This is a genomic window from Brevundimonas sp. UBA5866, from assembly GCF_002432125.1.
Taxonomy (GTDB): Bacteria; Pseudomonadota; Alphaproteobacteria; order Caulobacterales; family Caulobacteraceae; genus Brevundimonas.
The window spans coordinates 1-47344 of record NZ_DJFS01000069.1; the positions used below are offsets into that span (position 1 = coordinate 1).

The 47344-nt window shown below is 62.1% G+C and carries 45 protein-coding genes; 24 read left to right on the forward strand and 21 right to left on the reverse strand.

Going from position 1 to position 47344, the window contains the following annotated elements:
• Positions 1–190 precede the first annotated feature (190 nt).
• Positions 191–1414 (reverse strand): ISL3 family transposase, encoded by a 1224-nt coding sequence (locus B3H86_RS07510; RefSeq protein WP_292052506.1) that lies wholly within the window; start codon positions 1412–1414, stop codon positions 191–193.
• Between the two features lie 185 nt (positions 1415–1599).
• Complete coding sequence (gene dksA / locus B3H86_RS07515; RefSeq protein ID WP_292052598.1) at positions 1600–2028, reverse strand: RNA polymerase-binding protein DksA; 429 nt, start codon at positions 2026–2028, stop codon at positions 1600–1602.
• A 1179-nt stretch (positions 2029–3207) separates the two neighbouring features.
• Between dksA and B3H86_RS07525 the strand changes: the two genes are divergently transcribed.
• Both B3H86_RS07525 and guaA read left to right on the forward strand, forming a co-directional pair.
• Entirely contained in the window at positions 3208–4605 is a 1398-nt protein-coding gene (locus B3H86_RS07525; protein WP_414632842.1) for a dihydroorotase, read from the forward strand.
• Entirely contained in the window at positions 4602–6164 is a 1563-nt protein-coding gene (gene guaA, locus B3H86_RS07530) for a glutamine-hydrolyzing GMP synthase (RefSeq protein ID WP_292052508.1), read from the forward strand. Before B3H86_RS07525 ends, guaA begins: the two co-directional genes overlap by 4 nt.
• A 52-nt stretch (positions 6165–6216) precedes the next feature.
• Here the strand turns inward: guaA and B3H86_RS07535 are convergent, their stop codons facing one another.
• Entirely contained in the window at positions 6217–6768 is a 552-nt protein-coding gene (locus B3H86_RS07535; protein ID WP_292052509.1) for a cytochrome b, read from the reverse strand.
• Positions 6765–7844, reverse strand: a complete 1080-nt coding sequence (locus B3H86_RS07540) for a catalase family peroxidase (RefSeq protein WP_292052510.1) — start codon at positions 7842–7844, stop codon at positions 6765–6767. The genes B3H86_RS07535 and B3H86_RS07540 overlap by 4 nt, the downstream gene beginning before the upstream one ends.
• A 313-nt stretch (positions 7845–8157) precedes the next feature.
• Between B3H86_RS07540 and B3H86_RS07545 the strand changes: the two genes are divergently transcribed.
• Positions 8158–13155 carry a cadherin domain-containing protein gene (locus B3H86_RS07545; RefSeq protein WP_292052511.1) on the forward strand — a complete coding sequence of 1666 codons (4998 nt, stop codon included), beginning with the start codon at positions 8158–8160 and terminating at the stop codon, positions 13153–13155.
• Positions 13156–13220: 65 nt separating this feature from the next.
• On the opposite strand, the gene B3H86_RS07550 is transcribed toward B3H86_RS07545, so the two are convergent.
• From B3H86_RS07550 to B3H86_RS07560, 3 genes are all read right to left on the reverse strand, one after another.
• Positions 13221–14693, reverse strand: coding sequence for an aldehyde dehydrogenase family protein (locus tag B3H86_RS07550; protein ID WP_292052515.1), 1473 nt, complete (start codon positions 14691–14693; stop codon positions 13221–13223).
• Between the two features lie 185 nt (positions 14694–14878).
• On the reverse strand, positions 14879–16252 hold the full coding sequence (locus B3H86_RS07555) for an amino acid permease (RefSeq protein WP_292052516.1): 1374 nt from the start codon (positions 16250–16252) through the stop codon (positions 14879–14881).
• Positions 16253–16301: 49 nt separating this feature from the next.
• A complete protein-coding gene (locus tag B3H86_RS07560; RefSeq protein ID WP_292052518.1) occupies positions 16302–17120 on the reverse strand; it encodes a TrmB family transcriptional regulator in 819 nt (272 codons plus the stop codon).
• Positions 17121–17325: 205 nt separating this feature from the next.
• Here B3H86_RS07560 and B3H86_RS07565 point away from each other — a divergent pair, with 205 nt between their 5' ends.
• The 4 genes from B3H86_RS07565 (at position 17326) to B3H86_RS07580 (ending at position 22506) form a co-directional block, all read left to right on the forward strand.
• Complete coding sequence (locus B3H86_RS07565) at positions 17326–19389, forward strand: M13 family metallopeptidase (protein ID WP_292052520.1); 2064 nt, start codon at positions 17326–17328, stop codon at positions 19387–19389.
• Positions 19390–19526: 137 nt separating this feature from the next.
• Complete coding sequence (locus tag B3H86_RS07570; RefSeq protein WP_292052522.1) at positions 19527–20600, forward strand: efflux RND transporter periplasmic adaptor subunit; 1074 nt, start codon at positions 19527–19529, stop codon at positions 20598–20600.
• Positions 20601–20605: 5 nt separating this feature from the next.
• Entirely contained in the window at positions 20606–21808 is a 1203-nt protein-coding gene (locus tag B3H86_RS07575) for an ABC transporter permease (RefSeq protein ID WP_292052523.1), read from the forward strand.
• Positions 21805–22506 (forward strand): ABC transporter ATP-binding protein, encoded by a 702-nt coding sequence (locus B3H86_RS07580; RefSeq protein WP_292052526.1) that lies wholly within the window; start codon positions 21805–21807, stop codon positions 22504–22506. The genes B3H86_RS07575 and B3H86_RS07580 overlap by 4 nt, the downstream gene beginning before the upstream one ends.
• A gap of 208 nt (positions 22507–22714) precedes the next feature.
• On the opposite strand, the gene B3H86_RS07585 is transcribed toward B3H86_RS07580, so the two are convergent.
• The 4 genes from B3H86_RS07585 to phhA form a co-directional block, all read right to left on the reverse strand.
• Positions 22715–22999: a hypothetical protein gene (locus tag B3H86_RS07585; protein WP_292052528.1), complete on the reverse strand. Its 285-nt coding sequence runs from the start codon at positions 22997–22999 to the stop codon at positions 22715–22717.
• Positions 23000–23061: 62 nt separating this feature from the next.
• Complete coding sequence (gene hmgA / locus B3H86_RS07590) at positions 23062–24354, reverse strand: homogentisate 1,2-dioxygenase (protein ID WP_292052530.1); 1293 nt, start codon at positions 24352–24354, stop codon at positions 23062–23064.
• A 66-nt stretch (positions 24355–24420) separates the two neighbouring features.
• Complete coding sequence (gene hppD / locus B3H86_RS07595) at positions 24421–25491, reverse strand: 4-hydroxyphenylpyruvate dioxygenase (RefSeq protein ID WP_414632843.1); 1071 nt, start codon at positions 25489–25491, stop codon at positions 24421–24423.
• Between the two features lie 61 nt (positions 25492–25552).
• A complete protein-coding gene (gene phhA, locus B3H86_RS07600; RefSeq protein ID WP_409450231.1) occupies positions 25553–26422 on the reverse strand; it encodes a phenylalanine 4-monooxygenase in 870 nt (289 codons plus the stop codon).
• Between the two features lie 156 nt (positions 26423–26578).
• On the opposite strand from phhA, the gene B3H86_RS07605 reads away from it, so the two are divergent.
• The 6 genes from B3H86_RS07605 (at position 26579) to B3H86_RS07630 (ending at position 29279) form a co-directional block, all read left to right on the forward strand.
• A complete protein-coding gene (locus B3H86_RS07605) occupies positions 26579–27046 on the forward strand; it encodes an Lrp/AsnC family transcriptional regulator (RefSeq protein WP_292052535.1) in 468 nt (155 codons plus the stop codon).
• A 20-nt stretch (positions 27047–27066) separates the two neighbouring features.
• Positions 27067–27900: a hypothetical protein gene (locus B3H86_RS07610; RefSeq protein ID WP_292052537.1), complete on the forward strand. Its 834-nt coding sequence runs from the start codon at positions 27067–27069 to the stop codon at positions 27898–27900.
• 110 nt (positions 27901–28010) lie between these two features.
• On the forward strand, positions 28011–28439 hold the full coding sequence (locus B3H86_RS07615; RefSeq protein ID WP_292052539.1) for a hypothetical protein: 429 nt from the start codon (positions 28011–28013) through the stop codon (positions 28437–28439).
• Positions 28423–28638 carry a helix-turn-helix transcriptional regulator gene (locus tag B3H86_RS07620; RefSeq protein ID WP_409450230.1) on the forward strand — a complete coding sequence of 72 codons (216 nt, stop codon included), beginning with the start codon at positions 28423–28425 and terminating at the stop codon, positions 28636–28638. Before B3H86_RS07615 ends, B3H86_RS07620 begins: the two co-directional genes overlap by 17 nt.
• 74 nt (positions 28639–28712) lie before the next feature.
• A complete protein-coding gene (locus B3H86_RS07625) occupies positions 28713–28838 on the forward strand; it encodes a hypothetical protein (RefSeq protein ID WP_292052540.1) in 126 nt (41 codons plus the stop codon).
• 81 nt (positions 28839–28919) lie between these two features.
• Positions 28920–29279, forward strand: a complete 360-nt coding sequence (locus B3H86_RS07630; protein ID WP_292052542.1) for a hypothetical protein — start codon at positions 28920–28922, stop codon at positions 29277–29279.
• Positions 29280–29331: 52 nt separating this feature from the next.
• On the opposite strand, the gene B3H86_RS07635 is transcribed toward B3H86_RS07630, so the two are convergent.
• The 6 genes from B3H86_RS07635 to B3H86_RS07660 all read right to left on the reverse strand — a co-directional run bounded on the left by B3H86_RS07635 (position 29332) and on the right by B3H86_RS07660 (position 35337).
• Positions 29332–29502 carry a hypothetical protein gene (locus B3H86_RS07635; RefSeq protein ID WP_292052543.1) on the reverse strand — a complete coding sequence of 57 codons (171 nt, stop codon included), beginning with the start codon at positions 29500–29502 and terminating at the stop codon, positions 29332–29334.
• A gap of 42 nt (positions 29503–29544) precedes the next feature.
• Positions 29545–29832 carry a hypothetical protein gene (locus B3H86_RS07640; protein WP_292052544.1) on the reverse strand — a complete coding sequence of 96 codons (288 nt, stop codon included), beginning with the start codon at positions 29830–29832 and terminating at the stop codon, positions 29545–29547.
• 89 nt (positions 29833–29921) lie between these two features.
• The gene (locus B3H86_RS07645) at positions 29922–31559 is read right to left on the reverse strand and encodes an FMN-binding glutamate synthase family protein (protein ID WP_292052545.1); all 1638 of its coding nucleotides are present in this window, start codon (positions 31557–31559) and stop codon (positions 29922–29924) included.
• Between the two features lie 88 nt (positions 31560–31647).
• Positions 31648–32667, reverse strand: coding sequence for an ABC transporter ATP-binding protein (locus B3H86_RS07650; RefSeq protein WP_292052549.1), 1020 nt, complete (start codon positions 32665–32667; stop codon positions 31648–31650).
• A gap of 4 nt (positions 32668–32671) precedes the next feature.
• Positions 32672–34276: an ABC transporter permease gene (locus B3H86_RS07655; RefSeq protein WP_292052552.1), complete on the reverse strand. Its 1605-nt coding sequence runs from the start codon at positions 34274–34276 to the stop codon at positions 32672–32674.
• A 14-nt stretch (positions 34277–34290) separates the two neighbouring features.
• Positions 34291–35337, reverse strand: coding sequence for an extracellular solute-binding protein (locus B3H86_RS07660; protein WP_292052555.1), 1047 nt, complete (start codon positions 35335–35337; stop codon positions 34291–34293).
• Between the two features lie 507 nt (positions 35338–35844).
• On the opposite strand from B3H86_RS07660, the gene B3H86_RS07665 reads away from it, so the two are divergent.
• From B3H86_RS07665 to B3H86_RS07685, 5 genes are all read left to right on the forward strand, one after another.
• Positions 35845–36423, forward strand: coding sequence for a fasciclin domain-containing protein (locus B3H86_RS07665; protein ID WP_292052558.1), 579 nt, complete (start codon positions 35845–35847; stop codon positions 36421–36423).
• A gap of 180 nt (positions 36424–36603) precedes the next feature.
• The gene (locus B3H86_RS07670; RefSeq protein ID WP_292052561.1) at positions 36604–36846 is read left to right on the forward strand and encodes a hypothetical protein; all 243 of its coding nucleotides are present in this window, start codon (positions 36604–36606) and stop codon (positions 36844–36846) included.
• 22 nt (positions 36847–36868) lie between these two features.
• Entirely contained in the window at positions 36869–37216 is a 348-nt protein-coding gene (locus B3H86_RS07675; RefSeq protein WP_292052564.1) for an ArsC family reductase, read from the forward strand.
• Positions 37217–37344: 128 nt separating this feature from the next.
• Positions 37345–37878 carry a hypothetical protein gene (locus B3H86_RS07680; RefSeq protein ID WP_292052567.1) on the forward strand — a complete coding sequence of 178 codons (534 nt, stop codon included), beginning with the start codon at positions 37345–37347 and terminating at the stop codon, positions 37876–37878.
• Positions 37879–37948: 70 nt separating this feature from the next.
• Positions 37949–38263: a Spx/MgsR family RNA polymerase-binding regulatory protein gene (locus B3H86_RS07685; protein ID WP_292052569.1), complete on the forward strand. Its 315-nt coding sequence runs from the start codon at positions 37949–37951 to the stop codon at positions 38261–38263.
• On the opposite strand, the gene B3H86_RS07690 is transcribed toward B3H86_RS07685, so the two are convergent.
• Positions 38264–38503 (reverse strand): hypothetical protein, encoded by a 240-nt coding sequence (locus B3H86_RS07690; RefSeq protein WP_292052572.1) that lies wholly within the window; start codon positions 38501–38503, stop codon positions 38264–38266.
• A gap of 165 nt (positions 38504–38668) precedes the next feature.
• On the opposite strand from B3H86_RS07690, the gene B3H86_RS07695 reads away from it, so the two are divergent.
• The 6 genes from B3H86_RS07695 to der all read left to right on the forward strand — a co-directional run bounded on the left by B3H86_RS07695 (position 38669) and on the right by der (position 44090).
• A complete protein-coding gene (locus B3H86_RS07695; protein ID WP_292052575.1) occupies positions 38669–39070 on the forward strand; it encodes a DUF6249 domain-containing protein in 402 nt (133 codons plus the stop codon).
• Positions 39071–39083: 13 nt separating this feature from the next.
• Positions 39084–39653, forward strand: coding sequence for an RNA polymerase sigma factor (locus B3H86_RS07700; RefSeq protein WP_292052578.1), 570 nt, complete (start codon positions 39084–39086; stop codon positions 39651–39653).
• A complete protein-coding gene (locus B3H86_RS07705; protein WP_292052581.1) occupies positions 39646–40053 on the forward strand; it encodes a hypothetical protein in 408 nt (135 codons plus the stop codon). Before B3H86_RS07700 ends, B3H86_RS07705 begins: the two co-directional genes overlap by 8 nt.
• Positions 40054–40199: 146 nt before the next feature.
• Positions 40200–40988 (forward strand): tetratricopeptide repeat protein, encoded by a 789-nt coding sequence (locus B3H86_RS07710; protein ID WP_292052584.1) that lies wholly within the window; start codon positions 40200–40202, stop codon positions 40986–40988.
• A 47-nt stretch (positions 40989–41035) separates the two neighbouring features.
• The gene (locus B3H86_RS07715) at positions 41036–42433 is read left to right on the forward strand and encodes a PQQ-like beta-propeller repeat protein (protein WP_292052608.1); all 1398 of its coding nucleotides are present in this window, start codon (positions 41036–41038) and stop codon (positions 42431–42433) included.
• A 31-nt stretch (positions 42434–42464) separates the two neighbouring features.
• Positions 42465–44090 carry a ribosome biogenesis GTPase Der gene (der, locus tag B3H86_RS07720; protein WP_292052586.1) on the forward strand — a complete coding sequence of 542 codons (1626 nt, stop codon included), beginning with the start codon at positions 42465–42467 and terminating at the stop codon, positions 44088–44090.
• A gap of 106 nt (positions 44091–44196) precedes the next feature.
• Here the strand turns inward: der and B3H86_RS07725 are convergent, their stop codons facing one another.
• The 3 genes from B3H86_RS07725 to B3H86_RS07735 all read right to left on the reverse strand — a co-directional run bounded on the left by B3H86_RS07725 (position 44197) and on the right by B3H86_RS07735 (position 47143).
• A complete protein-coding gene (locus B3H86_RS07725; RefSeq protein ID WP_292052590.1) occupies positions 44197–44946 on the reverse strand; it encodes an SDR family NAD(P)-dependent oxidoreductase in 750 nt (249 codons plus the stop codon).
• A 66-nt stretch (positions 44947–45012) separates the two neighbouring features.
• Positions 45013–46524, reverse strand: coding sequence for an amidophosphoribosyltransferase (purF, locus tag B3H86_RS07730; protein WP_292052593.1), 1512 nt, complete (start codon positions 46522–46524; stop codon positions 45013–45015).
• A 73-nt stretch (positions 46525–46597) separates the two neighbouring features.
• Positions 46598–47143, reverse strand: a complete 546-nt coding sequence (locus B3H86_RS07735) for a CvpA family protein (RefSeq protein ID WP_292052595.1) — start codon at positions 47141–47143, stop codon at positions 46598–46600.
• Positions 47144–47344: the final 201 nt, after the last annotated feature.

A 47344-nucleotide genomic window follows, 5' to 3' on the forward strand; every position in this document is an offset into this window, starting at 1 on the left:
GGCGAGCAGGTACAGGCCGGCCAGCCGCTGTTGCTGCTGCACGCCCAGAGCACTGGCGAGCTGGCCTATGCGCTGGACTACGCGCGCAACGTCGGCAGCATCATCAGCATCGGCGACTGAGCCTGCAGCGGGCGGCGCGTCAGCGCCGCTACCCGCCCTGTCCATTGGCAGCACGCGCAATAAAAAAGGTTCATCTCCCAATTCCGGGGAACGCAGCGCGGATTTTGAGGAAGAAGTAGGCGTCATCGCGGTAGCCGTAGGCGATGCGCTTGATGACCTTGATCCGGTTGTTGATGCCTTCGACCAGGCCGGTGTGCATCGGCCAGCGGACCCGGCTGAGGATGCCGCGCCAGTAGGGGCGCAGGCATTTTGCAAAGTGCATCAAGGTCGGGATACCGCTCTCCCGGGCGTGGCGCAGCCACTGCTTCCAGGCCCTGCGCCAGGCCCAGGCCGTCGGCACGTTCCATAGCGCCTTGAGCTGTTCCTTCATCACATAGACCCCCATCAGCGACTGGTTGGCTTCCAGCACCTCGGCCAGCCGGATCTGCTCGTTGTCCTTCAGGTTCCCCGGGTTGCGCAGCAACAGCCAGTGCGAACGCTTGACCACCCGGCGTGCCGGCCTGTCGTGGCGCAGCTGATTGGCTGCATCCACCCGCACCCGGCTGATCACCTCGCGACCGTATTTGGCGATTACGTGGAACAGGTCGTAGACCACACGGGCATCCGGACAGTGCTGCCGGACCTCCAGGTCGTAAGCCGTGTTCATGTCCATCGCCACGGCTTGGACCTGGGCGCAGCGCTCGGGCCCGAGCAGTTCGAAGAATGGCCGCACCTCGGCGCGGCTGCGGCCACGGCCCACCCACAGCACCCGCTTGCGCTCCACGTCGACCACGACCGTGGCGTAGCGATGGCCCTTCTGGATCGCGAACTCATCCATCGCAATCCGGCGTACGCCGTCCAGGTCAATTGGCCCCATGCGGCGCTCCAACGTCCGGAAGTCGATCGCCTTGGCCGTCTTCCAGTCGATGTCGTGCCAGTGGGCGGCATACCTCACCGAGGTTGCCGTACACAGCCGGGCCACGCTGTCGGCCAGCCGCCGGGTCACCCGGGCGTACCGCTCCAGCCAGTCCAACTGCTCCAGCCGCGGGCCGCAGCGTGGACAGGCCAGCCGCAACCGCTCGACCTCCAGCTCCACCGGATCCTCGAACAACGACAGGTCGCGGATCCGGCGCACCGTGCGGTCGTGAATCGCCTCAACCGCCTCGCCGCAGCCGCTACAGCAGCGAACCTGGTCAGGTGCTGGCGTCAGCTCCAAGATCAGCCAGCGACGAGCTGCGCGTGGCTCGTGCCGCCAGCCCGCCACCCGATATCCCGCCCAGCCACCCAGTTGCGCAATACAATCCCCGTCGGCCACGGCCGGCCCCAGCTTGTTGCCTCGAGAACAACAATTCTGCCCGGTCGGCCGTGCGCCTCTCTCCCCTCAGTTGGGAGAAGAACCATAAAAAACCCCACAACGGCGTGTGGGGTTTTCAAGCGCTGGCGATCAGCCACCGCGGCGCATGCCGATCCGGCCCTTGCCGGAGCAAGGCCAATGGGCTTTCAGTCGCCCTGCTGCTTCTGCAGGTGCTCCCAGCGCTCCTGCGCATCGATCGTGCGCTCGGCGGTCAGGCGCGCCTCCAGACGGTCCAGGCCGATCTCTTCACCGGTATCGACGCAGTAGCCGTAGTCACCGGCGTCCAGACGCTTGAGGGTGGAGTCGATCTTGCCGATCAGCTTGCGGTAGCGGTCACGTGTACGCAGCTCCAGCGAGTTCTCCGTTTCACGGGTGGCCCGTTCGGCCTCGTCCCCGATATCGCGTACTTCCTCACGCAGGTTTTCAATGGTCTGCTTGGATTCTTCCACCAGCTCGGCACGCCAGCTGATCAGGCGCTGGCGGAAGTATTCCTGTTGCAGCGGATTCATGTACTCCTCGTCGGCCGACGGCTTGTAGCCGGCGGGGATCTGAGGACGACCAGTTGCCTCATCCATCACGTAGTCCACCACTTTGTATTGCGGGGCGGCCTTGTTGGCACGCACAGGCGAGGTTACCGCCACGGCCACCTTGCCGATGGGGCGTGCCGCCGGCTTGGCCGGGGCAACAGTCTTGGGAGCGGTCTTGGCAGCAGTTTTCGAAACAGACACAGGATTACCGGATTGCTTGGATTTGGGTACGGGAGCCGCAGTGGCGCCCGGCGATGATGCTTGAGTTACAGGGCGCGCATTTTTCACCACGGCCGGTGAAGAGGAGGCAATGTTGCGTGTTGCCGCCTGCTTGCGCGGCGCCGGAACAGCCGCCTGGGCAGTCGTGCTGACCGCGCCGGTGGTTTTCTTGCTGGCCGTCTTCGTGGCCTTGGCAACGAGGGTGCTGGCCGGTTTGCCGGCTGGCTTGGCGGGCGTCTTTTTCACGGCCACTTTGCTGACTGGGCTGACGGCCTTCTTGGCTACCGGCTTGGCCGCCTTGGTGGCAGCCTTCTTGACTGCCGGCTTGGCCGCCTTGGTGGCAGCCTTCTTGACTGCCGGCTTGGTCACCTTGGTGACAGCCTTCTTGGCTACCGGCTTGGCCACCTTGGTGGCAGCCTTCTTGACTGCCGGCTTGGCCGCCTTGGTGACAGCCTTCTTGACTACAGGCTTGCCCACCTTGGTGGCAACCTTCTTGGCCACCGCCTTGGTTGTCTTGGTCACGGCCTTGCTGGTTGCCGGTTTGGCAGCCTTGACCACGGCCTTGGGGGCGGCGGTCCTGGCGGCGGGTTTGACAACCGTCTTACTGGCCACAGGCCCGGCCACCTTGCCGGCAGCCTTTTTCGCCACGGGCCTGGTCACCTTCACCGCTGCCTTCTTTACGACGGGCGCGGTTACCGCCTTCTTGGCGACAGGCTTGGCAGTTTTCTTGGCGGCCTTTGCGGCCTGCTTAGCAATTTTAGTCGCAGCCACGAAACGCTCTTCCTTGTTCCCCCGGGGCCCGGGAAGCGGGCCTTTATAACGTACCCGACCGGGGCGGGCAACCTCGGAGCCAAAAACCCTACGCCGCCGCCGCAGCGACAGCCTCCCTGCTGCCGTATCCGATCAGGACCCACCGGCCGCACCTGCATGCCGGACAGTCATCACGGTCTCCGTCAAGGAAACCAAACCTGCAGGGCTGATCCTGCGACAAGGCCGCCACTTTGCCAAGTGGCCTATCATCTGCAGGTGATCTCACGACTGCTCATCGTCCTGCTGCGCGTCTATAAAGCCTTCATCAGCCCGATGCTTGGCCCCCGTTGCCGTTTCGTGCCCAGCTGCTCGGAATATGCGATGGGCGCCATCGCACAGCATGGCCCATTGCGCGGTCTCTGGTTGACCACCACCCGCCTGGCCCGTTGCCACCCGCTGCACCCGGGTGGCTATGACCCCGTCCCCGGCACCGTCCGCTGCCATTGCACAGGAAACGCCCCCATGTCCTCTACCCTGATCATCAACGCCCGCCTGGTCAATGAAGGCCGCAGCTATGCCGCCGACCTGCGCATCGAAGGCGAGCGCATTGCGCAGATTGCGCCTGGACTGACCCCACGCCAGGGCGAGACCGTCATTGATGCCGCCGGCAAGTGGCTGCTGCCGGGCATGATCGATGACCAGGTCCACTTCCGCGAACCGGGCCTGACCCACAAGGGCGATATCGCCAGTGAATCGGCGGCACTGGTTGCCGGTGGCCTGACCAGCTTCATGGACATGCCCAACACCAACCCGCCGACCCTGGATTCGGCCGCGCTGGAGGCCAAGTACGCGCTGGCCGAGGGGCGTGCCTGGGGCAATTACGGTTTCTACCATGGCGCCTCCAACGACAACCTGGAAGCCATCCGCGCACTGGACCCGAAAGCCACCCCGGGGGTGAAGGTATTCATGGGCGCCTCCACCGGCAACATGCTGGTGGACAACCCGCAGACGCTGGACGCGATCTTCCGCGACTGCCCGACCCCGATCATCACCCATTGCGAAGACACGCCGATGATCAACGCGCTGGCCGCGCAGTACGAAGAAAAGTACGGCGATGCGCTGACCGCCGAACAGCACCCGGACATCCGTTCGCGCGCCGCCTGCCTGAAGTCCTCCGAACTGGCGGTGTCACTGGCCAAAAAGCACGGCACCCGCCTGCATGTGCTGCACATCTCCACCGCCGACGAGCTCAAGCTGTTCGAGCCCGGCCCGCTGATCCGCGCCGATGGCAGCCGCAAGCAGATCACCGCCGAGACCTGCGTGCACTTCCTGCATTTCGCCCGTCCCGACTACAAGGAGAAGGGCAACCTGATCAAGTGCAACCCGGCGATCAAGGAAGAAAGCGACCGCCAGGCGCTCATCGCGGCGCTGGCCAATGATGTGATCGACGTGCTGGCCACCGACCATGCCCCGCATACCTGGGAAGAGAAGCAAAAGCCCTATGCCCAGGCTCCGTCCGGGCTGCCGCTGGTGCAGTACGCGCTGGTGGCCGCGCTGGAGCGCGACGGCCTGAACGCCATCATGCCCGCACTTGAACAACAGGCCGTATCCGGCCTAGACCCCGCCGCAACGCCCGTAACGGATTCGCATTCATGACCCAGCCGACCCAACACCAGAAGGTGCTCATCGTCGACTTCGGCAGTCAGGTGACGCAGCTTATCGCTCGCCGCCTGCGCGAGCTGAACGTCTATTGCGAGATCCACCCCTATACCAAGGCGACCACAGCCCTTGAGGTCATGCAGCCGCAGGCCATCATCTTCTCCGGCGGTCCGTCCTCGACCACCGAAGCGGACAGCCCGCGCGTCGACCACAAGGTCTTTGAATACGGCGCGCCGATCTTTGGCATCTGCTACGGCGAGCAACTGATTTGCGCCGAACTGGGCGGCAAGGTCGAAAGCGGCCACCACCGCGAGTTCGGCCGCGCCGACATCAGCATCGTCAAGGACAGCCCGCTGTTCGACGGCATCGCCGCCGCTGGCGAGCAGGAACCGGTGTGGATGTCGCACGGCGACCGCGTGACCGCCATTCCGGAAGGCTTCGAGGTTATCGCTACCTCGGAAGGCGCGCCCTATGCCGCCATCGCCAACGCCGAGAAGAAGATCTACGCCGTGCAGTTCCACCCCGAGGTGGCGCACACCCCGCGCGGCGCGCAACTGCTCAAGAACTTCCTGTTCAACATCGCTGGCCTGACCGGCGACTGGACCATGGCCGCCTACCGCGACGAGCAGGTCGCCAAGATCCGCGAACAGGTCGGCGACGCCAAGGTCATCTGCGGCCTGTCGGGCGGCGTGGACTCATCGGTGGCGGCGGTCCTGATCCACGAGGCGATCGGTGACCAGCTGACGTGCGTGTTCGTGGACACCGGCCTGCTCCGCAAGGACGAGGCCAAACAGGTCACGACCCTGTTCCGCGAGCACTACAACATCCCGCTGGTCCACGTTGACGCTTCCGAGAAATTCCTCGGCGCTCTGGCGGGCATCTCGGACCCCGAGACCAAGCGCAAGACCATCGGCCGCTTGTTCGTCGAAGTGTTCGATGAAGAGTCGTCCAAGATCGAAGGCGCGGAATTCCTCGCCCAAGGCACCCTCTATCCGGACGTGATCGAAAGCCTGTCGGCCTCGGGCGGTCCGTCGCAGGTCATCAAGTCGCACCACAATGTGGGCGGCCTGCCGGACTATATGAAGCTGAAGCTGGTCGAGCCGCTGCGTGAGCTGTTCAAGGACGAGGTCCGTGCCCTTGGCCGTGAGCTGGGTCTGACCGACGCCTTCGTAGGCCGTCACCCCTTCCCGGGACCGGGCCTTGCCATCCGTATTCCGGGCGAGATCACGCCGGACGCCGTAGCGACCCTGCAGGACGCCGACGCCATCTATCTGGACGAAATCCGCAAGGCCGGTCTCTACGACGAAATCTGGCAGGCCTTTGCCGTCCTGCTGCCGGTCAAGACCGTCGGCGTGATGGGCGATGCCCGCACCTATGAAAAGGTTCTGGCACTGCGCGCCGTCACCTCGACCGACGGCATGACCGCCGACTTCTTCCAGTTCCCGTGGGAAGTTCTGGCCCGCACGGCCACCCGCATCATCAATCAGGTCCCGGGCGTGAACCGCGTCGTCTACGACGTGACCTCGAAGCCTCCGGGCACCATCGAGTGGGAATAAGCTACAAATGAAAAGGGCCGGTCGTTATCGACCGGCCCTTTGTCTTTCGGGATCAGGCTTTGCGGACTGTCATGGCTGAAAATACACCGTCCCTCAGCACCCACGCATGCATCAGGGCGGCGGACAGGTGGGCGACCACCAGGGCGAACAGGGCCCAGCCCAATAGGCCATGAGCATCGCGCAGCACGCCGTACAGGGTCGGATTGACCGGCGCGATGGGCGGCAGGATCACGCCATCAGCCAGCCGGATGGGCCAACCGCCCGCCGAGCGCATGGCCCAGCCGATAATCGGCATGGCGAACAGCAACCCATAGAGCAGCCAGTGGCTGAGCCCCGCGATCAGGCGCTGCACCTTGGGCACAGACGGCGGCAGGGGCGGCGCGCCGGAGATCATACGGTTGACCAACCGGATGACCACCAGCACCAGCAGCCCCAGACCCAAACTCTGATGCAGGTTCAGCAGGGTAGGGCGCAGGGTCAGCGACGACATCATCCCCACACCCATGAACAGCATGGCCAGCACACCCGCCGCCATCAGCCAGTGCAGCAGACGGGCCAGCAGGTTGAACTGTGTCCTGTGATCGCTCGAACGGCGGCGGCTCATCGGGCGTCTCCCTTCGGCTGGCCCACAGCGTCGGTGGCGCGGCCATAGCCGATCTCTCTGACGCGGGCGTTGTAGGAGTGGGCATAGATGCCCGCGCGGGTTTTCAGCACGGGGTCGTCCGACAGCGCCATGCCTGCCGGAACCAGTGTCGGATCAAAGTTCACATCGCGGCACGCGCCGTTGGTCTGATCGGAGACTTCGGTGACGGTCAGGGTGCCCAGCGTCACCTTGCGGCGGCTGTCCGGCCACGGCTGGGACGGATCATCGACCGGATCGCCCGGCTCGGCCAATTGGGCCACGATATCCCACAGCAGCGGACCCTGTTTCACCCGCGTTCTCAGATCGTCGAACAGATAGTTGGGACCAGCGCTGGCCTTTGTTTCTTCGCTCAGCGGCACAAAGGCCTGACGCGGTTGCAGGGACCAGCGCACGGCGATCTTTTGTCCCTCGGCATTGGTGAAGATGAAGGCGTTGACCACATTGAATGTCTCGCCCGCAAAGCTGCCGGACCAAGCGGCCTGCTTCTCCCAGGCCAGGAATTTGGCCGCTTCGGGATAGGCCTTCAGGAAGGCCTCGACCTTGGCCGGATCGGGCTCTCCCGTCGCCGGATCGGGTTTGAAAGCCGCCCCGCGCGCCAGGAAACCCTCGGGGTCGCGCGTCACGAAATAGGGGATGTTGTTCAGTTTCATCCGCCATTGGTCGCCATCACGCCCGGTGAGCATCAAGGCCATAGCCTGGGTGCGCCCTGCCAGGTCCGGCGCATGGGGATTGCCACCGCCAAAGCTGAAACGGCCCAATGCGGGGATTTCGCCGCTGCTGAACACCGTCGCGGTCGATAGACCGGCGGCCTCGTCCGTGGGGGTAAAGGTGCCGGCAAAGCACAGACCCCGACCGTGCGCGCGGCGATATCCGGCGGGGAAGTCTTCGGGCACATTCTTGAGGAAGGTGGAGGTGGTGACGGGTCGCCCGACCAGCCCCGCGCTCCATGCAAATGCCCCTGACAGCCCCAGCGCGATGACGCCTATGCCCGCAAATGCGAGGACCTTACCGCCCTTGCCAGCCTTCTTGCCCGTCATGGCCCTTTGCCCCTGTGATGGTACTTAACCGGCTCAATACGTTCAGCCATCATGAAACGATCTGTCCGCGCCACACAATTGAGCGTGACCTTGGTCGGGCGGTAACGGCGCGGCACACGGTATGGTGGATTCCATTAGTGGGGCGTTGTGGCCACTCGTGCTAGCTTTCCGACTGTCAGTACAAATAAATTTCAGGAAATCAGTTTAAAAAACAACAGAATCCGGAATTAAGCTTTACCATAAACATATGTCATTAATCGTGACGATTTATCTCCGTTTCTGATTTTCGCGTCGTGGGGCGTGTGGGGGATAAATGTCAAAGAAGCGGGGCATCCGTGCCTGGATGACGTCAGCATCGGCTGCCGTCCTGTTGGCGGTCGGCGCAGGTCATGCGCATGCGGAAATCTTTGACGTCGGCGGAAAGCCCCTGCTGTTTGCGGGATCGGGAACAGGGACGGGCATGGTCCTCAATTCCACTCGAACCTACAGCAACGTCATCACGATCGATGGCACGCGGATCGATGCCCGTGTCACAATTGTCGGGTTGGACAGGGCGACTGTCACGAGCTTCGATTCCACCAGCCAGCCCTATAGTGAGACTAATTTTTTCCAGCCCAGTGTGAACATCAGCTCTGCTGGCGGTTCGGTGACCTTCCGCATCGACTTTCTGGATGACAAGGGCGCACCCGCCACGCTGCAGAACTTTTATATCAATACCTACGATCTTGACGGTGCAGGCGGGAACACTGCTGGTCGGCAGTTCACCGATTTCAGCGGCTTTGCCAGCTATGCGCTGGCGAGCGGTAGCTATATCCAACTCGAGAACGTGGCGGGCGGAACGCGGTTCAAGACGACGGTCGGCGGCAACTTTACCGATCTACCCGGCACCAATGAGTTCAACCTCATTCGTGCCCGCGTGCTTTACACCTCTGCGTCAAGCGTCACGGTCAAGCTCGGGGATCTGGGCTATACAGGCACGGCCTATTTCGGACTGGATTTCAGTCTGGGCTATGAATTCAACAACATTGTCGATGATACCACACCCCCCGTTGTAACGGCGGACCAGACGTTTTCGTATGCAGAAAACCAGGTCGCCGGAGCCAAGGTGGCCACTGTGGCGGCGACCGATGCTATTGGCGTGACCCAGTTCCGCTTTGCCGCCAATTCCAGTCAGACAAGTGCCGACGGCTATTACACCATCGATAATACGGGTGCTGTTCGTCTGACCGCAGCAGGCGCTGCGGCGGGGGTATCGCGAAATGACTTCGACATCCTGCCCAACAGTTTCACCTATGTCATTCAGGCGGCCGATGCCGCCAATAACTGGTCCACGCCTGTCTCGATCAGCCTGAATGTCACGGCGGTGGCCCCCACGATAACAGGGCCCAGCGGCGGTGCAGGGGCCAGTGCGTCAGAGATTTCGGTCAATGAAAACCAGACGGCTGTGACTACGGTCACGGCCAACCGTCCGGTCAGCTGGTCGATTACGGGCGGGGCTGACCGCGCCAAATTCAGCATCGATGCGACGACGGGCGTCATCACCTTTGTCGCTGCGCCGGATTTCGAAGCGCCGACCGATGCGGACACCAATAATGTCTATGTGCTGGTGGTTACGGCTACGGATGCGGGATCGCTGACGTCCACCCAGACCATTTCGGTGACTGTTCTGGACGTGCCTGACAATCCGCCGGTGATCAGCGTGCCCGGCGGCACGCCCGGCGCGGCGACACAAGCGGTCTCCGTTGACGAAAACCAGACGGCTGTCACGACGCTGACCGCTTCGCCAGCCGTCACATGGGCCATTTCGGGCGGTGACGATGCCGACAGATTCACGATTGTCGCGGCCACGGGTGCCCTTTCCTTCAAGGTGGCGCCCGACTTCGAAGCGCCGACCGATGCCGATGGCGACAATGTCTATCAGGTGAAGCTGGCGGCGACCGGTGCCAATGGTCTGGTCTCCTATGTGACATTGAATGTCACAGTGCTGGACGTCGCAGAGGCGAAGCCCGTGATTACGGGCCCCAGTGGCGGCCCCGGTGCGGCGGCTTCCGGCGTTTCGGTCAGCGAAAACCAGACGGCGGTGACCACTCTGGGCGCCAACAAGACCGTGGCGTGGGCGATCACCGGCGGCGATGACGCCGGCAAGTTCGACATCAATGCTTCGACCGGTGCGATCACCTTCAAGGTGGCACCGGACTATGAGGCCCCGACAGACACGGACACCGACAATGTCTATGTGCTGGTGGTCACGGCGACGGACGCCAATAACGAACGCTCGACCCAGACGGTCTCGGTGACGGTTCTCGACGAGCCGGAGCCTGCACCCGTCATCACCGGCCCCAGCGGTGGCGCGGGCGCGGCGTCCTCTTCAATCGATGTGAACGAGAACCAGACTGCGGTCACCACGCTGACGGCCAATGGCACGGTCGGCTGGCAGATCACAGGCGGGGCGGACGCCGGCAAATTCAATATCGACGCCTCCAGCGGCACGATCATCTTCAAGACGGCCCCCGATTTCGAGGCCCCCACCGACGCCGACACCAACAATGTCTATGTGCTGGTGGTGACGGCGACCAATGCCGACAATGAGACAGCCACCCATACGGTGTCGGTCAGGGTGCTGAACGTGTCGGAAACGCTGCCCGTGGTGACGGGACCCAGCGGCGGCGCGGGGGCGGGCGTATCGGCCATCTCGGTCAATGAGAACCAGACGGCCGTGACCCAACTGTCCGCAGACCGGACCGTCGTATGGGCGATATCGGGCGGGGCGGATGCCAGCAGGTTCAATATCGATGCGGCCAGCGGCACGATCACCTTCAAGACGGCCCCCGACTTCGAGGCTCCGACAGACGCGGACACCAACAATGTCTATGTGCTGGAGGTGCAGGCCACCGACGCCAATAATGAGGTCGCGACCCAGACGATTTCGGTGACGGTACTGAATCTGCCCGAGCCTGTGCCTGTGCTGACCGGCCCCAGTGGGGGCGCTGGGGCTGCGGCCTCTGCCGTTTCGGTCAATGAGAACCAGACGGCGGCAACCAGCCTGTCCGCCGATCGCGCGGTCACTTGGACGATTACGGGTGGGGCGGATGCCGCCAAATTCGTGATCGATGTCACTACGGGCGCGATCAGCTTTGTGACGGCCCCGGATTTCGAGAATCCGACCGATGCCGATGCGGACAATGTCTATCGGTTGCAGGTCACGGCCACGGACGCCAATAATGAAACCGCCACCCAGTCGGTCGCGGTGACGGTGCTGGACCTGCCGGAACCTGTGCCGGTACTGACGGGGCCCAGCGGCGGGGCAGGGGCGTCTGCCTCGACGGTATCGGTGAACGAGAACCAGACGGCTGTTGCAGGCCTGAGCGCCAACCGTCCGGTAAAATGGACGATCAGCGGCGGTGCGGATGCCGGCAAGTTCACAATCGATCCTTCAACGGGCGCTCTGACCTTTATCACCGCGCCGGATTTCGAGACGCCGACCGACGCGGACAAGGACAATGTCTATCTGGTCGAGATCACGGCCACGGACGCCAATAACGAGATCGCGACGCAGACGATTGCGGTCACTGTACTGGATCTGGTCGATACCAAACCGATCATTACCGGCCCCGGTGGCGCGACGGTCGAGGGCAATCTGGCCATTGCGGTACCTGAGGATCAGGCCGAGGTCACAACCCTTGCCTCCAGCCGCCCTGTCAACTGGCAGATCACCGGCGGTGACGATCGGGCGCTGTTCAAGATCGACAGCGACGGTGCCCTCTCGTTCATTCAGGCCCCTGATTTTGAAGCGCCGACGGATGCGGACGCCAACAATGTCTATGTTCTGGAGGTTACCGCCAGGGACGGCAATGATCTGGATGCCGTAGTGACGGTCGTTGTCACTGTGGAAGACTTGGATGACACCAAGCCGCAGATCACAGGGCCGGACGGGGTTGCAGGCGCGACGAGTTCACGCATCAGCCTGCCCGAAGGGTTGACCGAGGTAACGACCTTCACGGCTGACGAGCCGGTGAAATGGTCATTGGCCGGAGGCTCGGACGAGGCCTTTTTCGCGATCGACACCGCGACCGGCGAACTGGGCTTTTTGGATCCGCAAAGCTACGAGACACCGAACGACAGCGACAAGAACAATACCTACATAGTCGTCGTTCGGGCCACCGACGCCTTTGAAAACGCCAGTGAGCATACGCTGACGGTCGAAATCACCGATGTTGACGAGGTCGGAAACCGTATTGCGGCCATCGCCTATGAACTGAGGTCAGACCTTCGCACCTATGCGTTCAACAGCCTTGGCGACATGCTGTCGTTCAATGAAAGCGTGTTCCGCGACATCGCTGACTGTGAGGCCAGCGCCGCGCAGGGCAAGCTGACACCGGGCATGCAGTTGAACGAGTTCAACCAGGGCAGTTCGCTGGACTGGGCCAAGACGCACTGCACGGCACGTTACCGCGTCATTGCCAACGCGGGCGCGGCCATCACCCACAATGACGGTGACTGGACCCGCCGTGGTCTGGCGTCTGTTCGCGTTGAAACGGAAGTGAGGCAGGACCTGACCCTGGGGCTCGGCCTGATGGGAAGCTTTGCCAACAACGATCTGCCCTCGTTTGCGGACAGTTCGATCAGTGACCGCACGTTGCAGATCAACGGCTATGTGAAGGCACGACTGGCCGAGAACCTGAGGGCGGGGGCTTTCGCGGGCTTCGGCCGGGCATGGTACGACTTCGACCTGCAGCAAACCGGTTTTGATCTGACAGGCAAGATGGAGGGTCGACGTCAGGTTTATGGCGCGATGCTGAGCGGTGATATCGAGGTTCGCGATGTGCTGCTTACAACGGACATCATCCTGTCACGCGCTACCGAGGATCTGGGCCAGGCGCGACTGATCGGTACGGCCGGGGATGAAACGCGCAAGGTGATGTTCGCGGTCGGCGACGTGGACATGACGCGCATCAGCATTCCGGTTTCGGGTGAGCTCAACCTCTGGGGCAATGATCCCAAGGGATGGCAGTCCAGCCTAAGGCTGAGTCCGGGCGTGCTGTGCGAAGACACCTCGGCCAGCGATAGCGCCCTGACGTGCGGCTATCAGTTCGGCGGTCGCCTGATGGCCCGGAAAGAGCATTCGGGCGGGGGCTATATAGACTACAGATTTGAGTCCGTTGATCGCAGAACGCGAAACATGATCGGCGTCGGCTATCAGTACATCTTTGGCCGGAACGACAATCTGGAATGGGCGGTCGATGTGACCGGCGGTGTGGTAGAGGGGCGTTCGGACAACCGCGCCATGCTGACCTTCCGCGCCAGACAGTAGGCATAGGACATGGAAAACCCTCCGGATTTCTCCGGAGGGTTTTTTGTCTGGCCACCAGGCTTGGATCAGTACTGCGGCGGCTTTCCGGTTTCCTGCACGGTGATCCAGCGCGTGACGGTAAAGGCATCGACACCCGCATCACCGCCAAAGCGGCCATAGCCGGTGCTCTTCACACCGCCGAACGGGGCCATCGGCTCGTCGGCGATTCCTTGGTCATTGACGTGGATGATACCCGTTTCGATGCGGTTGGCGACCGCGAGGGCCTCGGTCATGTTTTCCGAGATGACGCCGCCGGTCAGGCCGTATTCGGTGTCATTGGCCAGTTCGACCGCTTCATCCACGCTGTCCACGACGTGGATCACGGTCGCAGGACCGAAGATCTCGCCGTAATAGACATCCATCTCCTTGGTCACATCGGTCAGTACGACAGGGCGGATCAGGGTTTGCTCGTCACCCTCGATCTCGCCGGTGCCGGTCAGGACGGTCGCGCCCTTGTCGATGGCATCCTTGAGCAGGGCCGAGACGCGCTGGGCCGCGCGCTTGTTGACTACAGGGCCTACAAAGGTCGCCGGATCGGACGGATCGCCAGACGGCAGTGCCTTGACGGCCTCGGTGAAGGCCTTGGTGAACTTCTCGGCCACTTCGCGCACCACGATCACGCGGTCTGTGGACATACAGATCTGGCCCGAGTTCATGAACGACCCGAACACGGCGGTTTTGACCGCATAGTCGATGTCGGCGTCCTTGAGGATGACAAGAGGGTTCTTGCCGCCCAGCTCGAGGATGGCGGGCTTGAGGTATTTGGCGGAGGTGGTGCCGATGATGCGGCCCACATGGGTCGAGCCGGTGAAGTTCACTAGACGCACGCGCGGATCGGCGATCAGGGTCTCGACGATTTCGCCCGCATCCTTGATGTCATTGGTAATGACGTTCAGGGCACCGGCCGGAAGCCCGGCCTCGATCAGCACATCGGCCAGCAGCAGCCCGCACGAGATCGGCGCATCTTCCGACGGCTTCATCACGACGGTGTTGCCGACGGCCAGCGGAATGGCGATGGCGCGGATGCCGAGGATGAAGGGCGCGTTCCACGGCGAAATGGCCGCGATGACGCCGTAGGGCACCTTCTTGGCATAGGAGCTGACGCCCGGCATCTGGGTCTGCAGCACTTGACCGCGCGGCTGGGTGACGGCGGCGGCGGCTTCGCGCAGGATCTCGATGCACAGTTCGACGTTGAACGCGGCCCACGGACGGGCACCGCCAACCTCGGCGGCCATTGTCTCGACGGCCTGCTCGGATTTGGCTTCCATGATGTCGGCGGCACGCAGGAAAATCTTGCGGCGCTCGTACGGTAGCATGGCCGACCACTCCGGAAAGGCCTTTGCCGCGGCATCGACTGCGGCGGTCACATCCTCGGGCGTCGCGGCGGCCACCTTGGCGAAGACTTCACCCGTCCACGGGGAGACATCCTCGGCTGTAGCATTGCTGCGGGAGGGGACTTCCTTTCCGCCGATAATAAGGCCGCGACTGATGGTGCTCATAAGCTTCTCCGGATAGGGGCTGGCGGGCGGCGGTCTGCAAACCAGGTCGCAAGTCGCGCGCGGGCCGGTGTTGCCCGGTCGATCTCTGGTGTAGAGTTTAACCCGTGGGCCTTGGGCCTTGTTCCGCTTCATCGCATGGACAAAGGTGGAAAGGCCCCCGACCGTGTCGAGGGCCCCGTTCCGGATCAGGCCTCTTCGGCCAGAACTCGTTTCGCATTGCGGCGGCTGTACAGGAAATAGACCGCCACACCTGCGATGTTCCACATCAGGAACCACAGCAGGGTGTTCTGCGGCAGGCTGAACAGCAGGTACAGACAACCTGATATGGCCACAGGGCCGATGATCCAGGCCATCGGCGTTCTGAAGCCGCGCGGAAGGTCGGGCTGCCTTACCCGCATGACCAACATGCAGAGCGCCACCGAGGTAAAGGCCACCAAAGTACCGGCATTGGCCATAGCCACGATCTCGTCCAAAGGCAGGAACAGGGCGATGGTGCCCACGACCACCGCTGTGAACAGGGTGATGCGGACAGGTGCGCCCTTTCCGGATACCTTCGACAGACCGCGCGGCAACAGGCCGTCACGGGACATGACGAAGAAGATACGGCTCTGGCCATAGAAGAAGGCCAGAATGACCGTAGGAAGGGTCAGCACCGCTGTGATGGCCAGGAAGCTGGCGGCGAAGGGCTGGTCGATCAGTCGCAGGATAAGGGCCAGCGGCTCGGGGCTGTTGGCAAAGCGTGTGAATGGCGTGCTGCCCAGTGCGGCCAGGGCGATAATCGTATAGATGGCCGCGCAGGCCAGCATGGAACCCATGATGCCGATGGCCAGATCGCGCTTCGGATTCTTGGTCTCCTCGGCGGCGGTGGCGATGGCGTCAAAGCCATAGAAGGCCGAGAAGATGATGGCGGCGGCGGCCATGATGCCGCGCTCTATACCGTCGGGGCCCATCGTGCTGCCAAAGCCATAGGGGCTGAAAGGCTGCAGGTTGGCGGCGTTGAAATGGGGCAGGGCGAACCAGACGAACATGGCCAGTGCCGACAGCTTGATGGCCACCAGCAGCATGTTGATGGCCGCGCTCTTGCCGGTGCCGATAAGCAGCACACCCGCGATGAGCACAATGATCAGCAGGGCCGGAAGGTTCGCAGCGCCGCCCGCATGCGGCCCTCGCATCAGGATTTCCGGCATGCCCAACCAGTCATGGAGCAAGGGCGCGGCATAGCCTGACCAACTGACGGCCACGGCGCTGACGACAAGGCTGTACTCAAGTATCAGGCTCCAGCCCACCATCCACGCCAGCATTCGGCCCAGGACCACGTGGGTATAGGTATAGGCACTGCCCGAAGCGGTGATGGTGGATGCCATCTCGGCATAGCAGAGCGCGCCGCAGGCACAGACGAAACCGGCGATCAGGAAGGATACCAGAACGGCGGGGCCGGCCTTGTCGGCGCCGATGCCGATCAGTGTCAGAATTCCGGTACCGACAATGGCACCGACGCCCATAGCGATGAGATGCGGCCAGCTCAGGCTGCGGGCGAGTGTGGGGGACGCTTGGCCCATAGGGGGAAGGGCTCCGAACTAAAGCTTACAGTGCGTGGGAACGGCCGGTTCAGACCGTTGGATCAGGTGTGGACGCCAGAAGGGCGCGAAGGCCCGGCGGATGCGCGCCCTTGATGGTCAGGTGTGGCGAACAGTTGGTTTCCTGATCGATGCGATGGAGGCGGATTTCACCCGAAAGGGCATAGTGTTGGCTAACGGACAAATAGACACTTTCGCTCCACAGTCCGTGCATTACGGAGTCCATATCGCGGCTGAGCAGGGCCATCAGGTGCTGGTTGGCATCGACAACAAGGCGCATTTCCACGCCGGGCCATCGACACAGTATGCCGTCGGCCGCACGGGAGCGGACGGTTTCGATGGCGGGATCGCGCTCCCGGTCCACATAGACGACGCCCTGAACGGAAACCCCGCGTGCGGCTGCCTTGGACAGCAGGGGCATTATGCGGTCTTCCAGTTCGGGAAAGATGTCAAAGACGATGACTTCGCGGGCATTGGCGATCATCTGGGCACAGTGCGCCCAGACATTATCGACCGAGCGGATCTGATACAGCCGGTCTTCGGCGACATGCGGTTCCAGATTCGACAGTGCCGAACGGGCCGTTTCGGCCTGTACGCTCAGCCGCTGTTCCAGCGACTTGATCAACTGGTCCGGTGAAATGGCGCGGAACAGGCGCGGCTCTCCCCCGTCGTCGATGACCGCGCCTTTTTGGGCCAGGGTCGAGAGCGTCTTGTAGGTATTGGCCTGAGCCTTGCCGATGCCCTGGGCTATACGATAGCCGGTCGAGGGCCCCGCACGCAGCAGTTCGCAATAGGTTAGAGCCTCTGTCTCGGTGAAGCCGAGCGGCATCAAGGTTTCTTCAGGCGTCATTGGCCCTCCCGTGCGAAATGCACTTTACGCGTTGACTATAACCAACGTCCCCCGCCGTATCGTTACACATTTCTCATTTGACTAGTAGTGCTGACTACTAGCTTTCTTTGGCGGTGGCGTGCCGTGTACGTCCGAAAGGCCGGTGCGGATGCCATCCTATCGATAGAGGGAACGGTCGAGCACCTTTCCCCAAGGGGAGGAAGCCTTGTCTTTCAGAACACTTATGGTGGCGGCTTCGGCGGCCTGTATATTGATGGCCTGTACGGGGCCGGGTGCAAAAGGTGGCGCAAAGCCCGAATACGGCACCTTCGGTTTTGATACCGCAGGCATGGATCGCGCGGTCGCGGCGGGCGATGACTTTTTCAGTTACGCCAACGGAACGTGGGTGAAATCGACCGCCATTCCGGACGACAAGTCCCTGTGGAATACCTTCTCGGTTCTGGCTGAGAAATCGGCGGGGCGGGTCAAGGACCTGATCACCAATGCGCGTGACAACCGCGATCAGGACGCGTCCAAGGTCGCTGACTTTTACGCATCGATGATGGACGAGGCGGCCATCGAGGCCAAAGGCGCGGAGCCGTTGCGACCCGAGCTGGCCCGTATCGCGGCGCTGTCAGACCGCAAGGCCCTGTCGGCCTATATCGGCGAGACGATGCGCGCTGATGTCGATCCGCTCAACTACACCAACTATTACACCGACCGTCCGCTGGGCCTGTGGGTGGCGCAGGATCTGGACGAACCGGAACGCTATGTGCCCTATCTGATGCAGGGCGGGCTGGGCATGCCGGACCGTGATTATTATCTGAATCCGGCCCCGCGGTTTGTTGCGCTGCGTGACCAGTATCGCGCCTATATCGCCACGCTGATGAAGCTCGCGGGCTATGACCGGGCCGAAGAACGCGCCGACCGGATCCTGGCGCTGGAAATCCGTCTGGCCCGTAGCCATTGGTCGCAACTGGACACGGGGGATGTTCAGAAGGCCAACAACACCTGGTCCAAGGCCGAGTTCGCCCGCCGGGCACCCGGTATGGATTGGGACGCCTTTTTCCAATCCGCCGGTTTGAGGGGCGTGGACAGCGTCAAGGTCTGGCAGACCGATGCCATCAGCGGCTTGGCCTCGCTGGTAGGGTCCGAGCCTATGGAGACATGGAAGGATTATCTGGCCTTGCATGCGGTGGATCGTGGCGCGCCCTGGCTGTCCAAGGCCTTTGTGGACCAGCATTTCGCATTCCACGGCAAGGCCCTGTCGGGCACGCCGCAACAGGCGCCGCGCTGGAAAAAGGCCGTGGGCATGACCAACAGGGCGCTGGGTGACGCCGTGGGCCGAATGTATGTGGCCAAATATTTCCCGCCGGAAGCCAAGGCCGAAGTCGAGCGGATGGTGGTGAATATCAAGGCGGCTATGGCCCAGCGTATCGAGGCGCTGGACTGGATGATGCCCGAGACCAAGCAGGAGGCATTGGCCAAGCTTGAAACCATGCGCGTCGGCGTGGGCTATCCCAACAAGTGGCGCGACTATAGCGGGCTGGAAGTTCGGGCCGACGATGCCTTCGGCAATGTGGAGCGGGCCAGCCGGGCCGATTATCACCGCGAACTGTCAAAGCTGGGACAGCCGGTGGATCGGGACGAATGGTTCATGGTGCCCCAAGAGGTGAACGCCCTGTTCGCACCCAGCCAGAACTCGATCATCTTTCCCGCCGCCATCCTTGAGCCAACCTTCTTTGACCCCCATGCCGATGCGGCCATCAACTATGGCGCGATCGGTGGTGTGATCGGTCACGAGATCACTCACGGCTTCGATAATCTGGGATCGCAGTTCGATTCCCGTGGCCGTTTGCGTGACTGGTGGACCGCACAGGACAAGGTCCGCTTCAACCGCGCGGCAGACATGCTGGCGGCCCAGTACGATGCCTATAAGCCGTTTGAGGATGCCGCTGTGAACGGGCGGCTGACGCTGGGCGAGAACATCGCCGACGTGGCCGGTCTGTCTGCGGCCTATGATGCGTGGAAACTGTCGCTGGGTGGGAAGGAAGCCCCCGTGCTGGATGGCTTTACCGGCGACCAGCGTTTCTTCCTTGGCTGGGCGCAGAACTATCGTTCGGTGTTCCGCGATGCGGCCCTGCGCAACAAGCTGATGACCGACGTCCATGCACCGGGTCCGTACCGTGCCCAGACCGTACGCAATCTGGATGCCTGGTACACCGCGTTTGACGTGAAGCCGGGACAAAAACTGTATCTGGACAAGCCCGCCCGCGTGCCTGTCTGGTAAGGTCTGCCGCTGGCAGGGCCTGATGCCGCTCTGGCGGGGAATGCTGTAAATTTCAGCATTTCCCGCTAGATCGGAACCTTCGCCTTTGTCGTATACGTTTGTGTAGTCGTGACATTCGGCAAAGGGCATGGGGCAGTATGAAAAACGGACGCAAACGGGTCGCTTGGGGTTTGGCCGCGGTCTGTGCCTTGCTGCTCGCGGGGTATCTGGTCTGGAAAATGCAGCGTCCGCCCGAGGTCGCATTCACTGAAATCCAGCCTGCGACCGTCGAGATCGGCCTTTCGGTTGTCGGACGGGCGCGTCCGGGTGATCTCGTTCAGGTGGCTTCGCCCAATCCCGGACAGGTGATCGAGATGTTCGTGGATGATGGCGACGAGGTCAGCCAAGGGGCACCTCTGGCCGTAATCCGCGCCACGGTGGAACAGGCCCAGACCGATGCCGAGGTGGCCCGCGCCACCGCAGCCCGCGCCGAGGCCGCCGAGGCCCGCCTGAACTTCAGCCGCACCCAGACCCTCTATGACCGCGGATTTGCGGCCAAGGCCGCGCTGGATTCAGCCCGTGCCACGCTTCAGGCCGCAGAGGCCAATCTGGCGGCGGCCAATGCCTCGGTCCGCGCCTCGGCCGAGCGCACGCGCGAGTACACCATCCGTTCGCCTATGAACGGCGTCGTTCTGGTGCGCCCGATCGATAACGGCAAGGTGGTCACGGTCGGCGAAACCCTGTTCGAGCTGGGCTCCAACACCGGCACCGAAATCCAGGCCGAGGTCGAGGAGAGCTATGCCGATGCGATCAAGCCGGGAATGCTGGCCCGTGCGGCGTTGGCGGGTTCGGATGCGATCTTCACGGCCCGCGTGTTCGAGGTTTCCCCACGGGTGAACTCGGCCACCGGGGGGCGGCTGATCAAGCTTCGGCCCGAGGGTGACAGCCGCCTGTCGCCGGGGCGTTCCATTGATCTGACGGTGGTTGTCGATACCCGACAGGGGGCCATCACCATACCGCGACGCGCCATTCTGGATGCAACGACCTCTCCGAAGGTGCGGGTCGTACAGGCTGACGACACAGTCGCCGAGCGTGAGGTCACCATTCTGCGTTGGCCGTCGACCAATGCCATCATCACCGATGGTCTGAAGGCCGGTGACCGTCTTATCCTTGATCCGTCCACGGTGGACGTGGGGCAAAAAATCCGCCCGGTAACGGCAAGCGGGCGCTGACAGCCGTGTTCGCTCTCAAGGTCGCCCGTCGATATCTGCTGTCCAACCCCAGTCAAACCCTGTTGCTGATTGCGGGGGTGGCGCTGGGGGTGACGGTGTTTGTCTTTATCACTGCACTGATCAACGGGCTGGCCTTACGTCTGACGGATCAGGTTACGGGCGATAGCGCACACATCAGTATCGAAGCACCGACGCGCGTGGCCCGCGTTCTGAAGGGCGAAGTGCCGATAGAGAGTGTGGCGCTGGTATCAACACTTCAACGTAAGCAGATACGCGACTGGCCGATGGTGACGGAGCTGCTGCGCACGCGCGACGAGGTTTCAGCCATCAGTCCGCAGATTTCCGGCAGCGCCTTTCTGGTCAAAGGCGAGGCCATTTCGCCCCTTTCCGTTCTGGGGGTCGATCCGCAAAGCATTGATGCCATCTCCTCCATCACGCCTAAAATCGTAGCGGGCACAGGACAGTTGACGGCAGATGGCCTGTTGATCGGCGAGAAGATGGCCAATGAATTTGGCCTGAGCGCAGGACAATCTGTTCTGCTGCGTACCGAGCGGGGGGTGGATCGGCAACTGACGATCAATGGCGTTTTCAGAACGGGCCTGCAGAGCCTCGACGAGCGGGTGGCCTTCCTGCCGCTTCAAACGGCGCGGCCCTTGTTCAACCTTCCGGAGGGCGTGACGAATATCGAGGTCAAACTCAAAGACCCCGATGAGGCGCGTGACATGGCCCGCTTCCTGTCAGAGGCGACGGGGCTTCGCGTGACCCCGTGGCAGGAAAAGAACGAAAGCCTCGAAGATGCGCTGAAAGCCCAGGGCCAGACCGGCACCATGATCCAGGTCTTCTCTCTGGTATCCATCATCATCGGCATTGCCAGCGCGCTGGTGCTGTCGGCCTATCGCCGCCGCAGCGAGGTGGGGATCATGCGGGCGTTCGGAATTTCCGGCCGCTTCATCATCTGGGTGTTCCTGCTGCAGGGTCTTCTGATCGGGCTGGTCGGGGCGATTGTGGGCTGCGGTGCGGGCTATGGCCTTTGTGTTTTCCTTGAAGGGATCACCAAGCCCGACGGCACTTCGGCCCTGCCCATCGCGCCGGAGCAGGGGGGCTATGCCGCCGCTCTGGTGCTGACGACGCTGGGGGCGGTGGTGGCCTCGATTATTCCGGCGCGAAATGCCGCCAAGGTCGATCCGTTGGAGGCGATCCAGCAATGAGCCATCTGCTGAAGGCAACTGACATCAAGAAGTCCTTCCGCAATGGCGAAGAGGACACGCTGGTGCTCAAGGGCATCGATGTGACGCTGGACCGGGGAGAGTTGACGGCTCTGGTCGGGCAATCCGGTTCGGGAAAATCGACCCTGCTGTCCATCGTCGGCCTGTTGCTGCGCCCCACCTCCGGTGAGCTGGAGATCGCGGGCGAGCGGGTGGACAGGATGTCGGAGCGCAAACGCGCGCTGTTCCGCAATGAGCGGTTGGGCTTTGTCTTCCAGTTCCACCACCTGTTGCCCGACTTTACGGCGCTGGAGAATGTCGCCTTTCCGGCGGCGGCCCCTGCGGGCGGGATCAGTCGGGAAATGCGCGATAGGGCTGCGGAACTGCTGCGTCGCGTAGGATTGGAAGACCGGATCGACTTTCCGGCCACGCGGCTGTCGGGCGGTCAGAAACAGCGCGTTGCCATCGCACGCGCCCTGATGAACAAACCCGACCTGATCATCGCCGACGAGCCGACCGGCAATCTGGATGTGGAATCGGCAGACACGGTGCTGGAGTTGATGCGCGAGGTGAACCGCGAGGACGGGGCGACTTTCCTGATCTGCACCCATGATCAGGACATCGCCGCCAAATGCTCGCGCAGGCTGGTGCTGAAGGACGGTCTGCTGGAGGCCGACGAGAGCGGGCGGACAATGGATTAGGGTTTAGCCAGCCTGCTGTCGCTGTCTGGAAAGCTACAGAAATTCAAAAAGCGATACTAAGGTTCGATTTAGAAAATCTGCATGGTCGGGTGCCCGTTCGGGGCGCATAGGACAGGGGCGGTCCCTAGACGGCGTTTCTTCCCCTATCAACTTTCCGGCGCGGGCCTGTATCCCTCTTCTGCAAGAGGCCCGCGCTGGTTTTTTGCCCTCAGTCGATGCACAGCGTCGGCTGTGCCACGCCATTTCTGATCTCGGTCCTGCAGCCGAAACGATCGCTGGTCGGGGCGCATCGTCCATGTGTTGCGGACCCAGCCGTGGTGGACCCTGTCGTGGCAGGCTCGGCCAGGCAGTCGCCCTGACATTGAGAGCTGTCGCTACAAATCTTGCCCGCGTCGGAATAGTTCAGAACGCAACGCATGGTCTGGGCGCGCCCGACGGGCTTGAAGGTGCCGCCCTGCGCGGCACAGGCCTCTGCCGGCGTGGTGTCCGTCACCGCGGGAGGCGGCGTCGAACAGCCCGCCAGCATCAGCAAGCCTGCGATCAGGGCTGCACGGTTCAGCGAACCTTACCCTTGTCAAACCCCGTCCAGCAGTCGTCATAGTCGAGCTGCATGGTCGGGCTCTGTTCGGCCCATGCCGTCGTGCGGATCGGCATGCGGGTCTCGAACATGAAGGCGAGGGTGTTCTCGATCTTGTGCGGCTTGAGGTCGGCGTTGGTCGCGCCTTCCCATGAGGCCTGATCGGGGCCGTGGCCGCTCATGCAGTTGTGCAGCGACGCACCGCCCGGAGCGAACCCGCCGGCCTTGGCGTCATAGGCCCCGAAGACAAGGCCCATGAACTCGCTCATGACGTTGCGGTGGAACCACGGCGGACGGAAGGTGTCCTCGGCCACCATCCAGCGCGGCGGGAAGATGACAAAGTCGCAGTTGGCGGTCCCCGGCGTGTCCGACGGGCTGGTCAGCACGGTGAAGATCGACGGATCGGGGTGGTCGAAACTGACCGTGCCGATGGTGTTGAAGTTCGCCGTGTCGTAGCGGTAGGGCGCATAGTTGCCGTGCCAGCCCACCACATCCAGCGGCGAGTGGTCGAACGTCGTCGCCCACAGCTTGCCGCCGTATTTCTGGATGCACTGGACCGGGCGGTCCACGTCCTCGAACCATGCGACAGGGGTCTCGAAGTCGCGCGGATTGGCCAGGCCGTTGGCACCGATGGGGCCGAGGTCCGGCAGGCGGAAGGGCGCGCCATAGTTTTCGCAGATATAGCCGCGGATGGGAGCTTCCACCTCGATACGGAAACGCACGCCGCGCGGAATGACGACGATATGGCCGGGGGCGGCTTCGATCACGCCCATCTCGGTGACGAACCGGTGCGCACCTTCCTGCGGCACAAACAGCATCTCGCCGTCGGCGCAGTAAAAGACGCGATCCACCATCGAGCGGTTGGCGGCATAGAGGTGGATGCCGACGCCCGCGCCGCTTTCCGAACAGCCATTGCCGCCATAGGTCACCAGACCCTCTATCCAGTCGGTCGGCGCATCGGGCATGGGCAGCGGATCCCAGCGCATGCGGTTGGGATTGGGCGGTGTCTCGTTGAAGGGCGAGGAACGCACCAGACCCTGCTCGAACGGCGTGTACGGGCCGTGCTGCGCCGAGGGACGCAGACGGTACAGCCATGAGCGGTGGTTGTGATCGCGCGGGGCCGTGAAGGCTGTGCCGGAAAGCTGTTCGGCGTACAGGCCCATCGCTGGCTTCTGCGGCGAGTTGCGGCCTTTGGGCAGGGCACCTGCCACGGCTTCGGTCGCGAAATGGTTGGCAAAGCCCGTTTGATACGAAGGCGTATTTGAGGACATCGGCCGTTTCCCTCGAAAAAACAGAAAACGGGCGGAGCGTTGCACGCCCCGCCCGATAGGTCGTTTTTAAGCGTCGACCTTGATGACGCCGCGACGGATCTGGTCCAGTTCGATGGACTCGAACAGGGCCTGGAAGTTGCCGTTGCCGAAGCCTTCGTTGCCCTTTCGTTGGATGATCTCGAAGAAGATCGGGCCGAACAGGTTTTCGGTGAAGATTTGCAGCAGCAGGCCTTCCTCGCCGACGTTGCCATCGATGAGGATGCGGTTCTTCTTCAGGCGCTCGAGGTCCTCGCCGTGGCCGGGGACGCGCTTGTCCACCAGTTCATAGTAGGTCTCGATCGTGTCCTGCAGCTTCACGCCACGGGCGCGCAGCTTCTCGACGGTGTCGTAGATGTTGTCGGTGGTCATGGCGAGGTGCTGGATGCCTTCGCCGTTGTACTGACGGATGAACTCTTCGATCTGCGAGTTTTCGTCCTGGGACTCGTTCAACGGGATGCGGATCGCCTTGTCCGGCGCGATCATCGCCTGCGAGAACAGGCCGGTGGCCTTGCCCTTGATGTCGAAATACTTCTGCTCTTCGAAGCCGAAGATCTGGTTGTAGAAGGTCGACCACGTGCGCATCTGGCCGCGGCGGACGTTGTGGGTCAGGTGGTCGAGGATATCGAGGCCGACCGAGTTCTCGGCCTCGGCCTGTTGCCAGCCTTCGATCTCGTTCCAGCTGTCGTAGATGCTGCCTTTTTCGCCGTACTGGTCGATCAGGTACAGGTACGAGCCGCCGATGCCCTGCAGCACCTTGGCATCCGCACCCAGAGCGCCGACCGAGGCGTCAACGGCGTGGGCACCGCGCGAGATGGCGAGGTCATAGGCCTGCTGCGCGTCCCCCACGCGGAAGGCCATGCCCGAAGCCGACGGGCCGTGCTCGGCGCGGAAGTCGGCGGCCTGGCCGGTCGGCTCGTCGTTGACCAGCAGGTTGGTCTGGCCCTGCTTGTAGCGGGTGATCTTCTTGGTCGGGTGGGTGTGGGTCGCCACAAAGCCCAGCTGTTCGATCAGCGCCTTCATGGCGGCGGGATCGGGGCTGGTGAACTCGACGAATTCAAAGCCGTCGAGGCCGATGGGGTTCTCAGCGGTAATGGCCATCAGAATGGTCTCCTTGCTGTGTCAGCATCCGCAATTAAGGGATGCGGAAATGCTGGTGAAATCAGTTGTCCGTGACGCGGTTGGCCCAGGCCTGTGTGCCCGTGGTGTAAACGCGGTCGGTCGGCAGGATGTCGGCGGGTTCGTACTCGGCCTCCTTGGCCAGTTCGGCATAGATGGGCGCGAAGTCGGTCTCGACGGTCTGCTTCAGCAGGTCCTCGAAACTGTCGATGACGAAATAGGTCTGCTGGAAGTCGTCGATGCGATAACGGGTCTGCATCACGCGCTTCATCTCGAAACCGATGCGGTTGGGCGAGGCGTCATCCAGCGCGAAGATCGACTCCGTGCGGCTGGAGACGATGCCCGCGCCATACAGCTTCATGTCGTCGCCGTCTTTGATCAGGCCGAACTCGACCGTGTACCAATACAGGCGCGACAGGTTGTGGATGGCGTTGTGCTTCATCGCCTTCATGCCGCCCTGACCATAGGCCTGCATATAGTCGGCAAAGACGGGGTGGGCGAGCAGGGGAACGTGGCCGAACACGTCATGGAACACATCGGGTTCCTGAAGATAATCAATCTGTTCGGGCGTTCTGATGAAGTTGCCCGCCACGAAGCGACGGTTGGCCAGATGCTCGAAGAACACGTCGTCCGGCACGAGGCCCGGCACGGCCACGACCTGCCAGCCCGTCAGCTTGTGCAGGCGTTCTGACAGGTCCTCGAAGTTCGGGATGCCGCCGTCCGACAGTTTCAGAATGTCCAGACCTTCCATGAAGGCGGGCGTCACACGCGAGGGCAGCATCTTGGTCTGGCGCTCGTACAGCACGTCCCAAAGGGCATGCTCTTCGGGCGTATAGGCCGACCAGTTTTGCGGAATGGTCCAGTCGATGGACGCACCTTCCGGCGGCGTTTGCAGAACATGGCTGCCCATGATGGTTCCTCCCTGAAACCTTCAGGCGTCTCCTTGGCCGGAGATCTTACACCTGATCCTCGTATGACGACAGTTTGCCATCAGAAACTGCACGTTGCCTTTCAAAACAGGGCGTGAAATGAAAGATACTGAACGAAACATTTCAACAATGGTCGAAATATGAAACGCTATGATCTTGATGATGTTGATCGGCGACTGTTGCGACTTCTCCAGACGGATTCTTCACTGAGCCACGCAGCCTTGGCGGAACTGGCCGGATCGTCTCCGGCCTCGTGTTGGAGGCGGATCAAGGCGATGGAGGAGGCGGGGGTCCTGAAGGCGCAGGTGCGGCTGGTCGATCCCGATCTGGTCGGTCGCGGCGTGAACGTCATGTGTCAGGTGCGGATGAAGTCGCACTCGCCAGCCGAGCGGCAGGCGTTCGAAGCCTTTCTGCACACCAAGCCCGAGGTGATGGAGGCGCACTCAATGTCCGGCGAATGGGACTATCTTTTGCGTATCGTGGCCGAGGACGTGGCGGGCTATGAGCGTTTCCTGATGCGAGATCTGCTCAATCATGCCAACGTCGCCACAGCGGCCTCGCACTTCGCCCTCAGTCAGGTGAAATATACGACGGCACTGCCGGTCTAGGTGATGGGGGAAACAGGCCTTTGCATACCGAACTGCTCAACAGCTCGCGCATAACCGCATTGGCGCCGATGGGCGGCTATGTGGGGTTTGCGGTCTTTCTGCTCTTCGTCAACCGGGGAGATGCCGGCTCGGTCACAGGCTTTATGGCTCTTGGCGCGGTGGTGCTGGGCCTGTGGGAAGGGCGTGAAGTGGTCCAGCCCAGACAAATGCTGCTGGACCGGCAGGGTTTGATATTCAGACCTTCTTTCGGAATGCAGCAGGGACCGATTGCGTGGCAGTCGGTTGCTTCCTTCGAAATCGTCAAGAAAAACAAACGCGAAGTCCTGGTCTGCCATTATCGAGAAGAAAGCGAACCGGCCAAATCGCTCAATCTGGGCGGCAACTGGTGCCTGAACGAGAAAGATTGGTGGCCGTCTTCGAACGCGGCCGTGTTGGACTATCTGCAACATTATGCCCGCACGGGGATGTCACCGGCGAGCCATCCGGTACCCGCATCCCGTAGTGTTGAGCAGAGGGCCGTCGAGGCCCTGAAAACGGGACCCGTCGCGGCGCAGACCCGATCGGGCGTGCAATATCCCGACCGTCTTCCCGGCAAACTTGTGGATCACCGCTCCAAGCGCACCGGCAAGGGGACCGGGTGGGGTCTTCTGTTGGCAGGGGTGGTGATGGGCGGTCTTACAGTCATCCCCTTCATGCAGGCCTGCCGTCAGGGGCTTTGCGCGGGGGATTTGTGGAATGTTTCCGACGTCAGGATCTGGGTATTCGCGGGCGTCTGGACACTCAGCCTGCTGCTGATCGCCCTCGGGGCCAAACGGATTCTGGACACAAACGACGACGGTTCATTCAGCCTTTAACGCTTGGAGCTTCTTTCTGATGACGTAAAAAATATGCGTCATGATGTTAAAATAATTTGACATGATGTTCGTTTCGATATTCCTGTTATACCAACAGGAAGGAAACGATCATGGCGTTCAGGGAAAAGATTGCGTGGCTGACCCTTGCGGGGTTTGCGCTCGCCTATGGCTATTATTTCTTTATCGCGGGTCCCGCGGTGGGTTTTGGCGAAGGCAGGCTGGCGGCTATTCCGTCTGCATTCGCTCCTGCGGCTGTGGCGCACGCCATCGTCATGGCAGTGGGAGCAGGAGCGCTGGCGCTTGCGGCCCGTCGTGATGCTAATACCAAACCCGATGAACGCGATCGCGCCATCGACCGCAGGGCGACATCGATTGCCTATGGGCTGATGATGGTGGGTGTGATCATCGTCGGCGTGGTCGCGCCGTTTTCCGAACCGGCCTTTAAAATCATCAATGCGTCGTTGGCCCTCATCGTGGTCTGCGAGGCCATCCGCCAGGTCATGATCATTGTAGGGTATCGTCGTGGTTTCAGCGGCTAAGCGTCTTCACAACAATATCCGCACCCTGCGTTTCCATGCCTCCGAGATGACGCAGGCCGAGCTGGGCGAGCGGGTAGGGCTGACCCGCCAGACCATCGCCGCGATCGAACAGGGCAAATACTCGCCCTCGCTGGAAACGGCTTTCAAAATCGCTGATGTGTTCGGCGTTTCTCTGGATCAGGTGTTCAGCTGGCAGTAGGTGGATAGCACAAGCTTTGCTGTCGGGGCCTGATTGGACTGTGTTATCGACTTCCCCTCTGAGGGGAGATTCGAGTGAAAAAGTACCTGATATCAGCCGCGTTCGCGCTTCTGCCGAGCACCGCATTGGCGCAGGCTGCACCGTTTGAACATGTCGGCGTCCGCGTGAGCTGGAACGATCTGCCGTTCAATCCGCCCTAATGCTAGGTTGAGGCATCGTACAATGTCCCCGAGCGCCATCAGCATCATTTCAAGCTGCGTCGCAGTGAGGAGGGGTATCGGGTGATCATCACCAGCTATGACTGGTTCAACTCGCGCAGTGGCGAGCACTATCCCGATATCTCCATTGCCTTCCCGGGGCGTAACCACGCCAGACATGTCGGCGCAGAGGGCTGGCACAACGGCATCACCTTCATGCTCGATATCGATGAGGTGGGACTTCTGAGATCGGACGCCCGCATGACGGTTCTGCGCGATCGGTCGGGCGGAGCCGTCGCCATGACGGACCTAGGTATGACGGGCATCGGCTCGGCCATTGCAGAGGCTGACAGCTGTCTTGAGCGCCTGCAGCGAGAGGCCGAAGAGCGCGCCGCCCGCGAACGCGCCATCAACCACATCGAACGCGACCCGTTCGGTCAGTGAGAACGACGTAAAAGGGTGCCTTTCGGGGCCCCCTTTTTAGTTCACGGCAATGCTAGGCGGGGGCGTTCTTCCATCGCTGGCGCAGGTATTCGACATCGGCGTCCCAGTGCGACAGGGCCAGTCCGAAGCCGGCGCGGTTGCGACCGCGTTCTGCAAGGCTTTTTATCTTGTTGGCCGCGGTCTCGATACGCTGGCGGGAGCCCGCTTCGCCCCATGTCTTCATGTATTCGTCAGACTGGATGTGCGGGAGTACGCCATCGATGATTTAGGCGAGGTAGGGCCGCATATCATGTTCATCGTCCGAGACCCGCCGTTTGTGTGCGGCAAAGGTCTTGTTGCCGACCTGATAGCCGATGATGGTGAACAGGCCTGCAGGCTCGCCATCGTAGGTCAGCGGCGGGCCTTTGCCTTGATCGTCGAATTCCGATGCCCAAAGCAGGTTGATGGCGTCGATCCTGCGCTTTGCTGCTTCCGCCGTGGAATGGCTCTCGACGATACTTCGCACGCAGTTCCTGAACAGGCCGATCCGTTCTTCCTGGGAAACGGGGATCATCGGGCATTACCTTACGCTACGTCTACCGGCCCAGTGTTCAATGGGGCGCACCGATCCGCAATAGACGAACGCATGAGGTTCCTGTGATCTCAGCGGGTGAGTTCCAGATCGTTGAAGGCCGAATATCCCTTTTCCGCGGTGAAGCTGTGGGCGTCTGCCAGCTTCCATGACAGGCCGTAGAAGGGGTGCTGTTCGCCCTGTTCCAGCAGCTCGCCCGGCTTCAGGAAGGTGTGGATCTGGGAATAGAGCCGGATCTCCGACTGGCTGACGCGGCGTACCAGATGCTGCGGGCCAAGGTCCGAGGGCTTTTCTATACCGGCGGCGGCCAGCATTTCGGCCAGCGCGTGGATGGTGCTGTTGTGGAAGTTGGCGACACGCTCGGCCTTGTCCGGCACGACCAGGGCGCGTTGGCGCGAGGCATCCTGCGTGGCGACACCGACCGGGCATTTGTTGGTATTGCACGACAGGGACTGGATGCAGCCCAGCGCGAACATGAAGCCGCGACCGGCGTTCGTATAGTCCGCGCCGGTTGCCATCAGGCTGGCGATATCAAAGGCGCTGATGACCTTGCCCGCCGCGCCGATGCGGATGTGCTCGCGTAGGCCTGCGCCCACCAGCGTGTTGTGGACCATCAACAGGCCCTCGCGCACAGGCGTGCCGATATGGTCGGTGAACTCCAGAGGGGCGGCACCCGTACCGCCTTCGGCACCGTCCACCACGATGAAGTCGGGCAGGATGCCGGTTTCCAGCATGGCCTTGACGATGCCCATGAACTCCCATGGGTGGCCGATGCACAGTTTGAAGCCGACCGGCTTGCCGCCCGACAGCTCACGCAGGCGGGCGATGAAATGCATCATGCCGACGGGGGTATCAAAGGCGGTGTGGGCGGCGGGCGAAACACAGTCCACCCCGACCCGCACGCCGCGTATTTCGGCGATCTCCGGCGTGACCTTAGGGCCGGGAAGGATACCGCCGTGGCCCGGTTTGGCCCCTTGACTGAGTTTGATCTCGATCATCTTCACCTGCGGTGAAGAGGCCTGTGCAGCGAACTTCTCAGGGTCGAAATGGCCATCCAGAGTGCGACATCCGAAATAGCCGCTGCCGATTTCCCAAACCAGATCGCCGCCAGCCTCGCGGTGATAGCTGCTGATGCCACCCTCGCCGGTGTCATGGTAAAAGCCGCCCATCTTCGCCCCGCGGTTCAGGGCGCGAATGGCATTGGCGCTCAGCGAGCCAAAGCTCATGGCCGAGATGTTGAACAGAGACGCCGAATAGGGCTGGCGACACTGGGGCCCGCCGATGTTGACCCGCATCATCGACAGATCGGCGACCGGCGCAGGACGAAGGGAAGGCGCGATGAACTCGTATTTCTCGCTGTAGACATCGAGCAGGGTCCCGAACGGACGCTCGCTGCTCTCGCGCTTGGCGCGGGCGTAGACCAGCGAGCGCTGGCTGCGGGAAAAGGGCGTGGCCTCGCTGTCCGACTCGAAAAGATATTGTCGAAGCTCTGGCCGTAAGGCCTCGAAAAGCCAGCGGAAGTTTCCGATGATAGGATAGTTGCGGCGCACCGCATGGCGGGTCTGGCTCAGGTCATAAAGGCCCAGCGCCGACAGGGCTGCAAACACCGGCAGCAAGGGCCAGAGGTCGCTTTCCCAAACCATGCCCACGGCCACAGCCACCGTCGCCACAAGACAGATCGCCAACACCGAGAACCGACTGATGTGCATGATGGGCCGCCCGCTAATATCCACACTGGATGTGAGGTAACGGTGACTTGGGCTTTAGGCTCCCGCAAGGGGGCAAATGCGCACTCTGTCAGGAACGGTAGACGTGGGTCGTGGCCGGATCGAACCGGATGGTGGCGATGTCACCGACCTTCAGTGCCGTCGATGGCGTACGGATGCGTAGGGTGTTGCCGTCTTTCTCCAGCACGATCTCGTGGAAGGTCCCGCCAAAGGTGACAGAGCGGACAGTGCCACCGTCACAGGCGGCCGAGACGTGTACGCTTTCGGGCCGTGTCATCAGCCATGCCACGCCGTCCGGCAGATCGCAGGGGATTTCGCCAAAGGCCGTGCTCGCGGTGCCGGACGTTACCGTACAGCCCAGCACCTCGGTCTCGCCCAGCAGGCGGGCGGCGGCGATGGAGGCGGGACGGGTGTAACAGTCCTGAGGGGTGCCGGATTGCAGGATTTCACCCTTGTCCATCAACACCAGTTCATCGGCCATCATCAGGGCTTCCTCGGCGTCGTGGGTCACCACGAGGACGGCGGTGCCGGTGGCACGAAGGGTGTCGATCAGACTGCTGCGGACCTCGCTTTTCAGGTGGCGGTCCAGCCCGCTGAAGGGTTCGTCCAACAGGATGGCGCGGGGTTTGCGGGCCAGCGCCCTGACCAAGGCCACGCGCTGTTGCTCGCCGCCTGACAGCATGTGCGGCCAGCTGTCGGCGCGGTCGGCCAGCCTGACCTGTGCCAGCCATTGCAAAGCCTGCCCGCGACGGGATTGGCGGCTGCCCTTAAGCCCGAAAGCCACATTGTCCGCGATGCTGAGGTGGGGGAAGAGGGCATAGTCCTGGAACACCAGACCGATGTCGCGTCGTTCGGGCGGGATGGAGTGGCGGTCATCGGCCAGTAGGGTGTCACCGGCGTGGATCGTGCCGCCATCCAGCGGCTCCAGCCCTGCAATCATGCGCAGAATGGTGGACTTGCCGCTGCCTGACGGACCCAGCAGTGCGGTAATGCGGCCCGGTTTCAGGCTGAGACTGGCCCCCTTTACGGCGACACGACCATGATAGTCGCGCCGGACGTTGGACAGGGTGATAACGGCAGGTTCGCTCAACGGGTTACTCTTCAGGCTTTCGGGTGCGGCCAGTTTCGGTCACTTGGCGGGTCAGCCAGATGACGCCCGGCAGGGCCAGTGCCACAATCAGCAACGATGGCCAACCGGCCTGTGCCAGACGCTCGTCCAGCGCATAGTTGGAGGCCAGAACCGCCAGGGTGTCAAAGTCGAACGGACGCAGGATCAGTGTGGCGGGCAGTTCTTTCAACACATCCACAAACACGATCAGTCCGGCGGTCAGCAAGGCCCCCTTGGCGATCGGCAGTCTGACGCTGGTGGCGGTGGCCAATTCTCCGCGGCCCAGACTGCGTGCGGCCATCGTCATGGCGGGTGTGACCTTTGACAGGCCCGCCTCCACAGGCTCCAGCGCGGCAGCCATCAGGCGCGCGGCATAGGCATAGATCAACAGGGCCACGCCAACGCCAAGTCCGCTGACGGCACCGGGGGCGACGGTCCACAGAACGGCGGCGGGGCCCAGCAGGCCAATGGCCATCACGGCACCGGGGGTAGAGTAGCCGAGGCTGGCGATGCGGGCCATGACGGGCATCCTGTGTGCGCCCAATGCCAGCAAGGTCGCCAGGACGACAGTGACCATCGCACCGGAAAGGCCCATGCCAAGCGTCCTTGCGGTGGCGGCCATCAGGCGTGGCCAGTCAGGCGTGATCTCCAGCGAGCGCCACAGCAGATAGCCCATCGGCAAGAGCAGGCCGAGCGCCTGCAGAAGCAGGCAAAACAGGCTGGCCGCCCATGCCTTCACGCCGGTCAGCCGTACGGCCTCGACGTTGCGTTGCTGGCCGCGTGTCGTCTCATAGCGGCGCCCCTGACGGCCCCAGCGCTCCAGCGCCAGAAGCTCGGCTGCCGTCACCAGAAGCGGTAAGGCAAAACGCGCCGCCGATGCGGGCGAGCCATAGACCGACCATGCCCGCACCACGCCCGTGGTCAGGGTCTGGACGCTGAGGAACTGTACCGCGCCATAGTCGGCCAGCGTCTCCATGACGGCCAGCGCCATGCCCGCCGCCAGTGCCGGTCGGGCCAAGGGCAGGGCGGTGCGGCGGAAAGCCTCGCCGACGGTGCAGCCCAGCATCCGCGCGGCCTCTACCGGCTGGACCGACTGGCTGACAAAGGCGGCCCGCATCGCGAGGTACACATAGGGGTAGAAGGCGCAGGACAGCACAAACACAGCACCGGGGACCGAGCGGACTTGTAGCGGAATATCAAACCCCAACGTGGGCCTCAGCCACATGAGGAACAGGCCGCCCACATCGAAAATCTGCGAATAGGAATAGGCCAGCGCAAAGGCCGGTACCGCCAAGGGCAGGGCCAGCGCCCATGCAAACACGCCGCGCAATGGAAAGCGGTGCATGGCCACCAGCCACGCGGCCAGTGTGCCCACTAGGCCCGTCACCACGGCCACGCCCAGCGCGACCATGCACGATGTCGCGGCATAGCGGGCCACGTCCTTGAAGGCGATGTCGGCGCGGCCCGGCTGAAGGGCGGCAAACACCACGCCGATCAGGGGCAGCAGCGCGATAATGGCCGCCGCCCACCCCAGGACGTGCAATGGCGAAAGCCCGCCGCGCTTTCTGCGGCGGTCCTCGCTAACGCTCACTGTCGGCTGGGGGCTTATCGCCAGCCTGCCGCGCTGATGATCGACTGGGCCTTGGGCTGGTTGATGCCATAGCGCGAGACGTTCATCGGGTGCGGGGTGATATCGGCATAGGGCGCAACGGTCGGGGCCGGAGCGGCACCGTTGGCGGCCGGATATTCATAGTTCAGTTCGGTCACGATCTTCTGGGCTTCGGGCGTGGCCAGGAATTCCAGGAATTTGATCGCATTGGCCTTGTTCGGCGCATGGGCCGCAACGCCACCCCCCGAGATGTTGACGTGCGAACCCTTGCCGTCCAGCGACGGGAAGCCGAGGCGCAGCTTGGCCGCGATGTCGCGGTCGGCGGCGTCTTCGCCATTGGCCATGCGGATGAAGTAGTAGGAGTTGGTCAGGGCCACTTCGCACACGCCCGCAGCCACGGCGCGGATCTGGTCGCGGTCACCACCTTCGGGCGGACGGGCAAAGTTGGCGACGACACCCTCGACCCACTGCTGGGTCTTGGCTTCGCCCCATGCCTCGATCATCGCGCCGACCAGAGACAGGTTATAGACATTGTCGCCCGAGCGGGCGCAGATCTTGCCCTTGAAGCGCGGGGTGGCCAGAGCCGCATAGTCGGCGATCTCGGCAGGCTGCACCTTGGCCGGATCATAGGCCACGATGCGGGCGCGGCGCGAGAAGCCGTAATAGGCGCCCGACGGCTCGCGCAGGTTTTCCGGAATGGCTGCATTCAGCGCGTCGGAGTTCACCGATTGCAGCAGACCGGCATCCTGGGCACGCCACAGGGCGCCGGCATCGGCGGCCACAAACACGTCAGCGGGGCTGTTGGCGCCCTCGGCCTTCATGCGGGCGATCAGTTCGTCAGGACGGCCCTCGATGCGCTTGACCTCGATGCCGGTCTTTTCCTGAAACAGATCGTACAGCTTCTGGTCGGCATCATAGTGACGCGCCGTGTACAGGTTCAGGACGTTGGAGGCTGCGCCATCGGCGGCCTTTTCCTGCGACTGGCCGCAGGCGGCGAGGGTCAGGGCAGCAGCAGCGGCAGCAAGGGCAGTAAGACGGCGCATACGGAAACTCCGGATCGGTCAAAGGATGGGTCTGACTAATGCGAATGGCTCGCAAAATCGTTGGGGCATTCTGACGCACAAGGAAGGTGGGGTTATTTCACGCCTGCGGGCAAGGCGTAATCGGAACGCGGTCTTCATGTGATGACCCGATAACGTCAGTTACGGGTGGAAAGCCTTTTTATCCAAACATTGAGGGCAAAACCCGGAACGCATAGGTTGTCTTAGCTTCGAACCGAAACAGGACATGTGTTGTGGTTGGAACCGTCTTGATGTCGTTCGTTCTCTTAAGTCTTTCGGCATCGCAGGCATGAGCCCAAGACGCTGCCGCGCCGTACGCAGCCCCCCTTCGTGCCAAGCTATCGGATGGCCGACATCTCTACTTTTATTGCGCGGGGGGGCGCGACCCGCGGCCGGATGACGCACGACGAAGATATGGAACATCCGGCCACTACCGGTCCTCGTATCTCCTAGGTTCGTACCGACGCGGACCTTTTCAGGAACCTCGACATGAAGCTCTCTGCAATCCTCGGCGCCGCATCCGCCGCCGCACTCCTCGCCGCTGCGCCCGCCGCTTTCGCCGATCAGCATGGTGGCATGCATCAATCGACGGTCACAGTCGGAGGCGCCGCGATGTATCCGAGCAAGACGATCGTCGAGAACGCAGTCGCCTCGCCGATCCACACCACCCTGGTCGCCGCGGTCACCGCCGCCGGGCTCGTGGAGACCCTGTCTGGCCCGGGCCCCTTCACCGTCTTCGCTCCGACCGACGACGCCTTTGCCGCACTACCTGCCGGAACCGTCGAGACCCTGGTCCGACCGGAAAACAAGGCAAAGCTGACCAATATCCTGACCTATCATGTGGTCGCGGGCCGCGTGACCGCCGCTGACGTCATTGAGCTAATCCGCGCGGGCGGCGGTTCCGCAGCGATCACGACTGTGTCAGGCGGCACGCTGACAGCATCCATACGGGATGGCTCGGTCATCCTGACCGACGAGAAAGGCGGCGTCGCCACAGTGACCCAGGCTGATGTTTTCCAGTCGAACGGCGTGATTCATGTCACTGATGCGGTGTCGCTCCCGAACTAGGTCCCGCTGCGGAGGTGTCGAAAGACACTTCCGCCCACCGGCGTTGTTCCTGAGGCGTTGAATCCAACGCCCGGACCGTCAGATTCGGGGTGAATAGCCGAACTCGCCGCGGCAATGATGACCTCGGCCTGTTTCACATTCGGTGTGCGATCCGGAACAGAAAAGCCTCTCTAACAGGTGGTGGAGCGCAGCCGCGATCTGGAATTCCGTCGCTACGGTCAACGCATCGCGGTCCAAACGGTCGTGACGGGCGATAGGCCATGCACCGGGCAACGAGCGGTGACATGGCCAGTTCATTTGACCCATCTGCCGTTCAATGCGACAGCCGCCTCAGCAACAGTTCAGGAGCGCACCATGTCCATCACCCTCTACGGCATCAAGGCCTGTGAGCAACTTGTTACGGTTGTAGCGCTTAATTTCTAAGTAAATCAGAGGATTGATGATTATGGCCGTGATTATGTATGGTATCCCAAATTGCGATACCGTCAAAAAAGCTAGGACTTGGCTGGCGGAGAATGGCGTCGAGTTCACCTTCCATGACTACAAGAAGCATGGTGTCCCTGCCGACCAGCTGAAGCAGTGGGTCGATGAGCATGGATGGGAAGTCGTGCTCAATCGGGCAGGGACTACGTTCAAGAAGCTGCCTGATGAAGCCAAGACTGATCTGAACGCAGATAAGGCCATTGCATTCATGATTGAGCAGCCGTCGATGATTAAGAGACCGATCCTAGATCTAGGGGCGAAGCGATTGGTGGGCTTTAAGGCAGATGTCTACGCAGCTTCACTGAAATAAGCGACCGCGCTCCCTAAAATCTAAGTATCAAAGATATTTGAAATTGAGCCGTCCATATGCTCTAGCTTAGTCGAGAGCTCGCCATCAGACTCAGAAAGCTCTCTCGTATAGATAATGGGAGAAGAGTTATGGGGTTAGATTATTACGATCTTACGGAAGATGTGCGTCGGTATATGGTTGAAGAAATCGAGCACGATATAAAAAATGGATCTCTATACTTTAGTAACTATTTGAACGAAACTGGCTTCAGTTCTTGGCCTGATTATTTGATTGAAAGTGCTAAGGCTGGTTCTGATGATTCTCTTGCGAGAATGATTTCCATTAATGGATGCTTCAAGGAGACGGTTCCGAGGAAGAAGCCTTCTGGAGGTTATTCGCAAGTACAGGTTCCATATACTGCGCATGAGACATTATCTGAGTCGCAGTTTAACCAGTATTATATGAGAGCGCTAAGCAGGCTTGCTCTAGATAATGATATTGATCAGCTTGAGATTTATAGAGCAAAACAAACTGGGGTGCCTCGCCCGCAATCTGAGGCTTTGATTGGCACTTATCTTCATCCTCAGGTCGTGCTCGATGAGCTCCGAAGAACCGTCGGTGTGGAGCCTGATTTGGGATTACCATTACCTAACTCAGGATTGTCTCTGAAGTTGCCGAGATAGAGTTTTGTTAAGTATATGAAATAAAAGAATATATCTTTACTAAACTGCGGCCCTGTCAAAATGGGACACGATGAAGAAGGCCCGCGTTTGGCTGGACGAGAATGGCGTGGCCTATGACTTCCACGATTATAAGGCCAAGGGCGCGGACAAGGCCGAGCTGGAAAAGTGGGTGGCCGAGCATGGCTGGGAAAAGGTGCTGAACAAGGCGGGCACCACCTTCCGCAAGCTGCCGGATGAGGCCAAGGCCGACATCGATGCCGCCAAGGCCATTGCCCTGATGATCGAGCAGCCGTCGATGATCAAACGTCCGGTGCTGGATCTGGGCAATGGCAAGACGGTTCTGGGCTTCAAGCCCGAACTCTATCAGTCAGTCCTGAAAGGCTGATCAGCCTTCAACAGTGGCTGCGGGCCTGTCCTGGCCGTCGGCGTGTTGGGTGATCCACTGACCTTCGCTGTCCTGGAACTCGATATAGGCGTCTTCATCCGGGACCTTCTGTTCGCGGGCCGCGCGGACGGCCGCCGCGCGGGCCGAGTCGTGGTCCGGATAGGTTTCGGACCAGGTGTCTCCGAGGCGATAGGCCCAGCCGCCGTCATGTTCTTCGATGCGATAGGTAATCTGTGGCATGTGCGGTTTCCTTTTTGTGGGCGTCTGAAGGAAACTCCCCAACGGGAAACTGGCTGCGCCGCTGCCTTACGAAGATTTCATGTCCCGCCGTGCATCTGTGACGCTAGGTAGATGTCTCATATCACCGAAAGGCCCCTGACGGGCCGGGTGAAAGGATAAAGCCTAATGGAAGAGATCGTCGCCATTATCGCCATTTTGTCGACCTTCGGCACGATTGCGGCCATCTGTGTGCTGCCCAGCTATTTCAAGCATCGCAGCCAGAAGGACATGCAGAAAACGGTTCGCACCGCGATTGGCGAGGGCCAGTCGCTGCCGGCCGAGTTGATCGAGGTCATGACCCGCGATGTGAAGAAGGGGCTTCCGTCGAAGTCACGCGATATCCGCCGCGGCGTGCTCTGGATCGCCGCAGGTGTGGGGCTGGCGCTGATGGGCCAGTTCACGTCCCTTGAGATTGGCGTGGACAATGTTGTGCCGTTCAACAATGGACTGCTGGGCGTGGCCTGTGTCCCGTTTGTTTTTGGGATCGCCTATCTGATACTGTCGCGCTTCAACAAAATCCCGGACTGAGAAGCCCTGGAATATGAAGCGCAAACAGCCCCTTTCGGCCCTGCATGATGTGGAACTGGCTGCTATCGCGGCAGCGGGCGGGCGTCATGAATTCGGAGAGCTTGTACGACGGCACTCGCCGTTCGTGCGGGCCCTCCTACGCCGTATGGGGGCGCAGTATGCCGTGGCCGACGACATAGCGCAGGATGCGTTCATGCGGGCCTACGAGAAATGCGTTGATTATCGGGGGCAGGGGAGCTTCGGATCCTGGGTCGGGCGTATCGCTGCGCGTCTGTACCTGCGCCAGATCAAGCAGGAAGCCCGCTATACCGAGGTCGACCCCCTATCGGACGAGGTTTGGGAAAGTCTGGAACTGGACCCTGTCGGGCGTTGCGATCTGGACAAGGCGCTCAATGCTTTGAGCGAACCCGAACGCATGTGTGTTTCCCTGTGTCACGGCGCAGGCCTGACACACGAAGAGATCGGCGCGTCCCTGAACCTGCCGTTGGGCACGGTGAAGTCACACGTCAAGCGGGGGCTTCAAAAACTGCGAAACCGGCTGATACCCCAGCCTTTCGCTGAATCGAGGTTGGATCATGTCTGAAAGCGAGTTTGATCCCGCAGTCGAGAAGGCCTACCGGGTCACGCCCGAGTTCGCCGATTCGGCGCTGTTCGATGCCGAGGTGGCTGTCAGGCTTGAAAACCGCTGGCGCTGGCGTCGCGGTTTGATGATTCTTGTCGGCGTAATCGGTGTGCTGTTCATTGGCAGCCGCATGGTGAAACTTCAGCTGACAGGCGCAACGCGCGAGGCTCTGTTCACGACATTCAAGGCGCGCGAGGAACGTACCGCTGCGTTTGGCGCGCTTAAAGAAATGTCGCAGCAATTAGGCCTGTCGGACGTGTCATTGGGGATTCTCAGCGGCCCGTATCTGCTGATCATGTTCGGCGTAGCGGCGACGATTGTACTGGGCGTTATGGCCGTCCGCCTGTCGAAATCTCTTTAAGATCGCCGTTTTCCAGCCTTGATCGACCTTTAATCGCGAAAAAGAAACAGTCTGTGGCACTGCCCTCGTTGCGGGCAGCGCCGGGACACTTTAGGGTCGCGACGAATTTGCCACCCGTGTTTTCAACGGCTTTTGGGGCGACTGTCTTGGTTGATGTCTTCGAACAGGTCGAAGAGGAGCTTCGCTCCGAACGTATTAAGCGCTTTGCACGTGTCTGGCTGCCGATCGGTGCCGGCGTGGGTGCTGTTGCGCTGATTGGTGCGCTGGGCTGGTGGGGGTACCAGTCGTGGCAGACCGGTGAGGCCGAAAAGGCTTCGACAGCTTACCAGCGCGGTATCGAAGCCGCTGCTGCGGGTAATTTCGATCAAGCCAACACGGCCTTTGGCGAAGCGGCTGACACCGGCTCGCGTGGCTATAAGGCTATGGCCCTGATGCAGCAGGCCGCGATCGCCGTCGAGCAGAACAAGATCCAGGACGCCGTTCGCCTGTTCGATGAGGCCGCAAAGGCCGGCAAGGATCCGGTTATCGCCGATGCTGCCGCACTGAAGGCGGCCTATCTGCTGGTGGATACCGCGCCGCTGGACGATCTGAAGGCCCGTCTGGAACCGCTGACCGGCGACAAGCGTCCGTATTCGGTACTGGCCCAGGAAGCCTTGGCCACCGTGCTGCTGATGAATGACAAGGGGGCCGATGCCCGCGAAATCTTCGTGCAGCTTCAACTGGGCCAAAACGTTCCGGAAACGGTCCGCCAGCGCGCCAATGTCGGTGTCCAGCTGATCGACTCCGGGACCTCGGGTGCCGTCAAGAAGATTGTGGCCGAGGCGATCAAGCTTCCGACTACGGTGCCCGGCGCACCTGCGGCGGCCGCTCCTGTACAGGCAGCGCCGGCTGAGACTGCGCCGGCTGCCCCCGCTCAACCTGCTCAAGCCCAGTAATCTTGCACGAGAAGTCCGAGATGAATCGTTCGCTGAAAATTGCTCTGATGTGCGGATTGGCCGCTACCGTTGCCTCGTGTGGCACGGTCAAAAAGGTCCTGCCGTTCGTCAACAAGGATGACGGCCCCAAGGCTGTCGCCACCCAAGGCGAGCGCATCTCGATCCTCGAGTTCGAACAGCAGTTGACCCCGTCACCGGCGCTGTCGGGTCGTGACTTCTTCATTCCGGGCCCGCAATCGGTCGCCCAGTGGAGCCAGCCGGGCGGCAACGCCGAGAACGATGTCGGCCACGTCATTGCAGCCCCCGAATTCAAGGTCGCATGGCGTCGCAATATCGGTGCTGATTCTGACCGTATGCGTCAGGTGATGTCGCCTCCGGTGGCGGCTGACGGCCGTATCTTCGTCATCGACGGCGAGGCCCAGGTCTCGGCTGTCGATGCGGGCACCGGCGAAATCGTGTGGCGCAAGAACCTTGCGACGGACGAACGCGATGGCGGTGGGCGCTTCCTGCGTGTCATCCCGACCGGCGGTGGCAAGACCGGCGGCGGTTTCGGCGGCGGCGTGGCGGTATCGGGCAATACGGTTTTCGTATCCTCGGGCTATCGCACCGTGACCGCCCTGAACTCGGCTACGGGCGAGATCATCTGGCAGCACCAGACGGACCTGCCGATCCACGGCGCACCGACCGTGGCGTCGAACCGCCTGTATGTGGTGGACGTCGATAACCAGCTGCTCGCGCTTGATATCGCCACGGGTATGCCGACCTGGTCCTATCGCGGCATTACCGAACCGGCCCGTATCATGCGCGCCTCCAGTCCGGCGGTCAGCGGCGACACCGTCATCGCGCCGTTCTCGTCCGGTCAGGTCGTGGCCCTGCGTGCCACCAACGGCCAGCCGGTTTGGGAAGAGGTGCTGTCGCGCACCAGCCGCACCAACGCCCTGTCGGAACTGCGCGATATTGCCGGTCGTCCGGTTATCAGCCGTGGCTCTGTCTATGCCGTCAGCCAGTCGGGCCTGATGCAGTCGCTGGACCTGCGTACCGGCAATCCGAAATGGGAACTGCCGATCGGTGGCGTGAATGCGCCCCTGCCGGTGGGGGATGTGGTCTATGTCGTGTCCAAGACCGGCGAGCTGACCGTGATCAACCGCGAATCCGGCCAGATCTACTGGACCCGCGACCTCAACGAAGGTCGAGTCCGTGAAGAAGGTGGCTGGTTCTTTGGCTTCGGCAAGCGTACGGTGCGCCCGACGTGGTCCGGTCCTGTGCTGGCCTCGAACCGTCTGGTGCTGGTGAACTCGGATGGCCAACTGGTGGCCTTTGATCCGAAGACCGGCGCGCAGACCGCTACCATCAACCTGGGGGCTCCGGCCTACATCGCGCCCGCCGCCTATAACGGCGCGCTCTATGTCCTGACCGACGACGCCCGCCTCATCAGCATCCGCTGACCTTGTACAAAAATTGCGTTAGAAGGCCGACATGGCTCTGAAGATCGCCATCGTCGGCCGGCCCAATGTGGGCAAGTCGACACTGTTCAACCGCCTCGTCGGCAAGCGCCTCGCGCTGGTCGATGATCGCCCCGGTGTGACCCGTGACCGTCGCTATGCCGACGGCAGCATCGGTGACATGGACCTGACCCTGATCGACACGGCAGGTTATGAGGACGTCACCGACGAAAGCCTCGAAGCCCGCATGCGCGAGCAGACCGAGCTGGCTATCGAAGATGCCGACATCGTTCTGTTCACGATGGATGCCCGCGAGGGCGTGACCCAGCTGGACCGCATTTTTGCGGACCGTCTGCGGGGCGTGCACAAGCCGGTCATCCTGCTGGCCAACAAGTCCGAAAGTCGTGAGAGCACCGGCGGTGTGGGCGAGGCCTACAGTCTCGGCTTCGGTGAGCCTGTGCCGATCTCCGCCGAGCACGGCGAGGGCATGGCCGACCTGTATCAGGCCCTTCTGGCCGCCTCGGAAAACGTTTTCATCGAGGAAGTCGATGAACCCGAAAAGCCGATCCGCATCGCGGTGATCGGTCGTCCGAACGCGGGCAAGTCCACCCTGATCAACCGTCTGATCGGCGATGACCGTCTGCTAACCGGACCCGAGGCAGGCATCACGCGCGACTCCATCTCGGTGGATTGGCAGTGGGAAGGTCAGAACATCCGTCTGATCGACACCGCCGGCATGCGCCGCAAGGCCCGCGTGCAGGAAAAGCTGGAAAAGCTGTCGGTCGCCGACACCATCCGCGCCATCACCTTTGCCGAGGTGGTCGTTCTGGTCATGGACAAGGACGACGCTTTCGATACGCAGGATCTGCAGCTGGCCGATCTGGTCGAGCGGGAAGGGCGTGCGCTGGTTTATGTGGCCTCCAAGTGGGACCTCGAAGAGGAACCGCAGGCCCGTCTGGCCAAGCTGAAGCAGATGGCAGACGACAAGCTTCCGCAGCTGAAAGGCTCGGAATTCGTCGCCCTTTCGTCGTTCAATGGCCGTGGCGTAGACCGTCTGATGCCCGCCATCATGAAGGCCTATGACACCTGGTCCGCCAAGGTGAAGACCAAGGACCTGAACGACTGGCTGGCGCTGGCGGTACAGCGTCACCCGCCGCCCGCCGTCGATGGCAAGCGTATCAAGCCGAAATACATCGCCCAGATCAAAGCCCGCCCGCCGACGTTCGTCCTTATGGCGACGCGCGCGGCTTCGATGCCGGACCACTACAAGCGTTATCTTGTGAACTCGATCCGCGAGTCCTTTGACCTTCAGGGCGTTCCCATGCGTCTGAACGTCAAGTCCAGCTCGGCCAACCCCTATGCCGAGGGCGGTGCCAAGTCGGGGCCGGAACGCTTCAAGGGCGCGGCCAAGACCGCCCCGCGCAAGGTCATCAAGGCCGAGAAGGAAGAGAAGCTGTCGAACCTTCCGGGCAAGGCTCTGGAGCAGAAGGCCAAGGCGGGCATCAAGCCCAAGGTCAAACCTCTGGGTGGCCTGAAGGCCTCGGCATCCAAGAAGTCCGGCTCGAACATCTTCGTGGGCAAGGGCGCACGCGGTGGTGCCCGTCAGGTGTCCCGCTCGGGCCGTATCCGTACCGGCCAAAAGGGCGGCGCGAAGCGTTAAGGCCAGCCTTTGGCAGACAATAAAAGGGCGATCCGCACTGCGGGTCGCCCTTTTCGTTTCCGGTCACTGAAAAGGGCCGCCTCCCTATGGAAGCGGCCCTTGAAGGTCAGTTGGCCTGTGCGGCCTTCCATTCCTTGAAGCTGGTGAACAGTGGCGGCTCCTTGTCGCCGCGGGCCAGTTCGACCATCAGGGGGGTGATTTCCTGCGGGTGGGGCAGGATCAGCGGATCCTCGCCGGGGAAGGCCTGGGCGCGCAGGCCTGTACGCATCCGGCCCGGATTGACGATGGCGACACGGATCGGCATGGATTCCACTTCATCGGCCCAGCAGCGCATCAGGTTCTCGGCACCGGCCTTGGTGGCGGCATAGGCCCCCCAGAAGGCACGCGGCTCGGACGCAACGCTGGTGGTCAGGTGGATGACACGCGCGGCGGTGGAGGCCTTCAGCAGCGGCTCCAGCGAGCGGATCAGGCGGTAGACGCCGGTGAAATTGACCTTCTCGATCTTGGCAAAGCCGCGCGGGTCGGCGTGGCTGACGGGGGTCAGGCCTTCGGCACCCATTGTGGCGGCGGCCTGGACCCAGATGTCCAGCTTGCCGAAACGCTCATAGAGCGCGCCGCCCAGTCGGTCGATCGAACCGCCGTCGATGATGTCGAACGGGATCAGGGTCGCATGCTTGCCGGTGGCGGCGAAAATCTCGTCGTCCAGCTCCTCCAGACCGCCTTGGGTGCGGGCGGCGGCGACGACATGGGCACCGGCCTTGGCCAGGGCCAGTGCGGTTTCGCGGCCAATGCCACGCGAAGCACCAACAACCAGTGCAATACGGTCTGCGAGCGGAAGGGAAGCGGTATCGGACATACGCCGCTGATAGCGCGGAGCGCCGCTATAAGAAAGGGCCGCCGGATGATCCGGCGGCCCTTTTGATCAGGCATTCACGGTGAGGATGGAAACCTTCTTGCCGCCCAGCTCGCGACCGCCTTCTTCGGCCTCGCGATCCAGCAGGCGGGTTGGGTAGTCACCCGTGAAATAGTGGTCGGTGAACTGCGGACGGTTCGGGTTGCGCGGGCCGACGCCGGTGGCCTCATACAGGCCGTCGATGGACAGGAAGCCCAGCGAATCGACTTCAAGGATGGCGCGCATTTCTTCCATCGTATGTGTAGCGGCCATCAGCTGCGAACGCTCGGGCATGTCGATGCCGTAAAAGTCCGGATAGAGGATCTGCGGGCTGGCCGAGCGCAGGTGGACTTCCTTGGCACCGGCGGCGCGGACGGCGCGCACCAGCTTCAGCGAGGTAGTCCCGCGCACGATCGAATCGTCGATCAGGACGACGCGCTTGCCTTCCAGCACGGCCTTGTTCGGGCTGTGCTTCATGCGCACGCCCTTCTGGCGCGAGGCCTGAGACGGCTGGATGAAGGTACGGCCCAGATAGTGGCTGCGAATGATGCCCATCTCGAACGGGATGCCGGCTTCCTGGGCATAGCCCAGAGCCGCCGGAACGCCCGAGTCGGGCACCGGAACCACGATGTCGGCCTCGATCTGGAACTCGCGGGCCAGACGGCGGCCCATTTCCTTGCGGACCTCATAGACCGAACGGCCGTTCACGATGGAGTCGGGACGGGCGAAATAGACGTATTCGAACAGGCAGGGGCGGGCACCCTGATCGGCGAAGGGCTTGATCGAGGTCAGGCCGTCCTCGTCGATGACGACGACTTCGCCGTGTTCGATGTCACGGATGAAGGTCGCGCCCATCGTGTCCAGCGCGCAGGTTTCCGAAGCCAGAACCCATGCCTCGCCCAGCTTGCCCAGCACCAGCGGACGGATGCCCAGCGGGTCGCGGGCACCGATCATCTTGTAACGGGTCTGGGCGACGAGGGCGTAACCGCCTTCGATACGGCCCAGCGCGTCGATGAAGCGGTCCACGATCTTGGCCTTACGGCTGCGGGCGATCAGGTGGAGGATGGCTTCGGAGTCGGAGGTGGACTGGAAGATGGCACCTTCGGAAACCAGTTGGGCGTGAAGGTGTTTGAAATTCGTCAGGTTGCCGTTGTGGGCGATGGCGATACCGCCCTGGTCCAGATCGGCGAACATCGGCTGGACGTTGCGGATGAAGCTGCCTCCGGCGGTGGAGTAGCGGGTGTGGCCGACGGCGGCGGAACCCGGAAGGCGGGTGGTCAGGTCGGCATTGCCGAAGGCCTCACCCACAAGGCCCATGTGACGTTCGGTGAAGAAACGCTCGGCGTCGAGGACACTGGCGATGCCGCAGGCTTCCTGACCCCGGTGCTGAAGCGCGTGCAGGCCAAGGGCCACAATCGACGACGCTTCATTGTCGGGCGAACCCCACACACCACAGACGCCGCATTCGAGACGCAGCTGGTCATCGTCCGGTTCGCGCCAATGTTCACGGTGAACGACGGGATCGGCGATATGGTGGGGCATCGTGGAACTCCGATGACCGAGGGTTAAGTCGGAATGGCCCGCACCTAGTCCTGACGGAGCGTAAGTTCAAGGCTCATTGTTCGGTTTGGTCCGAAAAGCCTTCGTGCACGGACCTTTTTACGATGGGTGTGAGCGCATCCGCACCCTTGGCCATCATGGGCAGTACGGTCTGTATGGTCGAAGCGGAGGCTATGCTGACGGGAAGCGACTTGGCCTCCGCGAACCAGCGTGGCGGGTCTTCGCCGACCACGCTCATGAGAATCAGGTGGATGGAGCCGATAAAGGCCATAGCCCGCAGAAGACCCAGGCCCGCACCTGCTGTCTGGTCGATTGCGCCCAGTGCATGGCCGCGCACGCCCTTGGACAGACTGCCCGCCGTGATACGGATGGTGAAATACAGAACGACGAACACGATGCCGACCGCGAGGATCGATCCGGCCCAGTCAGGATCAACCAGACTGCGCCCGAACGGTGCCGTCCACGGCAGGGTGATCAAGGCGACCAGTCCGGCCAGAAAGAAGCTGAATAGCGAGGTCAGTTCGCGCAGGGCACCACGGAACCATCCCGCCGCCGCCGACAGCAGGATCGCCAGAATGACAAAGACATCAAAGCCGGTCATGTCCCTTGGCTAACACGGGAAGGGCGGCTTTTCCGAGGCCTTAAAAGCGGTTCTGGGCGATGCGGTCCACGGCATCGGCCAGGCGCTCGACCGCCGTCAGTTTGACGTCGCTCTTCTTGCCCTTGCCCAAGGCGGGGGCGATGGCGCGCTCGAAGCCCAGTTTGGCGGCTTCGCGCAGTCGGGCCTCGGCGCGGCCCACGG

Coding starts and splice junctions, on each gene's coding strand:
- B3H86_RS07560 (WP_292052518.1), bottom strand. CDS start 17,120: ATGACGCCTGAAGAAACCTTGATGCCGCTCGGCTTCACCGAGACAGAG.
- purF (WP_292052593.1), bottom strand. CDS start 46,524: ATGCCCCACCATATCGCCGATCCCGTCGTTCACCGTGAACATTGGCGC.
- B3H86_RS07540 (WP_292052510.1), bottom strand. CDS start 7,844: ATGACGGGCAAGAAGGCTGGCAAGGGCGGTAAGGTCCTCGCATTTGCG.
- B3H86_RS07695 (WP_292052575.1), top strand. CDS start 38,669: ATGGAAGAGATCGTCGCCATTATCGCCATTTTGTCGACCTTCGGCACG.
- der (WP_292052586.1), top strand. CDS start 42,465: ATGGCTCTGAAGATCGCCATCGTCGGCCGGCCCAATGTGGGCAAGTCG.
- hppD (WP_414632843.1), bottom strand. CDS start 25,491: ATGGCCATTACCGCTGAGAACCCCATCGGCCTCGACGGCTTTGAATTC.
- B3H86_RS07535 (WP_292052509.1), bottom strand. CDS start 6,768: ATGAGCCGCCGCCGTTCGAGCGATCACAGGACACAGTTCAACCTGCTG.
- dksA (WP_292052598.1), bottom strand. CDS start 2,028: ATGGATGAGGCAACTGGTCGTCCTCAGATCCCCGCCGGCTACAAGCCG.
- B3H86_RS07725 (WP_292052590.1), bottom strand. CDS start 44,946: ATGTCCGATACCGCTTCCCTTCCGCTCGCAGACCGTATTGCACTGGTT.
- B3H86_RS07640 (WP_292052544.1), bottom strand. CDS start 29,832: ATGATCCCCGTTTCCCAGGAAGAACGGATCGGCCTGTTCAGGAACTGC.
- guaA (WP_292052508.1), top strand. CDS start 4,602: ATGACCCAGCCGACCCAACACCAGAAGGTGCTCATCGTCGACTTCGGC.
- B3H86_RS07665 (WP_292052558.1), top strand. CDS start 35,845: ATGAAGCTCTCTGCAATCCTCGGCGCCGCATCCGCCGCCGCACTCCTC.
- B3H86_RS07700 (WP_292052578.1), top strand. CDS start 39,084: ATGAAGCGCAAACAGCCCCTTTCGGCCCTGCATGATGTGGAACTGGCT.
- B3H86_RS07680 (WP_292052567.1), top strand. CDS start 37,345: ATGGGGTTAGATTATTACGATCTTACGGAAGATGTGCGTCGGTATATG.
- B3H86_RS07545 (WP_292052511.1), top strand. CDS start 8,158: ATGTCAAAGAAGCGGGGCATCCGTGCCTGGATGACGTCAGCATCGGCT.
- B3H86_RS07555 (WP_292052516.1), bottom strand. CDS start 16,252: ATGGGCCAAGCGTCCCCCACACTCGCCCGCAGCCTGAGCTGGCCGCAT.
- B3H86_RS07645 (WP_292052545.1), bottom strand. CDS start 31,559: ATGCACATCAGTCGGTTCTCGGTGTTGGCGATCTGTCTTGTGGCGACG.
- B3H86_RS07580 (WP_292052526.1), top strand. CDS start 21,805: ATGAGCCATCTGCTGAAGGCAACTGACATCAAGAAGTCCTTCCGCAAT.
- B3H86_RS07605 (WP_292052535.1), top strand. CDS start 26,579: ATGAAACGCTATGATCTTGATGATGTTGATCGGCGACTGTTGCGACTT.
- B3H86_RS07615 (WP_292052539.1), top strand. CDS start 28,011: ATGGCGTTCAGGGAAAAGATTGCGTGGCTGACCCTTGCGGGGTTTGCG.
- hmgA (WP_292052530.1), bottom strand. CDS start 24,354: ATGTCCTCAAATACGCCTTCGTATCAAACGGGCTTTGCCAACCATTTC.
- B3H86_RS07735 (WP_292052595.1), bottom strand. CDS start 47,143: ATGACCGGCTTTGATGTCTTTGTCATTCTGGCGATCCTGCTGTCGGCG.
- B3H86_RS07660 (WP_292052555.1), bottom strand. CDS start 35,337: ATGCGCCGTCTTACTGCCCTTGCTGCCGCTGCTGCTGCCCTGACCCTC.
- B3H86_RS07550 (WP_292052515.1), bottom strand. CDS start 14,693: ATGAGCACCATCAGTCGCGGCCTTATTATCGGCGGAAAGGAAGTCCCC.
- B3H86_RS07715 (WP_292052608.1), top strand. CDS start 41,036: ATGTGCGGATTGGCCGCTACCGTTGCCTCGTGTGGCACGGTCAAAAAG.
- B3H86_RS07570 (WP_292052522.1), top strand. CDS start 19,527: ATGAAAAACGGACGCAAACGGGTCGCTTGGGGTTTGGCCGCGGTCTGT.
- B3H86_RS07635 (WP_292052543.1), bottom strand. CDS start 29,502: ATGAAGACATGGGGCGAAGCGGGCTCCCGCCAGCGTATCGAGACCGCG.
- B3H86_RS07685 (WP_292052569.1), top strand. CDS start 37,949: ATGAAGAAGGCCCGCGTTTGGCTGGACGAGAATGGCGTGGCCTATGAC.
- B3H86_RS07705 (WP_292052581.1), top strand. CDS start 39,646: ATGTCTGAAAGCGAGTTTGATCCCGCAGTCGAGAAGGCCTACCGGGTC.
- B3H86_RS07690 (WP_292052572.1), bottom strand. CDS start 38,503: ATGCCACAGATTACCTATCGCATCGAAGAACATGACGGCGGCTGGGCC.
- B3H86_RS07675 (WP_292052564.1), top strand. CDS start 36,869: ATGGCCGTGATTATGTATGGTATCCCAAATTGCGATACCGTCAAAAAA.